48 protein-coding genes and 1 tRNA gene are annotated in these 57,671 nt (G+C 63.3%); 15 read left to right on the top strand and 34 right to left on the bottom strand.

The annotated features are described in order from the left end of the window. Positions 1 to 557: 557 nt before the first annotated feature. From HV796_RS22775 to HV796_RS22760, 4 genes are all read right to left on the bottom strand, one after another. On the bottom strand, positions 558 to 3,584 hold the full coding sequence (locus HV796_RS22775; protein ID WP_175228767.1) for a ribonucleoside-diphosphate reductase subunit alpha: 3,027 nt from the start codon (positions 3,582 to 3,584) through the stop codon (positions 558 to 560). 620 nt (positions 3,585 to 4,204) lie between these two features. Continuing rightward, complete coding sequence (gene ampD, locus HV796_RS22770) at positions 4,205 to 4,801, bottom strand: 1,6-anhydro-N-acetylmuramyl-L-alanine amidase AmpD (RefSeq protein WP_175228766.1); 597 nt, start codon at positions 4,799 to 4,801, stop codon at positions 4,205 to 4,207. Continuing rightward, entirely contained in the window at positions 4,798 to 5,202 is a 405-nt protein-coding gene (locus HV796_RS22765) for a PP0621 family protein (RefSeq protein WP_175228765.1), read from the bottom strand. The genes ampD and HV796_RS22765 overlap by 4 nt, the downstream gene beginning before the upstream one ends. Positions 5,203 to 5,210: 8 nt before the next feature. Beyond that, on the bottom strand, positions 5,211 to 6,197 hold the full coding sequence (locus HV796_RS22760; protein WP_175228764.1) for a cytochrome C assembly family protein: 987 nt from the start codon (positions 6,195 to 6,197) through the stop codon (positions 5,211 to 5,213). Positions 6,198 to 6,320: 123 nt separating this feature from the next. Between HV796_RS22760 and ffh the strand changes: the two genes are divergently transcribed. Together ffh and HV796_RS22750 are read left to right on the top strand one after the other, a co-directional pair. Next, entirely contained in the window at positions 6,321 to 7,688 is a 1,368-nt protein-coding gene (ffh, locus tag HV796_RS22755; RefSeq protein WP_175228822.1) for a signal recognition particle protein, read from the top strand. Positions 7,689 to 7,816: 128 nt separating this feature from the next. Continuing rightward, a complete protein-coding gene (locus HV796_RS22750) occupies positions 7,817 to 8,368 on the top strand; it encodes a hypoxanthine-guanine phosphoribosyltransferase (protein ID WP_175228763.1) in 552 nt (183 codons plus the stop codon). A gap of 70 nt (positions 8,369 to 8,438) precedes the next feature. On the opposite strand, the gene HV796_RS22745 is transcribed toward HV796_RS22750, so the two are convergent. Both HV796_RS22745 and HV796_RS22740 read right to left on the bottom strand, forming a co-directional pair. Further along, complete coding sequence (locus tag HV796_RS22745; protein ID WP_175228762.1) at positions 8,439 to 9,035, bottom strand: MarC family protein; 597 nt, start codon at positions 9,033 to 9,035, stop codon at positions 8,439 to 8,441. Positions 9,036 to 9,047: 12 nt separating this feature from the next. Next, positions 9,048 to 10,784 (bottom strand): proline--tRNA ligase, encoded by a 1,737-nt coding sequence (locus tag HV796_RS22740; RefSeq protein WP_175228761.1) that lies wholly within the window; start codon positions 10,782 to 10,784, stop codon positions 9,048 to 9,050. 349 nt (positions 10,785 to 11,133) lie between these two features. Between HV796_RS22740 and HV796_RS22735 the strand changes: the two genes are divergently transcribed. Continuing rightward, complete coding sequence (locus tag HV796_RS22735; protein WP_175228821.1) at positions 11,134 to 11,844, top strand: RNA pyrophosphohydrolase; 711 nt, start codon at positions 11,134 to 11,136, stop codon at positions 11,842 to 11,844. Between the two features lie 84 nt (positions 11,845 to 11,928). Further along, positions 11,929 to 12,486: a CNP1-like family protein gene (locus HV796_RS22730; RefSeq protein WP_175228760.1), complete on the top strand. Its 558-nt coding sequence runs from the start codon at positions 11,929 to 11,931 to the stop codon at positions 12,484 to 12,486. Between the two features lie 62 nt (positions 12,487 to 12,548). Here the strand turns inward: HV796_RS22730 and proB are convergent, their stop codons facing one another. The 4 genes from proB to rplU all read right to left on the bottom strand — a co-directional run bounded on the left by proB (position 12,549) and on the right by rplU (position 15,712). After that, on the bottom strand, positions 12,549 to 13,667 hold the full coding sequence (gene proB, locus HV796_RS22725; RefSeq protein WP_175228759.1) for a glutamate 5-kinase: 1,119 nt from the start codon (positions 13,665 to 13,667) through the stop codon (positions 12,549 to 12,551). 100 nt (positions 13,668 to 13,767) lie between these two features. Continuing rightward, positions 13,768 to 14,886: an Obg family GTPase CgtA gene (gene cgtA, locus HV796_RS22720; protein ID WP_175228758.1), complete on the bottom strand. Its 1,119-nt coding sequence runs from the start codon at positions 14,884 to 14,886 to the stop codon at positions 13,768 to 13,770. A gap of 226 nt (positions 14,887 to 15,112) precedes the next feature. Continuing rightward, positions 15,113 to 15,376 (bottom strand): 50S ribosomal protein L27, encoded by a 264-nt coding sequence (gene rpmA / locus HV796_RS22715; protein WP_175228757.1) that lies wholly within the window; start codon positions 15,374 to 15,376, stop codon positions 15,113 to 15,115. A 24-nt stretch (positions 15,377 to 15,400) separates the two neighbouring features. Beyond that, complete coding sequence (gene rplU, locus HV796_RS22710) at positions 15,401 to 15,712, bottom strand: 50S ribosomal protein L21 (protein WP_006025184.1); 312 nt, start codon at positions 15,710 to 15,712, stop codon at positions 15,401 to 15,403. Positions 15,713 to 15,982: 270 nt separating this feature from the next. On the opposite strand from rplU, the gene HV796_RS22705 reads away from it, so the two are divergent. The 9 genes from HV796_RS22705 to yacG all read left to right on the top strand — a co-directional run bounded on the left by HV796_RS22705 (position 15,983) and on the right by yacG (position 24,270). Next, positions 15,983 to 16,975 (top strand): polyprenyl synthetase family protein, encoded by a 993-nt coding sequence (locus HV796_RS22705; RefSeq protein ID WP_175228756.1) that lies wholly within the window; start codon positions 15,983 to 15,985, stop codon positions 16,973 to 16,975. Positions 16,976 to 17,033: 58 nt separating this feature from the next. Further along, positions 17,034 to 17,110: transfer RNA gene (locus HV796_RS22700), tRNA-Pro, on the top strand. Between the two features lie 174 nt (positions 17,111 to 17,284). Continuing rightward, the gene (locus HV796_RS22695) at positions 17,285 to 18,589 is read left to right on the top strand and encodes an HlyC/CorC family transporter (protein WP_175228755.1); all 1,305 of its coding nucleotides are present in this window, start codon (positions 17,285 to 17,287) and stop codon (positions 18,587 to 18,589) included. 186 nt (positions 18,590 to 18,775) lie between these two features. Next, positions 18,776 to 20,128, top strand: a complete 1,353-nt coding sequence (locus tag HV796_RS22690) for a GspE/PulE family protein (protein ID WP_175228754.1) — start codon at positions 18,776 to 18,778, stop codon at positions 20,126 to 20,128. Between the two features lie 11 nt (positions 20,129 to 20,139). Beyond that, a complete protein-coding gene (locus HV796_RS22685) occupies positions 20,140 to 21,357 on the top strand; it encodes a type II secretion system F family protein (protein ID WP_246355992.1) in 1,218 nt (405 codons plus the stop codon). Between the two features lie 87 nt (positions 21,358 to 21,444). Continuing rightward, positions 21,445 to 22,371, top strand: coding sequence for a prepilin peptidase (locus tag HV796_RS22680; protein ID WP_175228820.1), 927 nt, complete (start codon positions 21,445 to 21,447; stop codon positions 22,369 to 22,371). A 3-nt stretch (positions 22,372 to 22,374) separates the two neighbouring features. Continuing rightward, positions 22,375 to 22,977: a dephospho-CoA kinase gene (gene coaE, locus HV796_RS22675; protein WP_175228752.1), complete on the top strand. Its 603-nt coding sequence runs from the start codon at positions 22,375 to 22,377 to the stop codon at positions 22,975 to 22,977. Positions 22,978 to 23,206: 229 nt separating this feature from the next. After that, entirely contained in the window at positions 23,207 to 23,962 is a 756-nt protein-coding gene (gene zapD, locus HV796_RS22670) for a cell division protein ZapD (RefSeq protein WP_175228751.1), read from the top strand. A gap of 113 nt (positions 23,963 to 24,075) precedes the next feature. Next, complete coding sequence (gene yacG / locus HV796_RS22665; protein ID WP_175228750.1) at positions 24,076 to 24,270, top strand: DNA gyrase inhibitor YacG; 195 nt, start codon at positions 24,076 to 24,078, stop codon at positions 24,268 to 24,270. A gap of 128 nt (positions 24,271 to 24,398) precedes the next feature. Here yacG and HV796_RS22660 read toward each other — a convergent pair whose 3' ends face one another. The 4 genes from HV796_RS22660 to secA form a co-directional block, all read right to left on the bottom strand. Next, positions 24,399 to 24,824, bottom strand: coding sequence for an NUDIX domain-containing protein (locus tag HV796_RS22660; protein ID WP_175228749.1), 426 nt, complete (start codon positions 24,822 to 24,824; stop codon positions 24,399 to 24,401). Next, positions 24,821 to 25,690: an ATP-binding protein gene (locus HV796_RS22655; RefSeq protein WP_175228748.1), complete on the bottom strand. Its 870-nt coding sequence runs from the start codon at positions 25,688 to 25,690 to the stop codon at positions 24,821 to 24,823. Before HV796_RS22655 ends, HV796_RS22660 begins: the two co-directional genes overlap by 4 nt. A gap of 93 nt (positions 25,691 to 25,783) precedes the next feature. Next, positions 25,784 to 27,043 (bottom strand): bifunctional glutamate N-acetyltransferase/amino-acid acetyltransferase ArgJ, encoded by a 1,260-nt coding sequence (gene argJ, locus HV796_RS22650; protein WP_175228747.1) that lies wholly within the window; start codon positions 27,041 to 27,043, stop codon positions 25,784 to 25,786. 193 nt (positions 27,044 to 27,236) lie between these two features. Beyond that, positions 27,237 to 30,059 carry a preprotein translocase subunit SecA gene (gene secA / locus HV796_RS22645; protein ID WP_175228746.1) on the bottom strand — a complete coding sequence of 941 codons (2,823 nt, stop codon included), beginning with the start codon at positions 30,057 to 30,059 and terminating at the stop codon, positions 27,237 to 27,239. Positions 30,060 to 30,438: 379 nt separating this feature from the next. Here secA and HV796_RS22640 point away from each other — a divergent pair, with 379 nt between their 5' ends. Next, positions 30,439 to 30,945 carry a DciA family protein gene (locus tag HV796_RS22640; protein WP_175228745.1) on the top strand — a complete coding sequence of 169 codons (507 nt, stop codon included), beginning with the start codon at positions 30,439 to 30,441 and terminating at the stop codon, positions 30,943 to 30,945. Positions 30,946 to 31,045: 100 nt separating this feature from the next. Here the strand turns inward: HV796_RS22640 and lpxC are convergent, their stop codons facing one another. The 20 genes from lpxC to HV796_RS22540 all read right to left on the bottom strand — a co-directional run bounded on the left by lpxC (position 31,046) and on the right by HV796_RS22540 (position 56,052). Then, entirely contained in the window at positions 31,046 to 31,963 is a 918-nt protein-coding gene (gene lpxC / locus HV796_RS22635; protein WP_175228819.1) for a UDP-3-O-acyl-N-acetylglucosamine deacetylase, read from the bottom strand. Between the two features lie 365 nt (positions 31,964 to 32,328). Beyond that, positions 32,329 to 32,832: a peroxiredoxin gene (locus tag HV796_RS22630; protein ID WP_175228744.1), complete on the bottom strand. Its 504-nt coding sequence runs from the start codon at positions 32,830 to 32,832 to the stop codon at positions 32,329 to 32,331. Between the two features lie 229 nt (positions 32,833 to 33,061). Further along, positions 33,062 to 34,258, bottom strand: a complete 1,197-nt coding sequence (gene ftsZ, locus HV796_RS22625; RefSeq protein WP_175228743.1) for a cell division protein FtsZ — start codon at positions 34,256 to 34,258, stop codon at positions 33,062 to 33,064. 105 nt (positions 34,259 to 34,363) lie between these two features. Continuing rightward, entirely contained in the window at positions 34,364 to 35,596 is a 1,233-nt protein-coding gene (gene ftsA, locus HV796_RS22620) for a cell division protein FtsA (protein WP_075158229.1), read from the bottom strand. A 27-nt stretch (positions 35,597 to 35,623) separates the two neighbouring features. Further along, positions 35,624 to 36,376, bottom strand: a complete 753-nt coding sequence (locus HV796_RS22615; RefSeq protein WP_175228742.1) for a cell division protein FtsQ/DivIB — start codon at positions 36,374 to 36,376, stop codon at positions 35,624 to 35,626. A gap of 10 nt (positions 36,377 to 36,386) precedes the next feature. Beyond that, entirely contained in the window at positions 36,387 to 37,328 is a 942-nt protein-coding gene (locus HV796_RS22610; RefSeq protein ID WP_175228741.1) for a D-alanine--D-alanine ligase, read from the bottom strand. Then, positions 37,325 to 38,722, bottom strand: a complete 1,398-nt coding sequence (gene murC / locus HV796_RS22605) for a UDP-N-acetylmuramate--L-alanine ligase (protein ID WP_175228740.1) — start codon at positions 38,720 to 38,722, stop codon at positions 37,325 to 37,327. Before murC ends, HV796_RS22610 begins: the two co-directional genes overlap by 4 nt. Then, positions 38,719 to 39,846: an undecaprenyldiphospho-muramoylpentapeptide beta-N-acetylglucosaminyltransferase gene (murG, locus tag HV796_RS22600; RefSeq protein WP_175228739.1), complete on the bottom strand. Its 1,128-nt coding sequence runs from the start codon at positions 39,844 to 39,846 to the stop codon at positions 38,719 to 38,721. Before murG ends, murC begins: the two co-directional genes overlap by 4 nt. Next, positions 39,843 to 41,126, bottom strand: a complete 1,284-nt coding sequence (gene ftsW, locus HV796_RS22595) for a putative lipid II flippase FtsW (protein ID WP_175228738.1) — start codon at positions 41,124 to 41,126, stop codon at positions 39,843 to 39,845. The genes murG and ftsW overlap by 4 nt, the downstream gene beginning before the upstream one ends. Then, positions 41,123 to 42,637, bottom strand: a complete 1,515-nt coding sequence (murD, locus tag HV796_RS22590) for a UDP-N-acetylmuramoyl-L-alanine--D-glutamate ligase (protein WP_175228737.1) — start codon at positions 42,635 to 42,637, stop codon at positions 41,123 to 41,125. The genes ftsW and murD overlap by 4 nt, the downstream gene beginning before the upstream one ends. A 22-nt stretch (positions 42,638 to 42,659) precedes the next feature. After that, entirely contained in the window at positions 42,660 to 43,829 is a 1,170-nt protein-coding gene (gene mraY / locus HV796_RS22585) for a phospho-N-acetylmuramoyl-pentapeptide-transferase (protein WP_175228736.1), read from the bottom strand. Between the two features lie 19 nt (positions 43,830 to 43,848). Further along, complete coding sequence (locus HV796_RS22580; RefSeq protein ID WP_175228735.1) at positions 43,849 to 45,276, bottom strand: UDP-N-acetylmuramoyl-tripeptide--D-alanyl-D-alanine ligase; 1,428 nt, start codon at positions 45,274 to 45,276, stop codon at positions 43,849 to 43,851. Continuing rightward, a complete protein-coding gene (locus tag HV796_RS22575) occupies positions 45,273 to 46,829 on the bottom strand; it encodes a UDP-N-acetylmuramoyl-L-alanyl-D-glutamate--2,6-diaminopimelate ligase (RefSeq protein WP_175228734.1) in 1,557 nt (518 codons plus the stop codon). The genes HV796_RS22580 and HV796_RS22575 overlap by 4 nt, the downstream gene beginning before the upstream one ends. After that, the gene (locus tag HV796_RS22570) at positions 46,826 to 48,778 is read right to left on the bottom strand and encodes a peptidoglycan D,D-transpeptidase FtsI family protein (RefSeq protein WP_175228818.1); all 1,953 of its coding nucleotides are present in this window, start codon (positions 48,776 to 48,778) and stop codon (positions 46,826 to 46,828) included. Before HV796_RS22570 ends, HV796_RS22575 begins: the two co-directional genes overlap by 4 nt. Beyond that, positions 48,778 to 49,158 carry a cell division protein FtsL gene (ftsL, locus tag HV796_RS22565; protein WP_175228733.1) on the bottom strand — a complete coding sequence of 127 codons (381 nt, stop codon included), beginning with the start codon at positions 49,156 to 49,158 and terminating at the stop codon, positions 48,778 to 48,780. Before ftsL ends, HV796_RS22570 begins: the two co-directional genes overlap by 1 nt. Further along, a complete protein-coding gene (gene rsmH / locus HV796_RS22560; RefSeq protein ID WP_175228732.1) occupies positions 49,155 to 50,096 on the bottom strand; it encodes a 16S rRNA (cytosine(1402)-N(4))-methyltransferase RsmH in 942 nt (313 codons plus the stop codon). The genes ftsL and rsmH overlap by 4 nt, the downstream gene beginning before the upstream one ends. A 27-nt stretch (positions 50,097 to 50,123) precedes the next feature. Beyond that, on the bottom strand, positions 50,124 to 50,552 hold the full coding sequence (gene mraZ / locus HV796_RS22555) for a division/cell wall cluster transcriptional repressor MraZ (RefSeq protein WP_175228731.1): 429 nt from the start codon (positions 50,550 to 50,552) through the stop codon (positions 50,124 to 50,126). Positions 50,553 to 50,970: 418 nt separating this feature from the next. Then, positions 50,971 to 51,609, bottom strand: a complete 639-nt coding sequence (gene coq7, locus HV796_RS22550; RefSeq protein WP_175228730.1) for a 2-polyprenyl-3-methyl-6-methoxy-1,4-benzoquinone monooxygenase — start codon at positions 51,607 to 51,609, stop codon at positions 50,971 to 50,973. A 399-nt stretch (positions 51,610 to 52,008) separates the two neighbouring features. Further along, positions 52,009 to 53,682, bottom strand: coding sequence for a long-chain fatty acid--CoA ligase (locus HV796_RS22545; protein WP_175228729.1), 1,674 nt, complete (start codon positions 53,680 to 53,682; stop codon positions 52,009 to 52,011). 279 nt (positions 53,683 to 53,961) lie between these two features. Next, positions 53,962 to 56,052 (bottom strand): molybdopterin-containing oxidoreductase family protein, encoded by a 2,091-nt coding sequence (locus HV796_RS22540; protein ID WP_175228728.1) that lies wholly within the window; start codon positions 56,050 to 56,052, stop codon positions 53,962 to 53,964. A 224-nt stretch (positions 56,053 to 56,276) separates the two neighbouring features. On the opposite strand from HV796_RS22540, the gene HV796_RS22535 reads away from it, so the two are divergent. Next, a complete protein-coding gene (locus HV796_RS22535; protein ID WP_175228727.1) occupies positions 56,277 to 57,470 on the top strand; it encodes a M20 aminoacylase family protein in 1,194 nt (397 codons plus the stop codon). The last annotated feature ends 201 nt before the right edge of the window (positions 57,471 to 57,671 follow it).

Here is a 57,671-nt window from a genome sequence, read left to right as displayed (position 1 = left end):
GTTTTCGATTCACGTTGAGACCTCCATACAACACTTTGTTCAACAGACTGTGAAGGTCGATGCAGTGAACCCGATTGAAATGCGTGTCGTCGACGTGTTGCACTTCATCGTTGATCGTTGTTTCGAAGCGGTGTTGAAGGTGCTTTTGCAATCACTTCGAAGGTGATGCAAAGACGCCAGCAACGTGCTTTGCGACTCGTTCGGCTGGTCCTCGATCGGATCGCGATGCCGTCGCGTACCGCGTTATCTACTGCGTTGAACACCGCGTGTGCCGTGCTTGTGGCACGGTTCGAAGCCGCACGAAGCAGTTCAAGGCCGTTCAAAGCAGATCGGGCAGCGAGCGATGCAGCGACGTCGGGATAACAGGCATCGGTATCGCGGCGCGACGCGTTTGCTTGCGCGTTGCGTCTTGCGCCTCGCAACTCGACTACTGCATCACGCCCACTCACTGCGAACTCACTGCCATGTCGACTGACTCCATCGACCGCTTCGATCAACGGCTTTGCGATCGCGCCGGCGGCGTCGGGATTGCACCGCCGCCGGCACGTTACTCCGTGTTACTGACAGGCCTCGCATTCCTCGAAGCCAGGGTCACCCGGACGCATCATGCAGACGGGACCGTCGGCTTCCGGTGCGGCCTCGACAGCAGCAACGGGAGCGGACTTGGCCGCGAGGGTCGTGGCGACAGCCGACGCCTGCACACCGCCCGACGACACACCGCCACCCACGCCACCGTTCAAACCGAACCCGCCGGCGCCGCCGCCTGCGCCACCCGCGCCGCCATCATTGCTCGGCACCGCGTTCAGCGCGCCGTGCGCGACCGTCGACTTCTCGACGTGCGTCGCCGCCATCGTGCGCAGGTAGTAAGTGGTCTTCAGGCCGCGCAGCCATGCAAGCTTGTAGACCTCGTCGAGCTTCTTGCCCGACGCGCCGCCCATATAGATATTGAGCGACTGCGCCTGGTCGATCCACTTCTGCCGGCGCGAAGCCGCCTCGACGAGCCACGTCGGATCGACTTCGAACGCAGTCGCGTAGATCGCGCGCAGGTCGGCCGGGATCCGGTCGATACGCGACGGCGAGCCGTCGAAGTACTTCAGGTCGGCGACCATCACCTCGTCCCACAGGCCGCGTGCCTTCAGGTCGCGCACGAGGTAGTCGTTCACCACCGTGAATTCGCCCGACAGGTTCGACTTCACGTACAGGTTCTGGAAGGTCGGCTCGATACAGGCGGACACGCCGATGATGTTCGAGATCGTCGCGGTCGGCGCGATCGCGATGCAGTTCGAGTTGCGCATGCCGTGTGCCGCGATACGCGCACGCAGCGAAGTCCAGTCCATCGACTCGCTCGAGTCGACCTCGACGTAGCCGCCGCGCTGCTCCGCGAGCAGCTTCAGCGTGTCTTGCGGCAGGACGCCCCGATCCCACAGCGAGCCGCGGTAGCTCGAATAGCGGCCGCGTTCCTCGGCGAGCTCGGTCGACGCCCAGTAGGCGTAGTAGCAGACCGCTTCCATCGACTGGTCGGCGAACTCGACCGCTTCCTGCGACGCGTACGGCGTGCGCAGCAGGTGCAGGCAGTCCTGGAAGCCCATGATGCCCATGCCGACCGGGCGGTGCTTCAGGTTCGAGTTACGCGCCTTGGCGACCGCGTAGTAGTTGATGTCGATCACGTTGTCGAGCATCCGCATCGCGACGCTGACCGTGCGCTTGAGCTTTTCGTGGTCGAGCGCGAGCGCACCGTCGGCCAGCTGCTTCATGTGCGCGACCAGGTTCACCGAGCCGAGGTTGCAGACGGCAATTTCGGTGTCGCTGGTGTTCAGCGTGATTTCCGTGCACAGATTCGACGAATGGACGACGCCGACGTGCTGCTGCGGGCTGCGGATGTTGCACGGATCCTTGAAGGTGATCCACGGATGGCCGGTTTCGAACAGCATGCCGAGCATCTTGCGCCACAGTTGCGCCGCCGGAAGCTTCTTGAACAGCTTCAGCTCGCCGCGCGCGACCTTGTCTTCGTAAGCTGTGTAAGCGGCTTCGAACTCGGCGCCGAACTTGTCGTGCAGGTCCGGACAGCTGGACGGCGAGAACAGCGTCCAGTCGCCGCCTTCGACGACGCGCTTCATGAACAGGTCCGGAATCCAGTTCGCGGTGTTCATGTCGTGCGTGCGGCGGCGGTCGTCGCCGGTGTTCTTGCGCAGCTCGAGGAATTCCTCGATGTCGAGGTGCCACGATTCGAGGTACGCGCACACCGCGCCCTTGCGCTTGCCGCCCTGGTTCACCGCGACGGCCGTGTCGTTGACCACCTTCAGGAACGGAACGACGCCCTGCGACTTGCCATTGGTGCCCTTGATGTGCGAACCGAGCGCGCGCACGCGCGTCCAGTCGTTGCCGAGGCCGCCGGCGAACTTCGACAGCAACGCGTTTTCCTTCAGCGCTTCGTAGATACCGTCGAGGTCGTCGTCGACTGTGGTGAGGTAGCACGACGACAGCTGCGAGCGACGCGTGCCCGAGTTGAACAGCGTCGGCGTCGAGCTCATGAAGTCGAAGCTCGACAGCACGTTATAGAACTCGATCGCACGCGCTTCGCGGTCGATTTCGTTCAGCGACAGGCCCATCGCGACACGCATAAAGAATGCCTGGGGCATCTCGATGCGGGTGCCGTCGACGTGCAGGAAGTAGCGGTCATACAGCGTTTGCAGGCCGAGGTAGCCGAACTGCAGGTCGCGGTTCGCGTCGAGCGCCGCGCCGAGACGCTTCAGATCGAACTGCAGCAGTTTGTCGTCGAGCAGTTCCGCCTGCACGCCGCGCTTGATGAAGAGCGGGAAGTACTCGGCGTAGCGCTCGTCCATTTGCGCCTGCGTGACTTCCTCTTCGAGTATCTCGCGGCGAATGGTATGCAGCAGGATGCGCGCGGTGGCCTGGCTGTACGCCGGGTCTTTTTCGATCATCGTGCGCGCCGCCAGAATGGCGGAGTCGTACACCTGGCTCATCGGCACGCCGTCGTACAGGTTCTTCACCGTCTCGGCGACGATCGGCTCCGCGCTCACCGCGTCACCGAGGTTCGCGCACGCCGATTCGATCAGCCCGCGCAGCGCGTTCATATCGAGCGGGCGCGTGACGCCGTTGTCGGTCACGTTCAGGCCCGACTCGGCCGTTTGGTCTTCCTGCGTCTGGCCACGCTCCTGGCTGCGCTTCTCGCGATACAGCACGTATGCGCGCGCAACGTTGTGCTCGCCGCCGCGCATCAGCGCGAGTTCGACCTGATCCTGAATGTCTTCGATGTGGAACGTGCCGCCGTTCGGGCGGCTGCGCACCAATGCGCGCACGACGTTTTGCGTCAGCTGCTCCACCAGTTCGCGCACGCGCGCCGACGCTGCGCCTTGACCGCCATTGACGGCCAGAAAAGCCTTCGTCGCCGCGATCGCGATCTTCGAAGGCTCGAACGACACCACGCTGCCGTTGCGACGGATCACCTTATAGTCGGCGAAAGTCGTCGGCGCGAGCGCTTGCGCGCCCTGATCCTGTCCGGCGAGCGGAAGGCCAGTGGGTGCGCCCTCGTACCGGGTCGTCACGTTGTCGGTCGTTTGCATGTGCAAAAGCTCCTGGTCTGGGGATGGTGCGGCCGTAACCGCGGATTAAAACAATCGCTGCGCCGGCGCGGACGCGAGCGAGGTACGGGTTCGATAAAAACGACGATGGGGAGTGCCGATCAGGTCGCACTGGGAGCGCTCGACGGACACGCCGGGCCCGCCCTGTTGTCGGCGGCGGGAACAGCGCAACGCGATCGCCGGTTCGGACCCACAGCAAGGAAGACGCAAACCCGGAAACCAATCCGGCGCGTGGACGCGCGTCTTCATCATGCGTGTTGCGATCACTGGCTGGTCCCTTTTTTCGAAGTTGCTGAGCTTCAATCGAAGTTGAAGTGGATGACGCGCCGCCTCTCTGTAGCCACGTAGCCGCGGACGTCACTTCAGCGTTTTTTCAATGCCGGTAATGCTTTCGGCGCCCTGCTCGTGAAGCGGGTGCCTTGCCCCGATCAACACAACATCTTGTGGAAAACTGCTTTAACGGCACCAAGTATAGTGGACTTTAGCGTTCTATCAATCGAAAAATTTAGCCCGTGCGGGTTGACATTTCGCCTTGCCGCGCCTGCGCAAGGCTCACGCACGAGCAAGCCCAGACTCGCTTTGCGGGTTTTCGTCGCAGCCGCTTACCGTGCAGTCGGGCGATGCCGATAGGGGAAATACTGATCGGGAAATGAAGTTTCGCGTTGCAGCCGCGCCCAGTCGAAATGCGGGCCCGGGTCGGTCTTGCGGCCCGGCGCAATGTCCGAGTGACCCGCGAGCGCGTCGATCGGATAGTGCGCAGCCAATGCTTGCGAGAGTGCGGCCAAGGTGAGGTATTGCGCCGGTTCGAACGCGGTCGTGTCGCTGCCTTCCAGTTCGATGCCGATCGAGAAGTCATTGCAGCGCTCGCGGCCGAAGAAGCTCGATGCGCCCGCATGCCATGCGCGCTCGTTGCAAGACACGAACTGCTCGAGCGCGCCGTCGCGAAGAATGACGAAGTGCGCGGAAACGCGTACGCCGCGCAGATGCGACGCGTAATACGGATGCGCGTCGCAGTCGAGGCGATTCAGGAACAGATCGGCGATCGCGCCGCCGCCGAACTCCCCTGGCGGCAGACTGATGTTGTGCACGACGATAAGCGTCGGCACCGCGCCCGCGGGGCGCGCTTCGAAATTCGGCGACGGGAATTGACGCGCGGCAGCGACCCAGCCGTCGGCGGCGACGATGAAGCTCGGCTTCATCGTCCTTCGCGGCCCTTTGCCTGCTCGGCACGCGCCGCGTAACGCCGCGCGTGTTCACTGCTGCAGAACGGCTGGCCGCCGAGCATCACCGAATCGCTTTTCGGTGCGTGCACGCCGCACTCGACGCAGCGAATCATCGGCTCTGGAAGTTGCCGGTTCGCACCGGCGCGTGCGGCGCCGTTCGGTCTTTGCGCGCCACCTGCGGCGCGGTTGCCCGCGCGGTTACTTGATGACTGATCGGCGCCGTGCGCACTGTTTGCACTGTTTGCGCCGTTCGCGCCCGGCTGACTGCGCGCGCCGCCACCCGGACGTGACGACGAGCGCGCAGCGGGACGTCGCAGCGTCTTGACGAGCCATTGGCCGACAACGAACAGCAGGATCAGCAGAATGATTTGCCGCATGGGAACACTCAGACGACAGGACGGTGCAGCAGCACCTGGAAGACAAAACGGCTGCCAATATACGCGAGCAGTAACGCGACGAACGCCGCGAGCACCCAGCGCAACGCGGCACGGCCTCGCCAGCCGGACACTTTGCGCGCGGTCAGCAGCGCGCCGAACATCACCCACGACAGGATCGCGAAGACAGTCTTGTGATCGAACTTCAGTGGGCGGTCGACCAATTGCTCGTTGAACAGCATGCCGGACACGAGCGTCAGCGTGAGCAGCACGAAGCCCGCACTGATCAACCGGAACAGAAGCTTCTCGAGTGTAAGCAGGGGCGGCAGCGTGTCGAGCCAGCTCGACAACCAGCCGTTGCCGGCCGCGGCATTGTGCCGCTGCGCCACGCCGTGGCGGCCGCGCATCGCATGCAGGCGCCGCTCGGCGAGCAGCATCAGCACCGCATGCAACGCCGCGATCGCGAACAGCCCGTAGGCGACGTTTGCGATCAGGAAGTGCAACTTGAAAAGCGGCGCTGCCGCGTACGACAGCACGTGCACACCCCCGAACATGAGCGGCAGCAACGACGCGACACACGCAAGCGGCAGCACCAGCAGCCGCAGACCCTCGAGCGGAAAGAACAGGCTCTCCACCCAGTAGATGCCGGCGCCAAGCCAGAACATCGCGGACAGCGCGAACGCGAAGCCGAACACCATCGCGTTCTGCGGGAAGATGGTCGTATGCAGCAGCACACCGTGCAGCACCAGCGCGACGAAAAGCAGCATGCGCACCGGCAACGTCATGCCGACTGGCGCGCGCGACCGCGTGCGCGGCACCGCGCTTTCCATGGACGAAGGCGGCATGCCCATCGCGGAAGGATTCAGATTGCCGCCCGCAGCCAGCGAAGGCGCGCCCTCGAGCATCGGCTCGAGCGCCGCCTGCCGATGCGAACGCCAGCCTGCGACGGCAAGTCCGCCGTACAGGAGTGCGGTGAGGGCATACAGTACAATATCCATGTTCGAAGTTTACACTAGGGGCCCTTGGCCGCGACGCTCAGGCCACGCGCGCACGCGCAACGCGTGCAGGCGCGCACGCAGCATCCGTCGCGCGCGAAGAGGGCCGCACTACCCATCGCTCCCATGCTCGACAATCTCACACAACGGATGGCGCGCGTCGTCAAGACGCTGCGCGGCGAAGCCCGGCTCACCGAAGCCAATACGCAGGAGATGCTACGCGAAGTTCGGCTTGCGCTCCTCGAAGCAGACGTCGCGTTGCCGGTCGTGCGCGACTTCATCGCGAAAGTAAAGGAGAAGGCGCTCGGCGAAGACGTGATCGCCAGTCTGTCGCCGGGTCAGGCGCTGGTCGGCGTCGTGCAGCGCGAGCTGACCGCGGTGATCGGCGGCGACTACGAAGGCAAGGCCGTCGAGCTGAATCTCGCGGTCACGCCGCCGGCGATCATCCTGATGGCCGGTCTGCAAGGCGCCGGTAAAACCACCACGGTCGGCAAGCTCGCGAAACTGTTGCGCGAGAAGTACAAGAAGAAGGTGCTCACCGTCTCGTGCGACGTGTACCGCCCAGCGGCGATTACGCAGTTGAAGACGGTGACCGAGCAGGTCGACGCCGATTTCTTCCCGTCGCAGCCGGATCAGAAACCGGTCGACATCGCGCGCGCCGCGGTCGACTGGGCAAAACGCCATTATCACGACGTGCTGCTCGTCGACACGGCAGGCCGCCTCGGCATCGACGAAGCGATGATGCAGGAAATCTCCGCGCTGCATCGCGAGCTGAACCCGTCCGAAACGCTCTTCGTCGTCGACGCGATGCTCGGCCAGGACGCGGTCAACACTGCGAAGGCATTCAACGACGCGCTGCCGCTGACCGGTGTCGTGCTAACCAAGCTCGACGGCGACTCGCGCGGCGGCGCCGCGCTGTCGGTGCGTCACATCACCGGCAAGCCGATCAAGTTTGTCGGCGTCGCGGAGAAGCTCGACGGCCTCGAAATCTTCTACCCGGACCGGATGGCGAACCGGATCCTCGGGATGGGCGATATTCTCGCGCTCGTCGAAGAGGCGCAGCGCGGCGTCGATGTACAGGCCGCGCAGAAGCTCGCGGACAAGGTCAAGAAAGGCGGCGACTTCGACCTGAACGATTTCCGCGCGCAACTTTCGCAGATGAAGAACATGGGCGGCTTGTCGTCGCTGATGGACAAGCTGCCCGCGCAATTCCAGCAGGCCGCGGCGGGCGCCGATATGAGCCAGGCCGAAAAACAGATGCGCCGGATGGAGGGCATCATCAACTCGATGACGCCGCAGGAGCGCGCGAAGCCCGAGCTGATCAAGGCAACCCGCAAACGCCGCATCGCGGCGGGCGCCGGCGTGCAAGTGCAGGAAGTGAACCGGATGCTCAATCAATACGAGCAGATGCGCACCATGATGAAGAAGCTGAAGGGCGGCAACCTGCAGAAGATGATGCGCGGCATGAAAGGCATGCTGCCCGGGATGCGTTGAGTTCGCTGCGTAGAACGTTGCTGCATCGAACGTCCGATTGCTGCCGGTTTATGCCGGGTTTATTCTGTAGCGCGCGGCACCGTTGTCTCCCACACTAATATGTATACAGTTACCGCTCGCCGAACGTCATGAACCGCGAAGAAGCCCTCCAGATTTTCAGCCAGTCCGAAGAGATCGTCTCGGCCGCCGACGTGGACGCGTCAATCGCGCGGATGGCCGGCGCGATTCGCGCGGAGATGAGCGACGTGTTTCCGCTCGTGCTGTCGGTAATGGGCGGCGCCGCCGTGTTCACCGGCATGCTGCTGCCGCACCTCGACTTCCCGCTCGAGTTCGATTACATCCACCTCACCCGTTACCGCAACACGACCCAGGGCAGTCACGATATGCAGTGGCGCGTCGCGCCGGCTGAATCGGTGAAGGACCGCGTCGTACTCGTGCTCGACGACATTCTCGACGAAGGCGAGACGATGGCGGCCATCCGCGACCGCATTCTCGCGATGGGCGCGAAGCGCTTTATGAGCGCGGTGCTGTGCGAGAAGATCATCGCGAAGTCGAAGCCGCTGCGCCCTGACTTCTGCGGCTTCGAAGTGCCGGACCGCTATGTGTTCGGCTGTGGGATGGACGCAAAAGGCTATTGGCGCAACCTGCCGACGATCCGCGCGCTGACCGCGAACGCGTGAACGGTTTTGGCGCACTGGGGTAGATGACGTTATCGGCTGGCGTGCGGCGCTGCCGCACGCCAGCGCCGCATCAGAGCTGATGCACGAACGCGCGGATCCCACCGAGAATCATTTCGACCGAAATCGCGACCAGCACGAGACCCATCAGCCGCTCGAACGCGGTGACCGTGCGCTCGCCCAGCCACTGCTGAATCCGCTCCGATAGCACCAACACGATTGCACACACCACCATCGTCACGGTCAGCGCGCCGATCCATTCGAGCGTCTTGCCGGGCGCCTGCGACGTCAGCAGCATCACCGTGGCGAGCGCCGACGGACCGGCCAGCGCGGGAATCGCGAGCGGCACGATCAGCGGCTCACCGCCGCGCGTCACACCGGTCAAGCCGTCCGGATGCGGGAAGATCATCCGCAGCGCGATCAGAAACAGCACGATGCCGCCGCCGATGCGCAAGGACAGATCGGTAAGATGCATCATCCGCAGAAAACGGTCGCCGGCCATCATGAAGGCCAGCAGAATCACAAACGCGATCGCGACCTCACGCAGAATCACCCACGCCCGGCGATGCGGCGTCACCCCTCTCAGGCAACTGACGAAGAGGGGGATATTGCCGAGCGGATCGGTGATCAGGATCAGCAGCACCGTCGCGGACAGGAAGTTGTACTCCACCGTCCGCTCCGGTTAGTGCGCGAGCGCTGCCTTGATTTTGTCGATGACCGTCTGCGCAGCCGCTGCAACGGGCAGCAAAGTCGCCTCGGTGTCGCGCCGGCCCTGGTACTCGATCTTGCCGTCCTTCAGGCCGCGTTCGCCGATCACGAGCCGGTGCGGCACGCCGATCAGCTCCCAGTCGGCAAACATCACGCCGGGGCGCTCGCCGCGATCGTCGAGAATCACGTCGATGCCGGCCGCCATCAGTTCGTCGTGCAGCTTGTCGGCCCGTTCGCGCACCGCGTCGCTGCGGTCATAACCCATCGGGCAAAGCACCACCTCGAACGGCGCGATCGCTTCCGGCCAGATGATGCCCTTGTCGTCGAAGTTCTGTTCGATCGCCGCGCCGAGAATGCGTGTGACGCCGATACCGTAGCAGCCCATCACCATCGGCTGCGGCTTGCCGGTCTCATCCAGATACGTCGCGTTCATCGCCACCGAATAACGGGTGCCGAGCTGGAACACATGGCCGACCTCGATGCCGCGGCAGAGCTCGAGCACCCCTTTGCCGTCCGGCGACGGATCGCCCTTGACCACGTTGCGGATATCCGCGACCGCCGGTTCCGGCAAGTCGCGTCCCCAGTTCACACCGGTCGTGTGATAGTCGACCTCGTTCGAGCCGACCACGAAGTCGCTCATGTTCGCGACCGTGCTGTCGGCGATCACCTTTACCGGCTTCTTCGTGTTGAGCGGTCCGAGGTAGCCGGGCGGCGTGCCGAACCATGCAACGATTTCCGCTTCGGTGGCGAAGCGGAAATCGGCGAGGCCCGGCTGCTTGGCTGTCTTGATCTCGTTCAGTTCGTGGTCGCCGCGCAGCAGCAATAGCCAGAGGGTCGGCTCGGCACCTTCGTTGTCGGTGGCGAGGACAATCGACTTGATCGTGCGCTCGAGCGGAATGTTCAGATACTCGGCAACCTGTTCGCACTTCGCCTTGCCGGGCGTCGCAGTCTTCGTGAGCGGTTCGGTGGGCGCTGCGCGCTGTGAGACTAGCGGCAGCGCATCGGCGGCTTCGACGTTCGCCGCGTAGTCCGAGGTCGGGCAGTACGCGATCGCATCCTCACCGGTATCGGCGATCACGTGGAATTCGTGCGAGCCGCTGCCGCCGATCGAACCGTTATCGGCCGCCACCGCGCGGAACTCGAGACCGAGGCGCGTGAAAATCCGCACGTACGCGTCGTACATCTTGCGATACGTCTCCTTCAGACCTTCTGTGTCCTTGTCGAACGAGTACGCGTCTTTCATGATGAACTCGCGTCCACGCATCACGCCGAAGCGCGGACGGATCTCATCGCGAAACTTGGTCTGAACCTGGTAGAAGTTCACCGGCATCTGCCGGTAGCTTTTGATCTGGTTGCGCGCGATATCGGTGACCACTTCCTCATGCGTCGGTCCCAGCACGAAATCGCTCTGTTTACGATCCTTGAAGCGCAGCAGTTCCGGGCCGTACTTCACCCAGCGCCCCGACTCCTGCCAGAGTTCGGCCGGCTGCACCGAAGGCATCAGCAGCTCGATCGCACCCGCCCGATTCATCTCCTCGCGCACGATCGCTTCCACCTTGCGGATCGAACGCAGCCCGACCGGCAGATAGTTATAGATACCGCCGGCCACGCGCCGGATCATGCCGGCGCGCACCATAAGCTTGTGACTGACAATTTCGGCGTCGGCAGGCGCTTCCTTCAGCGTGCCGATAAAGAAACGTGAGGCTTTCATTCAGAGTTTTCCAAAAGCGGCGGAACCGGGCGGGCCCAACCAAAGAGATGAAACGGTAGCATTTGCGGACCCGTTCGCCAAATCCGCGTCAGATCCGTGCGAAAAGCACGTCAGACGAGCATGAAATGTGCGTGAACCCGCGATGACGGTGTTCGACGCCACCCCGGTCTTGACCGTTCCGGCACGGCGTGATCCAGCCATTGCCCGAGGTGCGATCGGTGCGCAATCCGGGTGTGATCCCGCTGCAATCAGGATGCAATCCAGGTATAAGCCAGATGCAGTCCGGGGTGCGTCTGGACCATTATCTGTTTATAATCAAAGCAATTTTAAAGGATTCGAAGGTGGTTGTATGCTGGATCGTGAAGGCTTTCGCCCGAACGTCGGCATCATCCTCTTGAACGCGCACAACGAGGTGTTTTGGGGTAAGCGGCTCCGTGAACATTCCTGGCAGTTTCCGCAAGGGGGCATCAAGTATGGTGAGACCCCTGTGCAAGCGATGTATCGGGAGTTACACGAAGAAACCGGGCTGCTTCCCGAGCACGTGAAGGTTGTCGGTCGCACACGCGACTGGTTGCGTTACGAGGTGCCGGACAAGTTCATCAAGCGTGAAGTACGCGGGCATTACCGTGGCCAGAAACAGATCTGGTTCCTGCTTCGTATGGTGGGGCGGGATTGCGACATCTGTTTGCGCGCCACCGATCACCCCGAGTTCGATGCGTGGCGCTGGAATGAGTATTGGGTGCCGCTCGACTGTGTGATCGAGTTCAAGCGGGATGTGTATCAGATGGCGTTGACGGAGCTCTCCCGCTTCCTGCGGCGGGCTGCGCCGCGACCGGAAAAACCGGGTGGGCATCACGGGCAGCGTTATCCGCGGATGGCGTCGTCGGTGAATGTGCCGCCGGGGGCGGGCGACATGGCGGCCGCTTCCGCGCCATCGCTCAGCCAGGTGTCGACCGCGGTGGTGGCAACATCCGTGGAAACATCGCTGCGAGCGTCGCTTGAGTCGGACTGCGCCGAAGCCGAAAGCGTCATCGTTCGCGCGCCGGGTTTGCACGACTAAGCGACGCAGGTCTGATATCGTACGGCGCATCGCGTCTGCCGGTGCGGCAACTCTGCCGCCGCGCCGGCGTTTCGGGGAAATCATTTGAAAGCGTTTGCAATCGCCGTGGCTTGCGTCGCCACGGGCGCCCTGCTGGCCGGCTGCTCCAGCACTAAACAACCGGCCTCGCAAAAGGACTCGGACTTCCATTACCTGCTCGACATGCCGTCCAACTGGACCGAGAACAAGGTCGACAAGCTACCGCCGCTGCCCAATCCGAGCGACCTGCTGAAGTTCGAAGTCTCGCAAAACACGCCACTGAGTTTCTTTGTGGATGCGAAGTCGATATCGGTAGGATCGGACGGCGTCGTGCGATATACGGTCGTGGTGACGAGCCCAAGCGGTGCGCGCAACGTCAATTACGAAGGTATTCGCTGCGACAATTACACGTGGCGCCTGTATGCAGGTCTCAATGACGATCACGACGGCTGGGACCGTACCGTCGAAAACGACTGGTCACGCATCGAGAACGGCGATCTGAACGCGTACCGCGCTTCGTTGTATCAGGACTTCTTTTGTACGAACCGACTGCCAATGGGCTCGGCACAGACGATCGTCAACAATATCCGCTACAACCGCGTGCAGGGCGAGCTGACCCGTTGATCATCCACTGATGCTATGCGCCGCCTCGGCAGGAAACGGGCGGCGCGTGCGCATGAGGCCGGCTAGACCAGCACGAGATTGTCGCGGTGAATCAGTTCAGGCTCGAGCATGTAGCCGAGCACCGATTCGATCTCTCCGCTCGGGCGGCGTTGAATCAGCCGGGCCTCGGAACTGCTGTAATTCGTCAGACCGCGCGCGACCTCACGCCCGGACGGGCTCACGCACGCAATCACCTCACCCCGCGCAAACGCGCCTTGCACATCGACGACCCCGATGGGCAGCAGGCTCTTGCCACCCTCGGTGAGCTTTTCCACCGCGCCGTCGTCGATCACGACGTGGCCTCGCACCTGCAGGTGGTCAGCCATCCATTGTTTGCGCGCGGCCATGCGCGCGGTGCGCGCAATCAGTTGAGTGCCGATCGCTTCGCCCGACGCGAGCCGCGCAAGCACGTCCGCCTCGCGACCGCTGGCGATGACCGTGTCGGCGCCGCTATGCGCGGCGCGCTTCGCGGCGAGAATTTTGGTCAGCATGCCGCCCCGGCCGATACTCGAGCCGGCGCCGCCCGCCATCGCCTCCAGTTCGGGGGCGCCGGCATCGGCCTGCTGCACGAGCGTGGCTGACGGATCCTTGCGCGGGTCCGCGGTGTAAAGCCCTTGCTGGTCGGTGAGAATGATCAACGCATCGCCTTCGATCAGATTCGCAACCAGCGCACCCAGCGTATCGTTATCGCCGAACTTGATTTCGTCGGTGACGACCGTGTCGTTCTCGTTGATGATCGGCACCACGCCAAGGCGCAACAGCGTCAACAGCGTCGAGCGTGCGTTGAGGTAACGCTCGCGGTCCGCGAGATCCGCGTGCGTGAGCAGAATCTGCGCAGTTCGAATCGAGTGCTCGGCGAACCGGCTTTCGTAGACCTGCGCAAGCCCCATTTGCCCGACCGCGGCCGCGGCCTGCAGCTCATCGATTTCACGCGGCCGTTTCGTCCAGCCTAAGCGCTGCATGCCCTCGGCGATCGCTCCGGAGCTCACCAGCACTACCTCCTTGCCTTGCTCGCGCAACGCGGCGATCTGCGCAGCCCAACGGCCGATTGCCGCATGATCGAGACCGCGTCCGTCGTTCGTGACGAGGCTCGATCCGACTTTCACGACCAGCCGGCGGGAATCTGCGATGACGGAACGCATTGTGCGCGATCTCCAACAAGGTTTGGGGGGGGGGTCGTCAGTCGGGCCGCGCGGCACCGGCGCTTACCTTGCGCCGGCAATCGCATTGCCTTATTGCCGGTCAGTCATTGGGCGGCGTAGACGAGGCGGCCGCAGTGCCGCCTTCGTCCTCCGGACGGAAACGCACATCGGCCGCCTGATCTTCCGCCTCGGCGGCGCGATGCGCATCCGAGTGCTCGGCGAGGTAGTCGTACACCGCGTAACAAAGGCTCTCGCACCCTTGGCCCGTCAACGCGGAAATCTGGAATACCGGGCCGTCCCATTCGAATCCCTTCTGGAACGCGGCGACGCGCACTTCACGCTCGTCTTCGGGGATCATGTCGAGCTTGTTCAACACGAGCCAGCGAGGCTTCGCGTGAAGCAACGCGTCGTACTTGCGCAGTTCGTTAACGATCGCTTTCGCTTCAGCGACCGGATCGACCGCTTCATCAAACGGTGCGAGATCGACGATATGCAACAGCAGGCCGGTGCGTTGCAAGTGCCGCAGGAATTGGTGGCCGAGGCCCGCGCCTTCCGCCGCGCCTTCGATCAACCCGGGAATGTCGGCAATCACGAAGCTGCGGCTGGGGCCGACGCGCACAACTCCAAGATTTGGCGCGAGCGTGGTGAACGGATAGTCGGCGATCTTCGGTCGTGCATTCGATACCGATGCAATGAAGGTCGACTTGCCCGCATTCGGCATACCGAGCAGCCCGACATCCGCGAGCACTTTCAATTCGAGACGCACCATCCGGCGCTCACCGGGTTTGCCGTCCGTCTTTTGCCGCGGCGCACGGTTCGTACTCGACTTGAAATGCAGGTTGCCGAGACCGCCCGCGCCGCCCTTCGCGACCTGCACGACCTGATTGTGCTCGGTCAGATCGGCGATCAGTTCGCCGGTGTCGAGATCGGTAATCACAGTGCCGACCGGCATGCGCAGCGTAATGTCGTCGCCGCCCTTGCCGTAGCAGTCCGAGCCGCGCCCGTTCTCGCCGTTGCGCGCCTGATGCTTTTTCGAATAGCGGTAGTCGATCAGCGTATTGATGTTACGGTCCGCGATTGCATACACGCTGCCGCCACGCCCGCCGTCGCCGCCGTCCGGGCCACCGAACGGGACGAACTTCTCGCGGCGCATCGACGCGCTGCCATCTCCTCCGTCGCCGGCGATGACTTCGATCCTCGCTTCGTCAATGAACTTCATGCGTTACTCCGTCCCGTTGATGCCACTCGATACTGACTGACTCAACCGCGCTGCCGCTATTTTGCCGCGCGCGGCGTGAATTCAACAATCGGCCGAATGGCCAGTCGCGGCCGCTCGACGCTGCGTGCGAGCCACATGAAAGAAAAACCAATAAAAAAGGCCCCGCTAACTTCGCGGGGCCTTTTCCGGTGCTGAAGCCCGAACCTGATTAGCTTGGTAAATAAGCTCAGGCTGCTGCCCGGACAACGTTGACCGTATGCTTCCTGTCGGCGCCTTTCGTCGTGAACTTGACGTGCCCGTCGACCAGCGCGAACAGCGTGTGATCCTTGCCGATGCCGACATTCTCGCCCGGGTGCAGCCGCGTGCCGCGCTGACGGACGATGATGCCGCCGGCGAGAATCGCCTGGCCGCCGTAAACCTTCACACCGAGGCGTTTCGACTCGGAGTCGCGGCCGTTCCGGGACGAGCCGCCTGCCTTTTTGTGTGCCATCTGATAGCTCCTTGCCTGATGCGCTTACGCGTTGATCGCGTCGATACGCAGTTCGGTGTAGTTCTGGCGGTGGCCGCCGTGCTTCTGGTAGTGCTTCCGGCGACGCATCTTGAAGATGGTCACTTTGGCGTGACGACCGTGCGACACAACGGTAGCCTTGACGGAAGCCCCACTGACCAGCGGCGTACCGAATTTAATCGATTCGCCTTCGCCCACTGCGAGAACCTGGTCGAGCGTGATTTCAGCGTCAATGTCTGCCGGTATCTGTTCTACTTTAAGTTTTTCGCCGACAGCAACCTTGTACTGCTTGCCGCCGGTTTTTATGACCGCGTACATTGAAAACCTCACTCTGAATTCGTGATTCGCTTTTCCCGACGCACCACGCGCGGAAACCCGTGATTATACATAGAGTTAGCTGTTCGGTCAAAGTCCATCTTCGTCCAGCCGCGCCGCGCCCGTAGGGATGCTCGCGAGATTCCCCGTGTGGCCCCGTTTCGACGCCCGCAGCCTAGGCCAAATGGCCAGAAAAGCCGCGCATGCCAACCCGGCGCCGCGGAAATTACGCGATTCGCCTTATAATCCGCGGCATTACCCGAAATCTCCACCATGCCGTCGACCGCCACTCCCGCCCCCAACGCCGCCAGCCTGCTCGCACCGATCGCCGAAGACATGCAGCTGGTCAATCGTGTCATCCGGCACCGTCTGGCGTCCGAGGTGATGCTGATCAACCAGATTTCCGAGTACATCATCAGTGCGGGCGGCAAGCGCCTGCGTCCCGCGCTGCTGCTGCTGGTGGCGGGCGCGCTGGGCGATACGACCGGTCAGCGTCACGAACTGGCCGCGGTGATCGAGTTCATCCATACGGCCACGCTGCTGCACGACGACGTCGTCGACGAATCCGACTTGCGACGCGGCCGGCAAACCGCGAATGCACTTTTTGGCAACGCGGCGAGCGTGCTGGTCGGCGACTTTCTCTACTCGCGCTCGTTCCAGATGATGGTCGGGGCCGGCAAGATGCGCGTGATGGAAATCCTGTCGGAAGCGACCAACATCATTTCCGAAGGCGAAGTGCTGCAGTTGCTGAACATGCACGACGCGGATGTCGACGAAGCGCGCTACATGCGGGTGATCCGCTACAAGACGGCGAAGCTGTTCGAGGCCGCCGCGCAGCTGGGCGCCGTGCTGTCCGATGCGGATGAAGCGACCGAGGAGGCGGCGGCCGAGTTCGGCCGGCGCATCGGCACGGCGTTCCAGATCATGGACGACTGGCTCGACTACACCGGTACCGCGGAATCGATGGGCAAAAACGCCGGCGATGATCTGCGCGAAGGCAAGCCGACGCTGCCACTGATTTACCTGATCGAACGCGGCACGCCGGAGCAGGCCGCGCTCGCGCGCGAGGCGATCGTGCAGGGTGGCACGGACCGTTTCGAAACGATTTTCGACGCGATTACGCGCTCGGGCGCACTCGATCACACACTGCATTGCGCAAGGCAGGAAGCGGAGGCCGCCGCAGCCGCGATTTCTTCGTTTCCCGATTCCCATTACAAGGAAAGCCTGCTAGAATTATGTTCTTACTCGACGACGAGGCAGTCTTAAACGAGACTCAGCCGACCGTTTAGTCCAGTTAGAGTCCAGCAGTACAATGAGGACAAATCGGGGTGTAGCTTAGCCTGGTAGAGCGCTACGTTCGGGACGTAGAGGCCGGAGGTTCGAATCCTCTCACCCCGACCAGACTTCTTAAAAAACCGCGCAACGTAGCGCGGTTTTTTTTCGTCTGTCCTTCTCGTTCGAGTTTGCGTCCCGCTTTCATTCGCCCCGCCGGCGGGCTCTGCCTTCCGGCCGATGGGGTGCGCATGACCCCTCTGCTATATTCTCGCCATCCCCTTTCCCTTTACTTCACGACGCGTGGAACAACTTCCCTTATGGGCGCAGATAGGCGCCATCCTGGTACTGCTGATCTGCTCGAGCTTCTTCTCCATTTCCGAAACGGCGATGATGGCCCTCAACCGCCATCGGCTAAAGCACCTGACCAACAAGGGCGTGCTCGGCGCAAAGACAACTCAGGGCCTGCTTGCGCGCACTGACCAGCTGCTGAGCGTGATCCTGATCGGCAACAACCTCTTCAATACGATCATCCCTGTACTCACGACGTCGATCGCGCTGCACACGTTCGGCAGCAATAGCGTGATCCTGTCGGTCGCAACCGGCATGGTGGCTTTCCTGATCATCGTGTTCGCGGAGATCGCGCCGAAAATCGTCGGGGCGACGTACCCGGAAAAGATCGCGTTGCCCGCCAGCCTGTTGATCGCGCCGCTGATGCGCGTCGCCAAGCCAATCATCTGGTTCGTGAATCTGATCGCGAACAGCTTCCTGCGTCTGTTGCACATCAACACCGGCGGCGCGCGCGATCAGCGCCTGTCGACCGAAGAACTGCGCACCATCGTGCTCGAGTCAGGCAGCTTCATGCCGACCAAGCACCGCAGCATCCTGCTCAATCTGTTCGACCTCGAGAACATCTCAGTCGACGATGTGATGATTCCACGCCGCCGGATCGAGGCGCTCGACTTCGACGCGCCGTTCGATCAGATCCTGCACCAGCTCGAAACCTGCTACCACAACAAACTGATCGTCTACCAGGGCGATATTGATCGCGTGCTCGGTGTGCTGCATGTGCGCAAGACGCTTGCGGCGCTCCACAATCAGGAGCTCGAACGCGAAACGCTGCGCGAGCTGCTGGCGGAGCCCTACTTCGTGCCGTCGGGAACACCCGTTTTCCAGCAGCTGCAGTACTTCCAGGAAAGCCGTCACCGTACCGCGCTCGTCGTCAACGAATACGGCGAACTGCAGGGGCTTGTCACACCGGAAGACATCATCGAAGAACTGATCGGCGAATTCACCACCTCGATACCGCGCAGCGCGAGCACGCGCGGCGGCTGGGACGACAACGGTGAATGCATCGTGGCGGGCAGCATGCCACTGCGCGAACTGAACCGCTGGCTGCAATTGCGTTTGCCGACTGACGGCCCGAAAACGCTGAACGGCCTGATCCTTGAAATCCTCGAAGAGATTCCTGAGGGCGATGTTTGCGTGCAGATCGGCGATGTGAAACTCGAAGTCATGCGCAGCGACGACCAGGCGATCCGCACCGTGAAGCTGTTTCGCCCGGGACAGAAATCCGGCACGAAGGCCTCGAGACTGCTGCGCCACTGACGCACGCCGCGCACGTGTCTCACACGCGCTTCACCTGCGCCGCTCCGGCACGCCTGGATCGGGCCACGGCATCGTACCGCAAATGAAAGTGGCGCACAGCTAGCCGAATGGCCGAATGGCGCCCTCGGGTGCCATACCGGATCATGACGCCGTCTTGTTGCAAAGGCGGCTCACAGCCGGTATTCGATGACCTCTCTTCCTACCGTTGCGCCACGTGCATCGCACGACAACCCCGGGCCAAACACCGCGTCTGGCGCGATCTTTCGGCCTCTCTCGCGTGAAGCCGAGCCGACGTCTCACTCCGCGCCACACGCAACGCTCGCCGGTTCCGCGCAACTGAACGCAACCAACGAAGCCGACGCCGCACCGGCGGTTCGGCTGCTCACAGAAACCCTGCAGGAAGCCGCGCGCCGCAACGCGTCGGACCTGCATATCGAACCGTTGGAACACGGTTGGCGGATCCGATTGCGCATCGACGGCGTGCTGCACGAAGCGGCTCAACCGCCCGCCCATTTGCGCGATGCGTTCGTCACGCGCGTCAAGGTGCTTGCGCGGATGGACATCGCCGAGCGTCGCGTGCCGCAAGATGGCCGGCTGCGGCTCGCGACGGGAGCCAGCCGCGTCGAAGACTATCGCGTGAACTCGCTGCCCACGATATTCGGCGAAAAGCTTGTGCTGCGACGGCTCGAGTCGCTGCCCGCCGACCTCTCGCTCGATTCGCTGGGCCTCAGCTGTGAACAGTGCGCGATCGTCGAACACGCGATCCGCGCGCCGCACGGGCTCGTGCTAGTGACTGGCCCAACCGGCAGCGGCAAGACATTGTCGCTGTATAGCTTCCTGCAGATGCTCAACGCCGTATCGCGCAACCTGTGCTCCGTCGAAGACCCTGCGGAAATCCAGCTCGCTGGCGTCAATCAGGTCAGCGTGCGCGAAAAGGCCGGCCTGACATTCGCAACCGCACTCCGCGCATTTCTGCGCCAGGACCCGGATGTCATCATGGTCGGCGAAATCCGTGACGAGGAAACCGCCGCGATCGCGGTCAAAGCCGCGCAAACGGGTCACCTCGTGCTCTCGACGCTGCATACCAACGACGCGCCTGCCGCGATCGCCCGGCTGGTCGATATCGGCGTCGAACCGTACAACCTCGCAGGAGCGCTGCGCATGGTGACCGCGCAGCGTCTCGTCCGCAAACTGTGCACGAGGTGCCGGATGCCGGAAATGCAATCCGCCGCCGCGCTGCACGCCGCGTTGCGCGCCGCGGGCGTACCTGAGAACCAGCTGGAAGGCTGGCACCCGTACGCGGCAGCGGGCTGCGACGCATGCCACGGCATCGGCTATCGCGGGCGTATCGGCGTCCATCAGGTCATGCCGATCTCCGATGCGATGCGTGAATTGATCGTCACGCGCGCCAGCACCCACAGGCTGGCTCAGCAAGCTCGCTCCGAGGCAGTCGGCACACTACGCGAAGCGGCACTCGCTCGCGTGCACGACGGCTCGACGAGTCTCGCCGAAGCGCTGTGCGCGACCGAGGTCGCATGAGGAGCAGCGTCATGGAATGGATATCGGAGGAACTGCGTTTCAAATGGCGCGGCATCGAGGCCGACGGCACACATAAAAGCGGCTCCGTCATCGCGACGGACCTCGCCGCCGCACGCGCGAAGCTCCGGCGTGACGGCCTCTTTATCGTCGAGCTCACCGCGCACGGTCCCGCGCCGCGCGCAGACGCAAGCCCCGCTGACATCACGCGCTTTACCCGCCAGCTCGCCAGTCTGCTGCGGGCGGGCTTGCCGCTTGCTCCGTCGCTTGAACTGCTGGCGAACGCGCCCGCTTCCGCAAAGAAGCGTGGCGGTATCTCGCGGATCGTCGGCGCACTTGCTCGCCATATCGTCACGGGCTCCAGTTTTTCGCAGGCGCTGCGCGCCCGCTCCGATCAGTTCGGTCCGTTGTATTGGCAACTGGTTGCAGTCGGCGAAGCGTCGGGTGCGCTTGCCGACGTGCTCGCACGCATCGCCGACGACCGTGAGCGCACCGCCGCGCAGCGCGCGAAGGTACGCGCGGCACTCACCTATCCAGCAGCGATCCTGGTGCTCGCGGTTTTCATCACCGCGGCGCTGCTGGTCTGGGTCGTGCCGACCTTCAAGCAGATCTTCGACGGCTTCGGCGCGGCGTTGCCCGCGCCGACACAGGCAGTACTCGCGCTGTCCGCCGCACTCACGAAATGGAGCTTGCCGATCGGCGTGTTCGGCATGGGCGCAGGCATGGGCGTGGCCAAGCTGCTGCGCGTGTCGGACACCGCCCGGCTAGGGTGTGCGCGCGTTGCGTTGCGCTCACCTGTCATCGGGCCGCTGCTGACCATGCTCTGCGCGGCACGCTGGAGCCGTGCACTCGGCACCTTGTTATCCGCGGGTACGCCGCTCGCTGACGCGTTCGTTTCGCTCGACCATGCAACCGGCAACGCCTACTTCGACCGCGCGACCTCCGGTATCGCCGCGCGGCTTAAGGACGGCGAGCGGCTTGCCGCTGCGATGCAGGCAACCCACTGCTTTCCCGTCGAAGTCGTACAGCCTGTCGCGGTCGCCGAAGAAGCAGGCACACTCGACAACATGTTGCTGGACGTGGCGTCGCTGTGCGATCGTCAGGTAGACGAAAAAACCGGCGCGCTCGCAAGTTTGTGTGAACCACTCGTGATCGCCGTGCTTGGACTGCTCGTCGGGGGCCTCGTGATTGCAATGTATCTTCCCATCATTCAACTCGGCAACGTGGTGTAGCATCGCAGCCGAATCCGGACATTCGCCATGCCGCCCGCGTCCATCACTGTGTCAGACCACCTCTACAACATGCCGCTTTCATCACCTATGGGCTTGTCTTCGACGTCGCCTTTCGCGTCGGGGTTTGCCTATCTGGGCGACCTCGCGTCAGGCATCGGCACCGCGTTCAGCACGCTGCCGCCCGCAGCGCAGATCGTCTTCGCGGTTGTGTTCGGCCTCGTGATCGGCAGTTTTCTGAATGTCGTCGTCCATCGGCTGCCGGTTATGCTCGAACGTGCGTGGCGTGCCGAAGTCGCCGACGCCACCGGCCAGCATTTCGAGGACGACGGACTGCCGCCCCGCTACAACCTGTGGCAGCCGCGCAGCGCATGCCCGCATTGCGGCCACGTGCTGCGCGCCTGGGAAAATCTGCCCGTGTTCAGCTATCTGCTGCTGCGCGGCCGCTGCTCGCAGTGCAAAACGCGTGTCAGCCTGCGCTACCCGCTGATCGAAATCGCGGGTGCCGGCTGCGCGGTCGCGTCACTCGTTCTGTTCGGCCCGAGCGGCGCCGCTCTCGCGGCATTCGGGCTGTGCGCGACACTACTCGCGATGAGCGCGATCGACATCGACACGCATCTGCTGCCCGATTCGCTAACGCTGCCTTTGCTGTGGGCCGGCCTGATCCTGAACTTCGGCGGCCTGTTTGCGAGCTTGCACGACGCGGTGCTCGGCGCGGTGGGCGGCTATCTCGCGCTATGGTGCGTACACTGGGTGTTCAAGCTGATCCGCGGCGTCGAAGGCATGGGCTATGGCGACTTCAAGCTGCTCGCCGCGCTTGGCGCCTGGCTCGGTTGGGCCGCGCTGCCGCAGATCATTCTGATCGCCGCGGTCGCGGGTGCGGTGGTCGGTCTCGTCGCAACGTGGCGTGGACGGATGCGCTTCGAAGAACCCCTGCCATTCGGCCCGTTTCTCGCGGCAGGCGGCGCGCTCACGCTGTTCGCCGGTACGCCGTTCTACGTGGCGCTGGGGGGCTGACGCATGTTTGCAGTCGGGTTGACGGGTGGCATCGGCAGCGGCAAGTCGTTCGTCGCGGAGCGCTTCGCCGCGCGCGGCGTGCCGATCGTCGACACCGATGCGATCGCGCATCGCATCACCGCGCCGCACGGCCTCGCGATGCCGGCCATCGCGAGCGAGTTCGGCGCATCGTTCGTCGCGCCGAATGGCTCGCTCGATCGCGCGCGCATGCGCGCGCTCGTCTTTAGCGACGACAATGCGCGGCGGCGCCTTGAAGCGATCACTCACCCGCTGATCCGCGCGGAGACTGAACGTGAGCGTCAGCAGGCGGTCGGCCCTTACGTCGTCGTGGTCGTACCGCTGCTGGTCGAGTCGGGAAGCTGGAAGACGCGCGTGGATCGCGTGCTGGTGATCGATTGCAGCATTGAGGCGCAGATCGCCCGTGTGATGAGCCGCAATGCTTTTACGCGCGAGCAGGTGCTCGCCATCATCGCCCGCCAGGCCACGCGCGATGCGCGTCTCGCGGCCGCCGACGACGTGATCGTCAACGACAAGCTGCCGCTCGCGGCGCTTGACGCGCGCGTCGACGAATTGCATCGCCTGTACGCGTCATGTGCCGGTCATTAGGCGTTGTCCGCAGGGCCGAATGCGGCTTCGTAGGTGGTCACCCGCGTCGCCCTGAAAGCCCGAACCCCAAGCCCGATTGCGCAAAAATCGGGCAGTGCGCAGCGATCATGCAGTAACGAAAGCGAAAAAATTGCGAACTGGACGGAACCAGTGTTTCATTGCTAGCGTAGAGTCACGGCATTAGAATGTCCTGCAATTCCGTCACCGACCACGCGCGAGGCGAGCCCGCTTGATTCTTTACGAGTATCCCTTCAACGAGCGAATCAGGACGCTTTTGCGCCTCGAAGACCTATTCGAGCGCTTTACGTTCTTTTTGACTCAGGAAGACCCGAGGGAACATCACGTCGCGCTCACCACGCTGTTCGAGATCGCCGAGGTCGCGGGCCGCGCGGATCTGAAGTCTGATCTGATGAAGGAGCTCGAGCGGCAGCGTCAAACGCTCGCTCCATTCCGCGGCAATCCGGGCATCGAACAGAATGCGCTCGAGGCCGTGCTCGGGGAAATCGAGCAAACGCTGGCCGGCCTCGCGCAAATGCAAGGCAAGACGGGCCAGCATCTGTCCGACAATGAATGGCTGTCCAGTATCCGCAGCCGCGCGATCATTCCAGGCGGCACCTGCAAGTTCGATCTTCCTTCGTACTACGCATGGCAGCAGATGCATCCGGATCAGCGCCGCCAGGATATCGCAAAGTGGGTGATGCCGTTGCTGCCGTTGCGCGACGCAGCCGCGATCGTGCTGCGTCTTGCGCGCGAGTCGGGTCAGGCATCGAAGGTGATGGCGATGCAGGGCAGCTACCAGCAGATGCTGTCGGGCCGCACCTATCAGCTGATGCAGGTGCGCGTGGCACCGGAATTGCGCGTGATCCCGGAAGCGAGCGCGAACAAATACATGTTGTGGGTCCGTTTTACGGTGCAGGATGGCGATCTGCGTCCGCGCGCAGTCGACGTCGACGTGCCGTTCCACCTTACGCTGTGTAGTCTTTGAGCGTTATCGTCTACGGGCAACGATGGCTGCGGGCTCGAGCCGAGCTTTAACCTGAAACGAACGCCCCCAGATTCGACGCTCGTTACGTTTCGATCGACACCGCCACAGACAGAATGACCACCGTCGTCAAATGCCCGACTTGCGGCAAGGATGTCCGTTGGACCCCCGAAAGCCGCTTTCGCCCGTTCTGCTCGGAACGATGCAAACAGTTCGATCTCGGCGCCTGGGCCGCCGAGAAGTACCGGATCGGCAGCAACGATGAAGAGCCGCCGACCGACGATACGTCCGGCGAAAACGCGCATCACTGATGTTTGCGTGCTCTGAAGTTCGCGTTCTGAAATTCGCCTTCTTCACATAGCGCGATCGCGCTTGCGGTGCGAATGGACCACGCCGCGCAGCGCCGGCACGCGCCGACCTCAACCGCCGGCGCCCGCGTTCACTCCGCCGCCAGCCACTCGAGCACGGGTATCGTCGCAGGAAGCAATGGCGTCACGTCGGCGGGCAGCGTCTGCCAGACGAATGCCTGGCCCTCACGCCCGTGGGGCTCGCCCGTCCACGCGGTCACCTTGCAAAAATAAAGCCGCACATACGCGTGCGGATAATCGTGTTCAAGCGTATGCCATCGATGGCTCGCCTTGACGTCGATACCCAGTTCCTCGTGCAGTTCGCGGGCAAGCGCCGCCTCGACGGTTTCGCCGGCTTCCAGCTTGCCGCCGGGAAATTCCCAGTAACCTTCGTACGGCTTGCCGGCCGGCCGCTGCGCGAGCAGATAGCGTCCGTCCGGCTGCACGAGCACGCCGACCGCGACCTCGGTCACCGGCCGCGCAGCAGGCGGCGTACGGTTGTCGGCGGCACCGTTCATGCCTGCGCCCGGCGGCCCGACCAGTCGCGCGCGAACTGCCACGCGACGCGTCCGGAACGTGAGCCGCGTTCGAGCGCCCACACGAGCGCATCGCCGCGCGCGGCTTCGACCCCCGCCTCGTCGCAACCGAAATGGCGCAGCCAATGCGCAACGATCGCAAGGTAGTCGTCCTGCTTGAACGGATAGAAGCTGACCCACAACCCGAACCGCTCGGACAGCGAGATCTTTTCCTCAACCACTTCGCCCGGGTGAATCTCACCGTCCGCCGTGTGCTTGTATGTCTCGTTGTCGCTCATGTACTCCGGCAGCAGATGGCGGCGGTTCGACGTCGCGTAGATCAGCACATTGTCGGACTGCGCGGCCACCGACCCGTCGAGCGCGACCTTCAGCGCCTTGTAACCGGATTCACCTTCTTCGAACGACAGATCGTCGCAGAACACGATAAACCGCTCGGGCCTCGCCGAGATCAGGTCGACGATATCGCCGAGATCGTGCAGATCGTCCTTATCGACTTCGATCAGCCGCAGGCCGTCCTTCGAATATGCGTTCAGGCACGCCTTGATCAGCGAAGACTTGCCAGTGCCGCGCGCGCCCGTCAGCAGTACGTTGTTCGCCGGCTGCTTCCGAACAAACTGGCGCGTGTTCTGCTCGATCAGTTCTTTTTGACGGTCGATGTTCTGCAAGTCGGTAAACGAGATTGCCGAGATCGACGGCACCGGCTGCAAAAAACCGCGCCCCTGGCGCTTGCGCCAGCGAAAGGCGACCGCGCCAGCCCAATCGACGTCAGGTGCGGCGGGCGGCAACATCGCTTCAAGACGGCCCAGCACGGATTCGGCGCGGGTCAACAGCTGTTCGAGTTTGTCCATGGCTAAAGTGAGAGGCGGATCGGGTTCAAGGCAAGAATAAAAGCCGGCGTCCGTAGCATGCCGAACGGGCCGCGGCGCCGGCGCGGCACCCGATCAGGAACGGTAATCGGCGTTGATGCTCACGTAATCGTGCGACAGGTCGCAGGTCCAGATCGTCGCTTGCGCGTTGCCGCGGCCCAGCAGCACGCGGATCGCGATCTCGCTCTTTTTCATCACGCGCTGGCCGTCTTCTTCACGATACGCCGGGTTGCGTCCGCCCGCCTTCGCGACGAGCACGTCATCCAGATACAGGTCGATCTTGCCGACGTCGAGGTCGTTCACGCCCGCATAGCCGACCGCCGCGAGAATGCGGCCAAGATTCGGATCGGACGCGTAGAAGGCCGTCTTCACGAGCGGTGAATGACCAATTGCGTATGCGATCTGCCGGCACTCGGCGACGTTGGTGCCGCCTTCGACCTGCACCGTCATGAACTTCGTCGCGCCCTCGCCATCGCGCACAATCAGTTGCGCGAGCGTCTGCGCGACTTCGGTGACCGCGTCGCGCAGCGCCGCGTAAGCCGCCGAGTCGGTCGACGTGATCGCCGGCAACGTCGACTTGCCCGAAGCGATCAGAATGAACGAATCGTTGGTCGAAGTATCGCCGTCGATCGTGATGCAGTTGAACGAGCGGTCGGCGACATGTTTGACGAGTGCGTCGAGCACCGGCTGCGCAACCGCGGCGTCGAACGCGAGAAAGCCCAACATGGTCGCCATGTTCGGCTTGATCATGCCGGCGCCCTTGCTGATGCCGGTCAGCGTGACCGTATGGCCATCGATGCTGACCTGGCGCGACGCGGCTTTCGGCAGCGTGTCGGTGGTCATGATCGCTTGCGCGGCATCGTACCAGTGCGCGGCCGCACGGTTCGCGAGCGCGGCAGGCAGGCCCGCCTTCAGGCGGTCGATCGGCAGCGGCTCGAGAATCACGCCGGTCGAAAAGGGTAACACCTGCTCCGGCGCAAGGCCTGTGAGCCGTGCAAGCTCGTCGCAAGTTTCACGCGCGTGCGCGAGGCCCGGCTCGCCGGTGCCCGCATTCGCATTGCCGGTGTTGACGACCAGCGCCCGGACGCCCTTGCCGGCCTTGCCGCCCACCCCGCCATGACGCACACGCTCCAGATGTTCCCGGCACACGGTCACCGGCGCCGCGCAAAAACGGTTCGACGTGAACACGCCCGCCACCGTCGCTCCTTCTTCAACGGAAATGACGAGCACGTCCTTGCGATTCGGCTTGCGGATATTCGCCTCGGCCCAGCCGAGCGTCACACCCGGTACCGGATGAAGTTGAGCGGGTTCAATCGAAGGGAAATTGACAGCCATGGTGGCGACCTGTCGAAGGTAAAAATGCCGGCGGGCGCCGGCATCGAATCATAACTGGCCGTCCGGCATCGCGCCGGGCGGCTCACGAAAGTAGTTGCAATGTATCGCACAAATTCAGGGTGCGCGTGTCAACGCAGCGATGCAAACGACGCGGCGCGCATCGAGCGCGCCGCTTTCAACCGTTTTTCAACCGTTACGCGATCTTGCCGTGACACTGTTTGTACTTCTTGCCACTGCCGCACGGGCACGGGTCGTTACGACCGACCTTCGGTATGCCGTCGCTCGCCAGCGGTGCGGCGGCGGCGCCTCTCGGCGCATGGCTCATCGCATCGCCGATCATCGTCGCAGCAGCGTCAGCCGCGACCGGCGCGGCGGCGACTGCCGTTGCCGTGTTCGAATCCGAATAATCCGCATGGCGAAACTCGACGTTCTCCAGATGGCCGCCCTGCTCTTCGTACTGCTCGGCCGCCTGCTCGAGCTGCTCCGGCGACTGGATCTGCACATTCATCACGATTCGCGTGACTTCGAGCTTCACCGCATCGAGCATCGCGGCGAACAACTCGAACGCCTCGCGCTTGTATTCCTGCTTCGGATTCTTCTGCGCATAGCCGCGCAGATGAATGCCCTGGCGCAGGTGGTCCAGCGCCGCAAGGTGTTCACGCCAGCTGCGATCGAGCGTCTGCAGCATGATCGAGCGCTCGAACGCGCTAAACGACTCGCGGCCAACCTGCGTGACCTTCCCTTCATACCCTTCATCAGCAGCCGCGGTCACCGCTTCAAGAATCTCGTCGGCATCGATCGATTGCGACTCGTTGATCATCTCCTGAATCGCCAGATCGAGCTGCCAGTCTTTGCGCAGCAATTCTTCGAGCTCAGGCACGTCCCACTGCTCTTCGATGCTGCCCGCCGGCACGAACTGGCGCACCACGTCGCTGACCACGCCATGGCGCATCGCGCCGATCGTTTCCGTGATGTCGTGCGCTTCGAGCAGCTCGTTGCGCTGCTGGTAGATCACTTTGCGCTGGTCGTTCGCGACGTCGTCGTATTCGAGCAGTTGCTTGCGGATATCGAAGTTGCGCGCCTCGACCTTGCGCTGCGCGGATTCAATCGAACGCGTGACGATGCCGGCCTCGATCGCCTCGCCCTCGGGCATCTTCAGCCGATCCATGATCGCGCGCACCCGGTCGCCGGCGAAAATGCGCAGCAGCGGGTCTTCGAGCGACAGATAGAAACGCGACGAGCCCGGGTCGCCCTGACGGCCCGCACGGCCGCGCAGCTGGTTGTCGATCCGGCGCGACTCGTGACGCTCGGTGCCGATAATGTGCAAGCCGCCGGCCGCCTTCACCTGATCGTGCAGCGCCTGCCATTCGTTATGCAACTGAGCGATGCGGCGCTGCTTTTCGTCCACGGGGATCGCGTCGTCCGCATCGATGAACGCGGCCTGCTTCTCGGCATTACCGCCGAGCACGATATCGGTCCCGCGGCCGGCCATGTTGGTCGCGATCGTAATGCGCTGCGGCCGTCCCGCTTCAGCGACGATGGCCGCCTCCCGCGCGTGCTGCTTCGCGTTCAGCACCTCGTGCGGCAAGCCGGCCTTCTTCAGCAGATGCGACAGCACTTCCGAGTTTTCGATCGACGTCGTGCCGACCAGCACCGGCTGGCCACGCTCGAAGCATTCGCGAATATCGCGGATCACCGCGTCGTAGCGTTCACGCGCCGTCTTGTAGATCTGATCCTGCCGGTCGATCCGTTTCGGCGGCCGGTTGGTCGGAATCACGACGGTTTCGAGACCGTAGATCTCGTTGAATTCGTAGGCTTCGGTATCGGCCGTACCGGTCATGCCGGACAGCTTGCCGTACATGCGGAAATAGTTCTGGAACGTGATCGACGCGAGCGTCTGGTTCTCGCTCTGAATCTTCACGTGCTCCTTCGCCTCGACCGCCTGGTGCAGGCCGTCGGACCAGCGGCGGCCGGCCATCAGACGGCCGGTGAATTCGTCGACGATGATCACTTCGCCGTTCTGCACGACATAGTGCTGGTCGCGGTGGAACAGCGTATGCGCGCGCAGTGACGCGTAGACGTGGTGCATCAGCGTGATGTTCTGCGGCGCATACAAGCTCTCGCCCTCACCGATCAGCCCCCACTCAGCGAGCAGGCGCTCGGCCTTCTCGTGGCCGGACTCGGTGAGGAACACCTGGCGCGCTTTCTCGTCGAGCGTATAGTCGCCCGGCTTCTCGACGCCGGTGCCATCGGCCTTTTCTTCGCCGATCTGCCGCTCGAGCAGCGGCGGCAGCGCGTTCATCCGCACGTAGAGTTCGGTGTGATCTTCCGCCTGGCCCGAAATAATGAGCGGCGTGCGCGCCTCGTCGATCAGGATCGAGTCCACTTCGTCGACGATCGCGAAGGCGAGCGCCCGCTGCACGCGCGCTTCGGTCTCGTAGACCATGTTGTCGCGCAGATAGTCGAAGCCGAACTCGTTGTTCGTGCCGTACGTGATGTCCGCTGCGTACGCCTCCTGCTTCAGGCCGTGATCCATCTGCGACAGGTTCACGCCCACCGACAGCCCGAGGAAGTTGTAGAGACGCCCCATCCATTCGGCATCGCGCTGCGCCAGATAGTCGTTCACGGTCACGACGTGCACGCCGCGTCCGGACAGTGCATTCAGATAGGCCGCGAGCGTCGCAACGAGCGTCTTGCCTTCGCCGGTGCGCATTTCGGCGATTTTGCCGTAGTGCAGCACCATCCCGCCGATCAGCTGCACGTCGAAGTGACGCATTTTCAGCACGCGCTTGCTCGCCTCGCGGCACACTGCGAACGCTTCCGGCAGCAGCTTGTCGAGCGACTCGCCGCCCGCGACCCGCTGACGGAATTCGTCGGTTTTCGCGCGCAATTGATCGTCCGTCAATTGCTCGATCTGCGTCTCGAGCGCATTGATCGACACGACGGTCTTTTGATATTGCTTGACGAGCCGCTGGTTGCGACTGCCAAAAATCTTTTGTAGAAAACCGGTGGTCATCGGATCGGTGTCTCTGCGTCGCGGCGTCGGCGGGGAAAACGGACAAGCGCGGCCGGGGTCGTGCCCTCGCTTGCCCGATGTCGGAAGTGCCTCGGCGGCCTGTCAAGGGAATGAATTCGAATCGGGGATTTTAGCACGCGCCCTAAGGCGCGCCTGTGTCGCACGCGAGAGGCCTGACCACAATCCCCGACACCCAGTCTGGCTCGGGTGGCGGTGCGCGTCGCCGTGCCTGCCTCATTTCGTCGGTTTCTCGGGGCTAGCCGGTTGCGCACCGCAACGAGCGTGCCCCGGCGATCGATCTGGCACGGTCACAGGGGACCGCGCGCGGTAAAATCGGGATCGTCTGTGAGCGCCGTTCGCAGCGCCATCACTTTCAAACATGAGCCGCTCTTCGTCGAATTCAAGGCCGCCGTTTTCAAGACCGACCGCGCGGACGTCCTCAGCGACGTTCGACCCGCGTCGCCCGCAGCGGCTCGCCGATGTACTCGCCCGCACCGATGCGTTTTCCGCATTGCGCGCGGGCGTCGAGCAGATAGCCGCACTAGAGCGCGATCTCAGCGAACTGCTACCCGATTATCTGGCGACGAGCGTCGAGCCCGGCTTCATCAAGGACGGCGTACTGGCGATTTTCGCCGCGCACAATGCGCTCGCGGCGCGCTTGCGACATCTGGAACCCCGGCTGCTGGCCGATTTGCAGCAACGCGGGTGGCTGGTCGATTCGCTGAAGATACGCGTACGGCCGAAGCCGCTTGAAGCGTCAACGCCGCTCAAACAGGCTCGTATGACGCGCGTCGGCGCCGACGCATTGCATCAGTTGAGCGAGTCGCTGGCGCCGTCGCCGCTGCAGGCGGCGCTGGCGCGCATGGCCGCACGGCATCGCAAGTAAGCGGCGCGCTGGACTCACCGGAAATTAAAAAGCGACCCGATTGGGTCGCTTTTGAGAAACCTGCGAAATACGCGAGGCGCACGCCCCCCGCGCATTCCGTTCAGGCAAACGCCGTCTGCGTATCGTATGCAAACCCGCGCGGCGCCTTCTGCGGGTCGTCGAAGGTGACGATTTCGTACGCATCTTCATGCGCGAGCAGTTCGCGCAGCAGCGCATTGTTCAGACCGTGGCCCGACTTGTACGCGTCATACGCTGCGAGCAGCGGATGGCCGACCACGTACAAGTCGCCGATCGCGTCGAGCATCTTGTGCTTGACGAACTCGTCATCGTAGCGCAGCCCGTCGTTATTCAGAATGCGGTATTCGTCGAGCACGATCGCGTTGTCCATGCTGCCGCCGCGCGCGAGGCCCAACTCACGCATCGTTTCGACTTCATGCGCGAAACCGAACGTGCGGGCACGCGCGATCTCGCGCACATACGACGTATTGGCGAAATCCACTTCCAGCGCCTGGCCGGTCTTGTCGACGGCCGGATGGCGGAAGTCGATCGTGAACTTCAGCTTGAAGCCGAAATACGGATCGAGACGCGCGAACTTGTCGCCATCGCGAACCTCGACCGCCTTCTTCACCTTGATAAACTTCTTAGCGGCGTTCTGTTCTTCGATACCGGCGGATTGAATCAGAAACACGAACGAAGCCGCGCTGCCGTCCATGATCGGAATCTCTTCAGCGGTGACGTCGACATACAGGTTGTCGATGCCGAGGCCCGCGCACGCGGACATCAGGTGCTCGACCGTCGACACGCGCGCGCCGTCTTTCTGCAACACCGACGCGAGCCGCGTGTCGCCGATCGCCATGGCCGACGCGGGAATGTCCACCGGCGTAGGGAGATCCACGCGCGAAAACACGATACCCGTGCCCGGAGCGGCAGGGCGAAGCGTCAGATCGACCTTGCGTCCAGAATGCAAGCCGATGCCGACCGTCTTCACGATCGATTTGATAGTGCGCTGCTTCAACATGATGGTCATCTATTCCATTCAGCATCCCAACCGGCATCGCGCTGGACGCTTGTCACCGACCCATTGCGATTGAAATTGCCAATCGAGACTTTTTAACCCATAGAGCGAAGTATACTCTATCCGCCCCTCAGGCGCCGCCGTCTGGTCGTATCAATCTGTTTCGCTGCATTACGCGAGCGGCGAAAGCAGCCATGCGCATGTCAACGAATGAGGGGCCGACGCCCGGGATGGAGGCGTTCCCGGTCATCGGCCCACGGATTGGCCACGTTACGGCCTGTCACAATAGCGTCACGGTCTACGTTGCCACGGCACAACAATTGTGCACCGCGCGCTTTATAACACAACCCGTTCCGCATGCGTTGCGACTATTTCAACGTTGCGAGAATGCTCTGTGCATCGCTTACCTCGAACTTGCCGGGCGCCTCGACGTTCAGCGTCTTGACCACGCCATCGTCGACCACCATCGCGTAGCGCTGCGAGCGAATGCCCATGCCACGCGCCGACAAATCCTGATCCAGACCGAGCGCCCGGGTGAAAACCGCACTACCGTCCGCCATCATGCGCACCTTGCCCGAGGTGTGCTGATCGCGTCCCCACGCGCCCATCACGAACGCGTCGTTGACGGACACGCACCAGATCTCGTCGATGCCCGCGGCTCGCAACCGCTCGGCCGCTTCGACGTAACCCGGCACGTGTTTGGCCGAACAGGTCGGCGTGAACGCGCCTGGCAATCCGAAGATCACCACGCGCTTGCCGGCCGTCTGCTGACTCACGCTAAAGCTGTTCGGTCCGATCGTGCAGCCCGCGCGCTCGTCGTCGATCATCTCAAAGACGGTCGCGTCGGGTAGTTTTTCACCAGTTTTGATCATGCTCGTTCCTTCACTCGATGATGCGGGAGCTTGCTCGCACGTTAACGTGTGGAAGCAGACATTTCATCCGGCAAAGGCGGCCCTTCCGCTTCGAAAATTCGAAGAGGGCGACCGTTCGTGCCGCGCGTCTTGCGAGACGCGGTGCGTCGACTGTTCCACCTGTCACGCTCGTGCATTCGAAGAGGCGCAACGCCAGATTGCGCCGCAACGAAAGCCCGCTCCACGCGTGTCAGTCAGCCTGCTTGCGCAGGAAAGCCGGGATATCGTACGTGTCGACACCCTTTTCCTGCAGCGCCTGCACGTGCGAAGCCGCGGTATCGCGCGACGTACGCCACACGGCCGGCGTATCCAGCGAACCGTAATCCGCCGAATGGGCCGGCTGCGTCGAGTAGCCGTGCTGCAGCGTGTGATTGACCGGCGCATTGTCGGTACCGGTGCGCAACAGCGTCATCGGTGCCGATTGCTGCTTCTTCGCGGTCCGGCCAAGGCCCGTCGCGACGACGGTCACGCGCAGCGCGTCGCCCATCGCGTCATCGTAGACGGCGCCGAAAATCACCGTCGCGTCCTCGGCGGCGTAGCTCTTGATCGTGTTCATCACCTCGCGCGTTTCCGACAGACGCAGCGAACGGCTCGACGTGATGTTGACCAGCACGCCGCGCGCGCCCGACAGATCGACGCCTTCGAGCAGCGGGCTCGCGACCGCCTGTTCGGCCGCCAGACGCGCGCGATCGACGCCGGCCACCGTCGCCGTGCCCATCATCGCCTTGCCCTGCTCGCCCATCACCGTCTTCACGTCTTCGAAGTCGACGTTCACCAGACCGTCGACGTTGATGATCTCCGCGATGCCGGCAACCGCGTTGTTCAGCACATCGTCAGCGCACTGGAAGCACTTGTCCATCTCGGCGTCATCGCCCATCACCTCGAACAGCTTGTCGTTCAGGACGACGATCAGCGAGTCGACGTGATCCTCCAGTTGCTGCGAACCTGCTTCGGCGACGCGCATTCGCTTGCCACCTTCGAATTCGAACGGCTTGCTAACCACGCCGACCGTCAGAATGCCCATCTCCTTCGCGATCTGCGCCACGACCGGCGCCGCACCCGTCCCAGTGCCGCCACCCATGCCCGCGGTGATGAACACCATGTGAGCGCCGCGCATGGCGTCGGCGATGCGCTCACGCGCTTCTTCAGCGGCCGCGCGGCCCATTTCCGGCTTGGCGCCCGCCCCCAGACCGGTCTTGCCGAGCTGCAGCACCGTGTTTGCGCGCGAACGCGACAGCACCTGCGCATCCGTGTTCATCACGATGAAGTCGACGCCCTGCACGCCACGGTTGATCATGTGCTGCACCGCATTGCCGCCCGCACCACCAACGCCTATCACCTTGATGATGGTGCCGTTGGTTTCCGTTTCCAGCATCTGGAATTCCATATTGCCTCCGTCAAGAAAAAAGTCTTAATCGGCCGTTATCCGGCAGGAGATCGGGCAACCTCCTGTCGCGCGCCGGCCGCCGGCACCAGCGCGAATTTCGATTCGTTAAAAGTTGCCGAGGAACCAGTCCTTCATCCGCGTGAACACCTGTCCCATCGAGCCGGACTGCACCGCCACCTTGCGGCCGCGCATCCGTTGCGAGCGCCCTTCGACGAGCAGCCCCATCGCGGTCGAATAGCGCGGGTTGCGCACCACGTCCGCGAGGCCGCCCGCGTATTCGGGCACCCCGATACGCACCGGCTTCAGAAAGATGTCTTCGCCGAGCTCGACCATGCCGGGCATCATCGATGCGCCGCCGGTCAGCACCACCCCGGAACTCAGCAATTCCTCATAACCCGACTCGCGCACCACCTGCTGCACGAGCGAAAACAGTTCTTCGACGCGCGGCTCGATCACCGCCGCGAGCGCCTGGCGCGACAGCGTGCGCGGACCGCGCTCGCCGAGCCCCGGCACTTCGATCATTTCGTCCGGATCGGCCAACGCCTGCTTGGCGATCCCGTAGCCGACCTTGATGTCTTCCGCATCCGGCGTCGGCGTGCGCAGCGCCATCGCGATATCGCTCGTCACCTGGTCGCCGGCGATCGGAATCACCGCGGTATGGCGGATCGCGCCTTCGCTGAAGATCGCGATATCGGTCGTGCCGCCGCCGATATCGACGAGCACCACGCCCAGTTCCTTTTCGTCGTCGGTCAGCACCGCGAGCGACGACGCGAGCGGTTGCAGGATCAGATCGTTCACTTCGAGTCCGCAGCGCCGCACGCACTTCACGATGTTCTGCGCCGCGCTTACCGCGCCGGTCACGATATGCACCTTCACTTCGAGGCGGATGCCGCTCATCCCGATCGGCTCGCGCACATCTTCCTGGCCGTCGATGATGAATTCCTGCGTGAGGATATGCAGCACCTGCTGGTCGGTCGGAATATTGATCGCCTTCGCGGTTTCGATCACGCGCGCGACGTCGGTCTGCGTGACTTCTTTCTCCTTGATCGCGACCATCCCGCTCGAGTTGAAGCTGCGGATGTGGCTGCCGGCGATCCCGGTGAACACATTGGTGATCTTGCAATCGGCCATCAGCTCCGCCTCCTCGAGCGCGCGCTGAATCGACTGCACGGTGGCTTCGATATTCACCACCACGCCTTTTTTGAGCCCCTTCGACTCGCTCTGGCCAAGGCCGATCACTTCGTAGTGACCTTCGCCTTTCAGCTCGGCGACGATTGCCACGACTTTCGCCGTCCCGATATCGAGGGCCACTAGCAGATCTTTATAGTCTTTACTCATAGCGTGCTCATTGCGAGTGATGTCCTGTTACTTCTTGCCCTTGTCGGGTTCCGTAATGAAGCGCATGCCAGCCGCACGAATCGCAAAACCATTCGGATAGCGCAAGTCCGCATACTCGATGTCCTTCCCCCAGCGTTGCGTGATCGCCGACCACGCCGCCGTCAGGCGCCGCGAGCGGTCGTACAGCGTGTCCTGATTGCGCTCGCGGCCCAGTTCGACCTGCATGCCGTTCGACAGCTTCACCGTCCACGCGTAGCGCGGCGACAGCGCCACTTCGTCCGGCGTCGCCCCGATCGGCGCAAACCACTTCTCGAAGTCGTGATAACGCGCGACGACCTCTTTCGCTGACCCATCCGGACCATCGAACGCGGGCAGCTCTTCTTCGAGCTCGCCCTGGTTCGCGGTGAAGAGCTCGCCATCGACGCTCACCAGCTGATCGCTGCCCCACGTGCCGAGCGGCTTGTACTCTTCGAGCGTCACCGCCAGCGCGTTCGGCCACACCCGCCGCACGCTCGCATGGCGCACCCACGGCATCTGCTCGAACGACTGTCGCGCGGCGTCCAGATCGACGGTGAAGAAGTTGCCCTTCAGCCGTCCGACAACCGTCGCGCGCACCGTCGGCGCATTGATGTGCTCGGTATCGCCGTCGATGCGAATCTCGTGCAGCGCGAAGTTCGGGCGCTGGATCAGCCAGTACGCGCCAGCCGCCAGCAGCACGAGCACCAGCAACGCGTTCAACGCGTTGGCGGCGAGGTTGAGCTGGCGAACGTTGTTCCACATGGCGGCCCGGTTAGTCCTTGAGCGTCAGCGACAGAATCTTCACGACCAGCTCCGAATAGCTGATGCCGACTGCGCGCGCCGCCTTCGGCGGCAGCGAGTGATCGGTCATGCCCGGCGCCGTGTTCACTTCGAGGAAATACGGGTTGCCGTCGGCGTCCATCATGAAATCCGCGCGACCCCAGTCGGTGCAGCCGAGCACTTCGAACGCGCGGCGCGACAGCGCCTTCAGGCGCGTCTCTTCGGCCGGCGTCAGGCCGCATGGAATCAGGTATTGCGTGTCATCGGCGACGTACTTCGCGTGGTAGTCATAGAACTCGCCGGCCGGCACGATGCGGATGATCGGCAGATCGAGATCGCCGCACACCGCCGACGTGTATTCGCCGCCACCTTCGATGCTCTTTTCGACGACGACGATCCGGTCGTACTTCGCCGCTTCTTCGAGCGCGGCAACCAGTGTGTCCGCGGTCTTCACCTTGATCACGGCGACGCTCGATCCTTCGCTCGCCGGCTTGACGAACAGCGGCAAGCCGAGCTTCGCGACGATCTCTTTCGCGCGCGCCGCATAGTCGTCACCGCGCAGCACCGCTTCGAACGGCGGTGTCGGCACACCGAGCTGCTGCCACACGAGCTTCGTACGGAACTTGTCGAGCCCGAGCGCCGAGCCCAGCACGCCGCTGCCCGTATAGCGAATGCCGTAGAAATCGAGCGCGCCCTGAATCTGGCCGTTCTCGCCGTAACCGCCATGCAGCGCATTGAACGCGCGCACGAAGCCCTCTTCCTTCAACGCCGCAAGCGGCCGCTCGGACGGATCGAACGGATGCGCGTCGATACCCGCCTCGCGCAGCCCTTGCAGCACGAGACGGCCGGAATTCAGCGACACTTCGCGCTCGGCGGATTCACCACCCAGCAGCACGGCCACCTTGCCGAAGTCCTTAGGATTCACCCTGCTCATTTGACACCTTCATTTGCTGCGGCCAGTCGACCCGGCACACCGCCGATCGACCCCGCGCCCATCGTGATCACTACGTCGCCCGCACGCACGACCGCGGCGAGCGCTTCCGGCACTTCATCGACCGTTTCGACGAACACCGGTTCGATCTTTCCTGCCACGCGGATCGCGCGCGTGAGCGAACGTCCATCCGCGGCGACGATCGGCGACTCACCGGCCGCATACACTTCAGTCAGCACCAGTGCATCGACCGTCGACAGCACTTTCACGAAGTCTTCGAAACAATCGCGCGTGCGGGTAAAGCGATGCGGCTGAAACGCCAGCACGAGCCGCTTGTCCGGGAACGCGCCGCGCGCCGCCGCGATCGTCGCAGCCATTTCGACCGGGTGATGGCCGTAGTCGTCGACGAGCGTGTACGTGCCGCCATCCGTGACCGGCACCTCGCCATACCGTTGAAAACGCCGGCCGACACCATTGAATTCCGCGAGTGCTCGCTGGATATCGGCATCTTTCACTTCGAGTTCAGTCGCAATCGCGATCGCCGCGAGCGCGTTCTGTACGTTGTGCGTGCCGGGCAGGTTCAGCACGATATCGAGCGGCGCCGCGTCTTCGCGCATCGCGGTGAAAAGCATCTGGCCTTCGTGCGCGACGACGTTCACCGCGCGCACCTGCGCGTCCGGTGCAAAGCCGTAGCGGATGATCGGCTTCGACACGAACGGCAAAATCTCCTTCACGTTCGGGTCGTCGACGCACAGCACCGCGATCCCGTAGAACGGCAGCCGGTGCGTGAACTCGATGAACGCCTGCTTGAGCCGCGCGAAGTCGTGGCCGTAGGTGTCCATGTGATCGGCGTCGATGTTCGTGATCACTTCGATCACCGGGAACAGGTTCAGGAACGACGCGTCCGATTCATCCGCTTCGGCGACGATAAAGTCGCCGGTGCCAAGCCGCGCGTTCGCGCCGGCGCTGATCAGCCGCCCGCCGATCACGAAGGTCGGATCGAGGCCGCCAGCGGCGAGCACGCTCGCGACGAGCGACGTGGTCGTGGTCTTGCCGTGCGTGCCGGCAATCGCAATCCCCTGCTTCAGACGCATCAGTTCCGCGAGCATCACCGCGCGCGGCACGATCGGAATGCGGCGGTGGCGCGCCGCAAGCACTTCCGGGTTGTCGCCGCGCACCGCCGTCGATACGACGACCGCATTCGCACCGGCGATATTTTCCGCGTCGTGCCCGATCGCGATACGCGCACCGAGCCCGGCGAGGCGATCGGTCACCGCATTGCGGGTGAGGTCCGAGCCGCTCACCTGATAGCCGAGATTGACGAGCACCTCCGCGATGCCGCTCATCCCGGCGCCGCCGATCCCGACGAAGTGAATATGTTTGACGATGTGTTTCATTGCTGACTTCCTTCCGGGATCGTGCTGCGCACGACACCCGCAACGGTCGCGCAGATGTGCGCAACCTGTTCGGTCGCATCGGGCTTCGCGAGCGAACGTGAACGCCCGGCCATTTCCACGAGCGTGGCGCGCGTCTGGCCGCGCAGCCAGTCGGCGAGTGTGTCCGCCGACAGATCGCGCTGCTGCACAACAAGCGCCGCGCCGTGTTCGGCGAGAAACGCTGCATTAGTGGTCTGGTGATCGTCGACCGCGAAAGGGAACGGCACGAAGAACGCCGCGACACCGACCGCCGCGATCTCGGCGACCGTCATCGCACCCGAGCGGCAAATGACCAGATCCGCGTTCGCGTAGGCACTCGTCATGTCGTCGATAAACGGCACAAGCTGCACGTCGTCTCCGGAGGCAATGCCGGCGGCTTCGTAGTTCGCGCGCAATGCTTCGATATGCTTCGCACCGGCCTGATGCACGATGCGCGGCCGCTCGTGGGCAGCGAGGCGCGCCAGCGCATTCGGCACCACTTCGTTCAGCGCGGCCGCGCCGAGACTGCCACCGACCACGAGCACATTGAGCGGACCGCTGCGCGATGCATACCGTCCTTCGGGTGCCGGCACGCGCGCAAGTTCCTCGCGAATCGGATTGCCGGTCCATTCGGCGTGCGGCAGCGCATTCGGAAACGCGACGAGCACGCGCTTGGCGAGCCTCGCGAGCACCTTGTTCGCCAGGCCGGCGATCGAGTTCTGTTCGTGCAGCACGAGCGAGCGGCCGGAGAGCCAGGTCATCACGCCCGCCGGGAACGTGATGTAACCGCCCATTCCGAGCACGACATCCGGCTTCACGCGCCGCAGCGCCGCGAGGCTCTGCGAGCACGCGCGCAGCAGGTTCACCGGCAGCATCAGCTTCGTGGCGAGTCCCTTGCCGCGCAAACCGCCGAAGCGCACATATTCCATCGGAATGCCGTGTTTCGGCACAAGCGTCGCTTCCATCCCCGTCGGGTTACCCAGCCATACGACACGCCATCCCCACGCCTGCATCAGGTGCGCGACCGCGAGCCCCGGGAACACGTGTCCCCCGGTGCCGCCGGCCATCACCATCAGCGTGCGCGAGTCGGTCGCGATGCGCGTCATACCTTCCCTCCGCGCATCAACACCCGGTTTTCATAGTCGACGCGCATCAGCACGGCAATCGCGATGCAGTTCAGCAGGATGCCTGAGCCGCCATAGCTGACGAGCGGCAGCGTGAGACCTTTGGTCGGCAGCAGGCCGAGGTTCACGCCCATATTGATGAACGTCTGCGCACCGAACCAGATGCCGATGCCTTTCGCGACGAGGCCCGCGAACGTGCGATCGAGCGCGAGCGCCTGGCGGCCGATCTCGAACGAGCGCCGCACGATCCAGTAGAACGCCAGGATCACGACGAGCACGCCGACAAAGCCGAGTTCCTCGCCGATCACCGCGAGAATGAAGTCGGTGTGCGCTTCCGGCAGGTAGTTGAGCTTCTCGACGCTGCCGCCGAGGCCCACGCCGAACCACTCGCCGCGGCCGAACGCGATCAGCGAGTGCGTCAACTGATAGGCCTTGCCTTGCGCGTAACGGTCATCCCACGGATCGAGGTACGCGAAAATCCGCTCGCGGCGCCATGGCGACGCCCACACGAGCAGCGTGAAGGTGCCCACCGCGGTCGCCACCAGCCCGCCGAAAATCTTGCCGTTCACGCCGCCGAGGAACAGCACGCCCATCGCGATCGCGGCGATCACCATGAACGCGCCCATATCGGGCTCGAGCAGCAGCAGCATCCCGACGACGCCGACCGCGAAGCCCATCGGCAAAAAGCCCTTCGCGAAACTGTGCATGTATTCCTGCTTGCGCACCGTGTAGTTCGCCGCGTAAATCGTCACCGCGAGCTTCATGATTTCCGACGGCTGCATATTCGTAATGCCGAGCGGAATCCAGCGGCGCGCGCCGTTGACACCTTTACCGACGTGTGGAATCAACACGATCACCAGCGCGACGAGTGCCAGCAGAAAGAGCTTCGGTGCGTATTTGTCCCACGTCGAGATCGGAATGCGGAACGTGACGATACCGATCACCCCGCCGAGCACGACGTACAGGATCTGCCGCACGAGAAACGCGTAGTCGCGGTACGACGCGTACTTCGGCGAGTCCGGCATCGCGATCGACGCCGAATACACCATCACGATGCCAAGCCCGAGCAGCGCGACGACGACCCATAGCAGCGAATGGTCGTAATCGAGCATCCGCGAGCGCAGCGGCCGCACGCCGTTGACGGCGCTCGCCAGACCGCCGGCGATGCCGCGGCCCGACGACGTCGCCGCAGTCGACCTGCCCGCCGACACCGAGCCGCGCTGCCCGGCCAGGCGTGATCCGAAGCGTTCCGACCAGCTCATATCATCGTCCCCCGTTCGGCGGCAAGCTCTTCGACCGTGCTGCGGAACACCGCCGCGCGGTGCGCATAACCCTTGAACATATCGAAGCTCGCACACGCCGGCGACAGCAGCACCGCATCGCCGGGCTGTGCGAGCGCGCTTGCCGCGCGCGTCGCAGCTTCGAGCGTCGCGTGATCGGCGAGCGCGATGCCGGTATCGGCAAGCGCTGCGCGGAGGTGCGGCGCGTCGCGGCCGATCAGCATCACCGCGCGGCACCAGCGCGTAACCGGCGCGGCGAGCGGCTCGAAGTCCTGCCCCTTGCCATCGCCACCGGCGATCAGCACGGCGCGCTGCGCGAGTCCGTCGAGCGCGGCGACGGTCGCGCCGACGTTCGTGCCCTTGCTGTCGTCGACGTAATCGACGCCGTCGAGCGATGCGATCAACTCGACGCGATGCGGCTCACCGCGGTATTCGCGCAAGCCGTGCAAGAGCGGCGCGCCCGGCAAGCCCACCGCACGCGCGAGCGCAAACGCGGCCAGCGCATTCGCCGCGTTGTGCAAGCCGCGGATGCGTAATGCGTCGGCGGGCATCAGGCGCTTCAATGCGATATTCGGCGACGTCGCACTTTCGCTCTTGCGGCGCCGCGTGCTGGTCGGTTCGTCGGATGCATCGACATCTTCGGCAACGACCAGCCACAGCATCCCGTTATCGCGCTGCAGGCCGTAGTCGCCGTTGCGCGTCGGCTCGTTCAGGCCGAATGTCGCGCTTTGCGCGGCGCTGTCCGCGGCTGGCGCGAGCGCCATCACGCGTGCGTCGTCGCGGTTGAGTACGCGCACCGTAGCCGCGCCGAAGATGCGGCCCTTCGCGGCCGCATAAGCGTCGAGCCCGCCGTGCCAGTCCAGATGATCCTGCGTGATGTTCAGCACGACCGCGGCGTCCGGCGCGAACGTATGCGCGGTTTCCAGCTGGAAGCTCGACAGCTCGAGCACCCAGATATCCGGTAGCGCGGTGTTGTCGATCGCTTCGCTCAGTTTGTCGAGCGCGGCCGGACTGATGTTGCCCGCGACCGCGACCTTCTTGCCCGCGCGTGCGCACAAGAGACCGGTGAGACTGGTCGTCGTGGTCTTGCCGTTGGTGCCCGTGATGGCGATCACCTTTGGCGTGTAGCCGCTTTCTCCGAGCGTTTTCAGCGCCTGCGCGAAGAACTCGAGCTCACCCCACACCGGAATCTCGCGCTCGCGCGCGGCGGTGATCAGCGGCAGCAGATCGGCGGCAAGCGGCGACAGCCCGGGGCTGATCGCGACCAGTTCGACGCCTTCGAGCAGCGCCGGCGAAAACGGTCCGCCGATAAAATCCGCAGCGACGCCATGCGCTTCGAGCGCGGACAGATTCGGCGGCACGTCGCGCGTGTCGGCAATGCGCAGGCGGCAACCGTGCCGCGCGCACCAGCGCGCCATCGCGAGGCCCGATTCACCGAGCCCCAGCACGAGCACCATCGGCTTTTGCCGATCCCGAAACTTCTCGCCGAACATCGCTTGCTTTCCTTTCTGCTGCTTAACGCAATTTGAGCGTGGACAAACCGAACAGGCACAACATCAACGTGATGATCCAGAAGCGCACGACCACCTGCGTTTCCTTCCACCCGGACAACTCGAAGTGGTGATGCAGCGGCGCCATCTTGAAGATGCGTCTGCCTTCGCCGTAACGGCGCTTCGTATACTTGAACCACGTGACTTGCAGCATCACGGAAAGCGTTTCGGCGACGAAGATGCCGCCCATGATGAAGAGCACAATTTCCTGGCGCACGATCACCGCGACCGTGCCGAGCGCGCCGCCGAGCGCGAGCGCGCCGACGTCGCCCATAAACACCTGCGCCGGGTGCGTGTTGAACCAGAGAAATGCAAGCCCGGCGCCACCGATCGCCGAACAGAAAATCAGCAACTCGCCCGCGCCGGGTATGTGCGGAAACAGCAGATACTTCGAATAGACCGAGCTGCCCATCACATACGCGAACACGCCAAGCGACGCGCCGACCAGCACGACCGGCATGATCACGAGGCCGTCGAGGCCGTCGGTCAGATTCACCGCATTACTCGCGCCGACAATCACAAAGTACGTGAGCGCGATAAAGCCCCAGACGCCGAGCGGATAGCTGATCGACTTGAGAAACGGCAGCATCAGGTCCGCGCGCGCGGGCAGGCCCATCGACAAGCCGCTACGCACCCACGCCATGAACAGGTCGAACACGCGCACGTTGCTGGCCTCGGACACGCTAAACGCGAGATACACCGCGGCAAAAATGCCGATGACCGATTGCCAGAAATACTTTTCACGCGACGACATCCCGCGCGGGTCCTTGTAGACCACCTTCCGGTAGTCATCGACCCAGCCGATGATCCCGAAGCCGAACGTGACCAGCATCACGATCCAGATAAAGCGGTTGGTCAGATCCGCCCATAGCAGCGTCGATACGGCAATGCCGATCAGGATCAGCACGCCGCCCATAGTAGGCGTGCCCGACTTCACGAGGTGCGTCTGCGGACCATCCTTGCGGACTGCCTGGCCGACCTTCATTGCGGTCAGCTTGCGAATCACCCACGGACCGCAAATCAGGCCGATCAGCAATGCGGTAATCGTCGCCGCCACTGCGCGAAACGTGAGGTAACTGACCACGCGCAAAAAGCTTGCGTCATTCTGCAGCCATTGCGCCAGCGCCACTAGCATGCGAGGTTCCCTTCTCTTTTCAATGTGCGGTGGGCTTGTCGCCCGCCGCATCGGTTTGTGGACTTGTCAAGGCGTCCACCACGCGCTCCATCTTCATGAAGCGCGAGCCTTTCACCAGAATCGTCGCGGTTGCCGTCAAACCCGTCTGCTGCAATTGCGCGATGAGCGCGGGCACATCGGCGGCGTGCCGCGCGGACGGACCGTACGCGGCGCACGCGTCTGGCGTCGCAGCGCCGATTGCGTAGAGCGCGTCGATCCCGCACTCCTTCGCGTATGCGCCGACCTCGCGATGAAACGCCGGGCCTTCGTCGCCGACTTCGGCCATATCGCCCATCACCAGCACGCGCGGTGACGGCCGCGTCGCCAGCACATCGATCGCGGCGCGCATCGAGTCGGGGTTCGCGTTGTACGTGTCGTCGATCACCGTGGCGCCCGCCAGCACGCCCAGGGTCGCGCGCCTCAAGTGCAGGCGGCCCTTCACCGCGCCGAACGCTTCGAGGCCGCGTTTGATCGCGTCGAGCGGCACACCGGCGGCGAGCGCCGCCGCTGTCGCGGCCAGCGCGTTGCGTGCGTTGTGCGCGCCGAGCACTTGCAGCGTCACGTCGAGATGGCCTTCTGACGTATCGATGCTGAGCCGGTTACCGTCGAAGCGGCCAGTGACCGCTGCTTCGGTGATGCATTCGTCCGAATTCAACGCGAAGTCGATCACCCGGTTGCCGGTCGCAGCGACACGCCAGATGCCGGCGTAGGCGTCGTCGGCCGGGAACACGGCGATGCCGTCGGGTGTCAGCGCGTGAATCACGCTCGCATGTTCGAGCGCGACGGCCTCGACCGTCGCCATGAATTCCTGATGCTCGCGCTGCGCGTTGTTCACCACCGCGACGGTCGGCTCCGCGATATTCGCGAGCAGCCGCGTTTCGCCAGGGTGATTCATGCCGAGCTCGACCACCGCGAGCCGATGCGTGTCATTCAGGCGGAACAGCGTGAGCGGCACGCCGATGTCGTTGTTGAAGTTGCCCGCGGTCGCGAGGCGCGATGTTTCGCCGACCGCCGCCGCGAAGATCGACGCGATCATTTCCTTGACCGTCGTCTTGCCGTTGCTGCCCGTGACCGCGACGAGCGGCATCGTGAAACGCCGGCGCCAGCCGCGCGCAAGCACGCCCAGTGCGACCCGCGTATCGGTCACGCGCAATGCGGGCACGCGCCAGTCGCCCGGACTGCGCGTGACAAGTGCTGCGCTCACGTGGCGACTGGCGACTTCCGGCAGGAAGTCGTGCGCATCGAAACGCTCACCTTTAAGCGCCACGAACAGGTCGCCGGGACCGGCCGTGCGGCTATCGGTCGAGACGCGTTCGAACGTCACCGAATCGTCGCCGAGCACGGTGGCGCCCGGAATGAGCGCTGCGGCTTCGCGCAACGAGAACATCGCGTCACCTTGCCGGGTCATTCGCCACCTCCGCGAGCTTGCGTTGCACGCGCGGCAAGCGCGAGCCGCGCATGGTCCTGATCCGAGAACGCGCGCTTTTTGCCCATGATTTCCTGTGTCGCTTCGTGGCCTTTGCCTGCGAGCACGATGACGTCTTCGCACGCCGCGCTGCGGATCGCTTGCAGGATCGCACTCGCGCGGTCTTCGATGCAGCGCGCGTTCGACGGCCGCGTCATGCCCGCGACGATCTGGTCGATGATGTTTTGCGGGTCTTCGCTGCGCGGGTTGTCGCTGGTCACGACGACGCTATCCGCGCAACGCTCGGCGATCGCGCCCATCAGCGGGCGCTTGGTCGCGTCGCGGTCGCCGCCGCAACCGAACATGCAGATCAACTCACCGCCACGCGTTTGCGCAATCGGGCGCAGCGCCTCAAGGGTCTTTTCCAGCGCGTCAGGCGTGTGCGCATAGTCGATCACGACAAGCGGCTCGTCATTTTGCGGGCGGCCACCCAGACGCTGCATACGCCCGTTCACCGGCTCGAGCTTCGCCAGTTCTGTGAGCGCGGCGTCGAACGGCACATCCGCGGCAAGCAGTGCACCCAGCACGCCGAGCAGATTGCTGACGTTGAACGCGCCGAGCGTGCCGACTTCGACGTCCGTGTTGCCCCAATCGGACACCAGGTGAAATGCGGTGCCGGTCGCGGTCGCACGCACGTCGCTCGCGATCAGCGCCTGATCGGCCAGCAATGCGCTGACGTCCGGTGCACTGGCGCCGCCTTCGATCGAATACGCGATCGTACGGGCGTGACCCTTCGCGCTCGCGAGCAGGCGGCGGCCCGCTTCGTCGTCGGCATTGATCACCGCGACGCGCAGCGCCGGCCATGCGAAGAGGCGCGCTTTCGCCGCTTCGTAGGCGACAAACGTGCGGTGATAGTCGAGGTGGTCTTGCGTCAGGTTCGTGAATACCGCGATGTCAAATGCGGTGCCATTCGCGCGCCCCTGATGCAGCGCATGCGACGACACTTCCATCGCGATCGCCAGGGCGCCCGCGCTACGCAATTGCGCAAGGCTGCGCTGCAGTTGCGGCGCATCCGGCGTCGTAAATCCGGTGTGGACAAGGTGTCCCGGCATGCCGCTGCCGAGCGTACCGATCACCGCGCACGGCGTGCCGAGCGCGGACAGCGCCGCCGCGATCCATTGCGTGCACGACGTCTTGCCGTTCGTGCCGGTCACGCCGACGACACGCATCGCGTCGCTCGGGTCGCCGTACCATGCACTGGCAATCGTACCGGCAAGCTCGTTGAGCGCCGGCACCGCGTGCGCGAGCGCCAAATCCGGTTGCGTCGCCAGTTGTTCCGGTTGATACAGCACCGCGGCGGCTCCGCGTTCGATCGCGTTGCCGATGAACGGGCGGTTGTCCGCGCCTTCGACCGCGTATGCGAGAAAAGCATCGCCCGCTGCCAGCGAACGGGTATCCGCATGCAGTTGCGTGCCCGGTTTCACGCGCGCGCGTAGCCACGCGAGCGCGTCGTCAATCTCCGCGCGCGCGGGATGGGACGTGCGTAGCGCGCTCATCGCACGACTCCCGGGTGATTCCGCGCGTCGCTCGAGATTGTCATCTTCTTCGCGGGGACGCGAGTCGCAATCTTTGCGGCAAACTTCTTCGCATTGCTTGCGTGGTCTGACGCGACGACGCTTTTCGCTGCGCTCTTCGCGCCGCCGTTCGTACCATTCGTCACGCCGGCGCCGCTCGCAGCCGACGCGACCGCAGTGCTCGCGTTCGTGTCGTCCGACACGACCATCTGCTTGATCGGCATATCGGGCGGCACGTTCAGCGAGCGCAGCGTGTCGCCGGCGATCGCCGAGAACACCGGCCCCGACACCTGGCCGCCGAAGTGGCTGCCCGCGGTCGGCTCGTCGACCGACACCGCGACGACGATCCGCGGATTCGGCATCGGCGCCATGCCGACGAACGACGCGCGGTATTTCGATTTGTCATATCCGCGGCCCGCGTGCTTGTACGCGGTGCCGCTCTTGCCGCCGACGCGATAGCCGGGCACCGCCGCGTCCGGCGACGTGCCGCCCGGCGAAACGACGGTTTCCAGCATCGCGCGCACTTCGCGCGCGGTAGTCGGCGCAAACACCTGCGTGCCGGTGACGGATGGATCGCCCGGCGTACGGAAAATCGAAATCGGCAGAATCTGACCGTCGTGCGCGATCGCGGTGTACGCGCGCGCGAGCTGGAACAGCGACGCCGACAGGCCGTAGCCGTATGACATCGTCGCCTGCTCGATGCGGCGCCAGCTCTTCCACGGCCGCAGGCGGCCCGCCGCCGCGCCCGGAAAACCGACCTTCGGCGCCTGGCCGAGACCGATGCTGGTATACATATTCCACATCTCTTCGGGCTTGAGCTGCATCGCGATCTTTGTCGCGCCGATGTTGCTCGACTTCTGGATCACGCCGCCGACCGTCAGCACACCGAACGCACTGTCGTCGGTAATCGTCGCGCCGTCGAGGACAAAGCGTCCCGGCCCCGTATCCACCAGTGTAGTCGGCGACACGCGGTGCAGATCGAGCGCGAGCGACACAGTGAATGGCTTCATGATCGAGCCCGGCTCGAACACGTCGGTCAGGATGCGGTTGCGCAGCTGCTCGCCGGTCAGGCGCGAGCGGTCGTTCGGGTTGTAAGTCGGATAGTTGACGAGCGCGAGCACTTCGCCGGTGCGCACGTCGACCACCATCGCGGCGCCCGCTTTCGCCTTGGACTTCTGCACGGCCGCCTTAAGGTTTGTGTAAGCGATGTACTGGATCTTGCTGTCGATCGACAGTTCGACATCCTTGCCGTTATGGGGCACGACCTGCTCGTCGACGTCTTCGACGATGTGCCCCAAGCGGTCCTTGATCACGCGGCGGCTACCCGACATGCCAGCCAGCAGCTTCTGGTCGCCGAGCTCGACGCCTTCCTGGCCTTCGTCCTCGACGTTCGTAAAGCCGATCAGGTGCGCGGTGATTTCGCCTTCCGGATAGAAACGCTTGTATTCGTTGCGCTGATAGATGCCCGGAATGTCGAGTGCCGCGACTTGCGCAGCGACGTCGACCGGCACCTGGCGCTTCACGTACACAAAGGTTTTATCTTCGGACAGCTTCGCGCGAAGCTCCTTGTCCGACATATCGAGCAGCGTGCCGAGTTGCTGCAACTTGTCCGCGCCGAGATCGTCCGGCACCGATTCCGGAATCGCCCAAATGGCGCGCACCGGCAGACTCGTCGCGAGCACGAGGCCATTGCGGTCGAGAATCTTGCCGCGCGTGGCCGGCAGCTCGATTGTGCGCTGATAGCGGCTTTCGCCCTGCTTCTGATAGAAGGCGTTGCCCGGCCCCTGAATCCAGAACGCGCGCCCCGCCAACGCGACGAACGCCATAAAGAGCAGGAATACGACGAGCTTCGAGCGCCACATCGGCAGGCGCACGGACAGAATCGGGTTCGCGGAGAACGCGACACTTTTGCGATTCGACGATTTCTTCATCATCGCGTGCCCCCGCGAGCGCTTGCCGCCTGGGATGACCTCGCCGGCTGCGCGTTCAAAGGCGCCGACGCCGGCGCGGAGGTGGGAATCGACGCGTCCTCGGCCGTCGCGGCGCCCGGATCGAGCACCACGTATTGCGTACGGCCCGTCGTGGCTTGCTGCATTTTCAGCGAGTCAGTCGCGATCTGCTCGATTCGCGAGGTTTTCGACAGTGCGCTCTGCTGATATTGAAGCTGCGAATAGTCCTGCTGCAGCTGACGCTCCTGCGATTGCGCGCGCTGCAACTGGATGAAAATCTGGCGCTGCTGGTTCGTCGCGTTCACGACCGAAAGGGCACAGCCCATCACGACGATCAGCAGGAAGATATTGAGGCGGTTCATGGTGCGATCCGCTCCGCTACGCGCATCACGGCGGAACGGGCACGCGGATTGGCGGCGACTTCGGCGTCGCTCGCGAATACACGGCCTAGCAGTTTGAATGGGGGGCTCGGCAGATCGACTGCGCGAATCGGCAGGCGGCGGTCCACCGCAGGCGCGGTCGAATGCGCCTGCATGAATCGCTTGACGATTCTATCTTCGAGCGAATGAAAGCTGATCACGACCAGCCGCCCCCCTTGCTCCAGCAACGACAACGCTGCTTCTAGTACGACTTGCAGCTCCGCAAGCTCTTGATTGACGTGAATCCGTATAGCCTGAAAGGTGCGGGTTGCCGGGTCCTTACCCTTCTCACGTGTTTTGACGGCGTTAGCCACGATTTGGGCAAGCTCGCCCGTGCTTGCGAGAGGCCCAAGACGGTCGGACTCTGCCCGGCGAGCAACAAGCGCCTTTGCAATCTGAACAGCAAACCGTTCTTCCCCATAATCTCTGATCACCTCCGTCAGTTCCTGCAACGTGGCCCGCGCGAGCCAATCTGCGGCAGATTCGCCGCGCGTCGGGTCCATTCGCATGTCGAGGGGGCCATCCGCACGGAAACTGAAACCGCGCTCCGGATCGTCGACTTGCGGCGACGACACGCCCAGGTCAAGCAATACGCCCGACACACGCCCTACCCCGCGGGACGCAAGCGCGTCACGCAGTGATGCAAAACTCTGATGCACGATTTCAAAACGCGGATCGGCAATCTGCTGGGCCGTTTCGATCGCAAGTGGATCTTTATCGAATGCGATCAGACGGCCTGCGTCACCGAGCTTGCTCAATACCGCCCGACTGTGGCCTCCGCGCCCGAACGTGCCGTCCACATAGACGCCGTCCGTGCGCGTCACCAGCGCGTCGACCGCTTCCTCCAGCAGCACCGTGCGATGCTGCAACTCCTTTCCCATCGCAGGCGCCATGTTGATCACCCGCGGTCAGAACGTGAAGTTTTTCAGCGCCTCGGGCATGCCCTGCGCCATCGCCTGCTGTTCCTTCGCGTTGTAGGTCTGCGCGTCCCACAACTCGAAGTGACTGCCCATCCCTAACAACATCACGTCTTTTTCGAGCGAGCCGGCAAGCCGCAACTCAGGCGACACCAGAACCCGCCCGGCCGTATCCAGTTCGACGTCGGCCGCATTGCCGAGAAAAATGCGCTGCCACCACTTCGCTTCCATCGGCAGCGCGGCGATTTTTTTGCGAAAGACCTCCCACTCGGGGCGCGGAAACAGCAACAGGCAGCCGTCCGGGTGCTTGGTGATCGTCACCCGGCCTTCTGCCTGTCCTTGCAGCGCTTCCCGATAGCGAGCCGGGATCGACATTCTCCCTTTCGCATCGAGTGTCAGCGCCGACGGCCCTTGGAACACTTCACTCCCCTTTTTGACGGCGCCGTAAGACGTCGCCCGATCTTGAAAACTTACCCGAAATTGGCAGGTGGATCACACAAAAATACACTTTCTCACACTGTCTCCCACTTTAGAGGAACCCCCCAAGCGGGTCAAGGGCGGCGGGCCGTTTTTTAACGAATTTTGTTTGATAGAACAAGGACTTAGCGACGGTCCTTCATATCAGACGTAAACGGGAAAACCGTTATAAATGAATCAGATAGTGAAACTTGTGAAGGTAGTACTTGAGAAGTCCGGGGAAAACCGCCTGAATTCTGGGTGTTCGGCGGGATGGAATCCGGCGTGCAAATCGATCAAAACGCGGAGATTCGTGGCAGAGGTCGAGCGAGGTAACGGGACGGCGCGCTGAACGCCGCCCAACGCAATGCGATTGCAAACTTCAGATACGGTACGCGGTGGTGGTCATGATTTTCGACGCCGCCCGCATCAGCGCACGAGCCGGGAAAGGCAGTTCGACACCGCCCGCGTCCATCGCGGCCTTGCCGTGCGCCGCTTCGTCGGCGCGCATCTGTTCGACGATCGCCCGCGATTCGTAATCGCCCGCAGGCATCGTTTCCATGTGGCCGTTCAGATGGTGTTCGACCTGGCGTTCAGTCTCGGCCATGAAGCCCAGGCTTACACGATCGCCGAACCGGCCCGCGGCAAAACCGATCGCCAGCGCGCCGGCGTACCACAGCGGGTTGAGCAGGCTCGGCCGTGAATCCAGTGCCTCGAGGCGCTTCGCGGTCCACGCGAGGTGATCTTCTTCTTCGCGCGCGGCATGTTCGAACGCCTGCTTTAGCGCGGGCGAACGGGTCGCAAGCTTTTGCGCCTGATACAGCGCCTGCGCGCAGACTTCGCCGACGTGATTCACCCGCATCAGCCCGGCCGCGTGCGCACGCTCCTGCGCAGTCATCTCGACGCGCTCGGCCAACTGCGCCGACTCGGCCGGCAGCGGCATCGGACGCGTCATTCGTGACACCCCCGTCATCGATCGTAAACCCCGATCGAACTCGGTAATCCAGTCGTCCAGCAGCATCCGGCTCCTCCAGTCAGGCGGTCACCCGAATGCGCCGGACGGTCCGCACGACAAGCGTCCGCATTTCAAAAGCCGATGCATTCGAGTCCCTGAAACAAGGGGTTTCAGGCGATTAAGCATCGATTTTAGACCATGTTGCGTAAACGAAACAACGCGAAACCACGCCGAAACAGCGCCCTATAGCCGACCCGTTTTGTTTTTTGGGGTGTTAAGCCTTTTGTTATATCACCGTCGACTTCCCGTATGAAGTCAAATATGAAGTCAAAAAGCAGGGGCTGCTGCAACACAAAGATACTTGTCCCGCTTATAAAAAGTTCGCATTCCCTGGGGATCTTTCAATATGAAAAAGTCGCCAGTCGCTCACCTTGAACGATGCACTGCCGACGATGGACCGCACTTTTACGCGCGACCGTCGCGCAGTTCCCGACGCAAGATCTTGCCGACGTTGCTCTTCGGCAATTCCTTGCGGAACTCGACGATGCGCGGCCGCTTGTACGGCGTCAGCTGGTCCTTGCAGAACGCGATGATGTCGGCATCCGTCAGAGTCTCGTCCTTCTTCACGACAAAAAGCTTCACCGCCTCGCCGGACTGCGGATCGGGCACGCCGACCGCCGCCACTTCGAACACGCCTGGATGTTTCGCGACCACATCCTCGACTTCGTTCGGATAGACGTTGAAACCGGACACCAGAATCATGTCCTTCTTGCGATCGACGATTTTCACGAAGCCGCGCTCGTCCATTTGACCGATATCGCCGGAGCGTAGAAAGCCGTCCGCGGTCATCACCTTCGCGGTTTCGTCGGGCCGGTTCCAGTAGCCTGCCATCACCTGCGGGCCGCGAATGCAGACCTCGCCGGGCTGGCCAAGCGGCACTTCGTTGCCATCGTCGTCACGAATCGATACTTCCGTCGACGACAACGGCAGGCCGATCGTGCCGTTGTATTCCGTGGCGGTGACCGGATTGCAGGTCGCCGACGGCGACGTCTCGGACAAGCCGTAGCCTTCGATAATCGGCGTACCCGTTCGCTCGAACCAGCGCTCCGCAACGGCCTTTTGCACGGCCATGCCGCCCGCGTTCGCCACCGTCAGATTCGACAGATCGAGCTTGTCGAAGTCCGGGTGATTCAGCATCGCGTTGAAAAGCGTATTGACCGCCGGCAGTGTCGTGATCTTGTAGCCTTGCAGCGCTTTGATCATGCCGCCGATGTCGCGTGGATTCGGGATCAGCACGCCGAGGCCGCCCTGGCGAATCGTCAACAGACCGCATACGGTCAGCGCGAACACGTGGTAAAGCGGCAGCGCGACCAGCGTGACGGACTGCTTGATGTCAGGCCGCGCCGCGCGGGCCGGCTCGTGCCACGCGGCGGACTGCAGCACGTTCGCGATCAGATTGCGATGCGTGAGCGTCGCGCCTTTTGACACGCCCGTCGTGCCACCGGTGTATTGCAGAAACGCGATATCGTCCGGCCCTTGCTGGACCGGCTTGAACGACTCGCGTGCGCCGGCCGCGAGTGCGGCGTTGAACGTCACGTGGCCGGGCAGGCTCCACGCCGGCACCATCTTCTTGACGCGCCGCACGACGTAATTGACGACGTGCCCCTTCAGGCCCAACAGGTCACCCATCGTCGCAACGATCACATGCTTCACCGATGTGTTGCGGATCACCGCCTGCACTGTCACCGCGAAATTCTCGAGCACGATTAACGCTTGCGCGCCGCTGTCCTTCATCTGGTATTCGAGCTCGCGCGGCGTGTACAGCGGGTTCACGTTCACGACCACGTAGCCCGCGCGCAGAACGGCTGCCAGCGCAATCGGGTACTGCAGCACGTTCGGCATCATGAGCGCGACGCGCGCGCCGCGCTCGATGCCTTTCGCCTGGAACCACGCCGCAAGACGGCGCGATAGTTCGTCGAGTTCGCCGTACGTGATCTGCTTGCCCATGCAGGCAAACGCCGGTTTGTCGCGATGCAGGCTGAAACTTTCCTCCAGAAGACCCGCCACCGACGCGTATTGCGCCGGATCGATCTCCGCCGGCACGCCGGGTGGATACGATTTAAGCCAGATCTTCTGCATACGGTGCTTCTCCTTGTGTCGACCGGTGTCGGCTCAGCGCTTGCGCGCTCACTCCGGCCTCGTGTGTTTTCGAATGATCGTGCTAAAAAGGCGCATGCATCGTAGCATGCGCCGGTTAGCCCGTTATTTCGGGTTACCACCCGATTAGACGGCGGCCTCGAAACGAAGGAACACGTTTCCCCGACGTTTCATTTCGCGCAGCGCAGTGTGGGCACATGGCTGCGTCTCGGGAGGAATAGGAATAGTGGTGCGTGTGCCCGTTTGCGTCCTCGTGATGCGTCAGGCGCGTTCGACTTCGACCAGACAGTCGTAGAAAGTCGCCGAACCTCCGAGATCGGTCAGCGCCTGACTTGTCACCTGATTAGCATTGCGGCCGTCCGGCGCGAGCTTCTTCCACCAGATCGACAAGCCGACGACGAGACCCTCGCGTGCCTTGTCAGTGATGCGGGCGCGCGCCTGCATCGATCCGCGATCGTTGAAGATGCGTACGCGGTCGCCTTCGGCAATGCCACGGTGCTGCGCATCGTCTGGATGGATGTCCAGATGCGGTTCGCCTTCCGTCGAGCGCAGGCTTTCGACATTGACGAACGTGCTGTTCAGGAAATTGCGCGCCGGCGGCGAAATCATCGCGAGGGGATAGCGGGCCGCAAGCTCGGGTGCGTTTTCGGCGGACTCGTGCGGCGGCAGGTAGTCGGGCAGCGGATCGAGGCCGAGTTGCGCGAGCCGTTCGCTATAAAACTCGCACTTGCCCGACGGCGTGCGAAAACCGCCGTGCGCAAACGGGGCGTCCGGCACGTGGAGCCGGGCCCAGCCAGAACGCTTGAGCGTCAGCCAGTCGACGCCCGCGAGCGCCGCATCGTCCCAGCGGAAGGCCGCCGCCGCGACCTCTTCGTCGCTCTCGAAGAGCGCCCGCTCGGTGAGGCCCATTGCGCGGGCGATGCCGCGGAAAATCTCAGTGTTCGGGCGCGCATCGCCGACCGGCGCTATCGCTGGCAGATTCGCCATCACATGCGTGTGGCCGTAGGACTTGTGGACGTCGAGATGTTCGAGCTGAGTCGTGGCGGGAAGCAGCAGGTCGGCGTAATCGGCGGTGTCGGTCTGGAAATGCTCAAGTACGATCGTGAACAGATCTTCGCGCGCAAACCCGGCGGCGACCCGCTCGGAATCGGGCGCGACCGCAACCGGATTCGAGTTGTAGACGACCATCGCCTCGATCTTCGGGCCAAATCCGGTTGCGCCCCCGGCGTCGCCGGGATTGAGCAACGCGTTGCCGATCTCGTTCATATTGATGACGCGCGACGGCGCCGACGGCCAGCCGGGCATCAGATCCGGGCGGGCTAACGCGAAGGAATCGACCGGGGCCCATCCCGACGACGACAGTAGCGCACCACCCGCGCGGTCACGCCACGCGCCGGTCAGCGACGGCAGGCACGCAATCGCGCGCACCGCGTTGCCGCCGCCGCGCACGCGCTGCATCCCGTAGTTCATCCGGATCGCCGATTTGCGAGTGTTGCCGTAGAGGCGTGCGAGGCCGACGATGACTTCTTCGTTGACGCCGCAAATCTGCGCGACCCGTGCGGGCGCATAGGTGAGCGCACGGGCTTTGAGCGACTCGAAGCCAAGCGTGTGATCGGCGATGTAGGCGTGATCGAGCAGATTTTCGGTGATCAGCACATGCATCATCCCCAATGCGAGCGCGCCGTCCGTGCCAGGCTTGAGTGCGATGTGCTGATGACATTTCTCCGCCGTGAGCGACCGGTACGGGTCGATCGCGATCAGTCGTGCACCATTGCGCTTCGCCTCCTGCGCGTGTGTCCAGAAATGCAGGTTCGACGCGATCGGATTGGCGCCCCAGATCAGGATAAGTTCGCTTTCGGAGAAAAACTCCGTGAGCATGCCGAGACCTGCGCCGTATGTGTATTTCAGGCCTGCGGCGCCCGCCGACGCGCAAATCGCCCGATCGAGTTGCGACGCGCCGAGCTTGTGGAAGAAGCGTTGCGCGATGCTGTCCCCTTGCACGAGGCCCATGGTGCCGGCGTAGCTATAAGGGACGATCGCCTCGGGCGCGCGCGCAGCAATCTCCGACAGCCGCCGCCCGGCAAGCGCGAATGCCTGATCCCACGTGATGGGCTCGAACCGCCCTTCGCCCTTTTTGCCGACGCGTTTCATCGGCGTAGTCAGACGACGCGCGTGATGAACCCGGTCCGCGTAGCGGCTGACTTTTGTGCACAGCACGCCGTGCGTCGGCGGGTGGTCCGGGTCACCGGTCACCTTGATCGCGCGGCCATTTTCGACGGTCACGCGCATTGCGCACGTATCCGGACAATCGTGTGGACAAACTGCGCGGGCGAATTCGGTCGGGGCGTTCATTAAAGTTGTGCGGTATGGCTGAGGGTCAACGCCGCGGTGGCCGCAGGCGTACGAAAGCTCGATTTTATTATGTTCGCGCGCGCGCAGCGGATGATGCAGCGCTGATTGCCCGTTACTGCGCTGTCGGATATATCGATCAGCGTAGAATCAAATCACTATTGGGTAGCGGAGCACGTGGTTTCCCCGCTTTAAATCACTTCCTGCAGCTAAGCGCACCTTTCATCATGAAACTTATCCCTGAAATCCAGTCCGCGTACGGCGAGATTCAATCGCTTCGACGAACGATTCATGCGAATCCCGAACTGCGCTATGAAGAGACACACACCTCCGATCTGGTCGCAAAGACGTTGTCCGGCTGGGGGATCGAAGTCCATCGGGGGCTGGGTAAAACAGGGGTCGTTGGCGTGTTGAAGCGCGGCAACGGCACGCGCTCGATTGGATTGCGCGCCGATATGGACGCGCTGCCGATTCGTGAACTGAATACGTTCGACCATCGTTCGCGCAATGAAGGAAAGATGCATGCTTGCGGCCACGACGGACACACGGCGATGCTGCTGGGTGCGGCGCGTTATCTCGCGGCACATGGCGACTTCGATGGCACGATCGTTTTCATCTTTCAGCCTGCCGAAGAGGGTGGCGCCGGTGCCAAAGCGATGATCGACGATGGGTTGTTCGCCCGGTTTCCTGTGGACGCGGTGTTCGGAGTTCACAACTGGCCAGGCCTCGGGACTGGCCATTTTGGCGTGACGGAAGGGCCGATCATGGCATCGAGCAACGAATTCCGGATCGACGTGACGGGGATCGGAGCGCACGCGGCCTTGCCACATAACGGCCGTGACCCGGTCTTTACCGCGGTGCAGATCGCAAATGGCCTACAGAGCATTATCACGCGCAATAAAAAGCCGATCGATACGGCGGTTCTGTCGATCACACAGATCCACGCAGGCGACGCCGTCAACGTGGTACCGAATGAAGCTTGGCTGGCAGGGACAGTGCGCACGTTCACGACGCAGACGCTGGACTTGATCGAATCGCGTATGCACAAGATCGTCGAAGGTATAGCCGAGGCTTATGAGTGCTCGGCTAAGGTGACGTTTCGGCGTAATTATCCGCCGACAGTAAATAGCGGGGACGAGACGAAGTTTGCCGTAATGGTCATGAAGGAAATCGTCGGAGATGAAAACGTCAACGATTCAATTGAGCCGACGATGACCGCCGAGGACTTTTCTTTTATGTTGGAAGCGAAACCGGGATGCTATGCGCTGCTCGGCAATGGGGATGGTGACCATCGAGACCTCGGTCACGGGGAAGGGCCTTGCATGCTACATAACGCGAGCTACGACTTCAACGATGAGTTGCTGCCGGTCGGATCAACCTATTGGGTAAGGTTGGCGCAGCGGTTTTTGGCTCGGGAGTGATGCGGGTTGGCGGCGGTGAGTTGATAGCAATCAGATCGTGTTTGTCGTGTTTGTGTTGATTGCTAGCCGTCAGTGCTGGCTGCTGCGGGAATTGTGTAGGCGTAAACGCACGAACCCCGCCTGGGAGGGCGGGGTTGGGGCGTCTGGAAAGGGGAGCCTGACGATTACCTACTTTCACACGGGGATCCGCACTATCATCGG

This window comes from Paraburkholderia humisilvae (assembly GCF_902859855.1).
GTDB lineage: Bacteria > Pseudomonadota > Gammaproteobacteria > Burkholderiales > Burkholderiaceae > Paraburkholderia > Paraburkholderia humisilvae.
The sequence above is the reverse complement of the archived record's forward strand: the minus strand, read 5'-3'. Positions and strand labels throughout refer to the sequence as shown.

Bases quoted from the DNA above. Each gene is read 5' to 3' on its own strand.
- HV796_RS22775 (WP_175228767.1), bottom strand. From the start codon at position 3,584: ATGCAAACGACCGACAACGTGACGACCCGGTACGAGGGCGCACCCACT.
- ampD (WP_175228766.1), bottom strand. From the start codon at position 4,801: ATGAAGCCGAGCTTCATCGTCGCCGCCGACGGCTGGGTCGCTGCCGCG.
- HV796_RS22765 (WP_175228765.1), bottom strand. From the start codon at position 5,202: ATGCGGCAAATCATTCTGCTGATCCTGCTGTTCGTTGTCGGCCAATGG.
- HV796_RS22760 (WP_175228764.1), bottom strand. From the start codon at position 6,197: ATGGATATTGTACTGTATGCCCTCACCGCACTCCTGTACGGCGGACTT.
- ffh (WP_175228822.1), top strand. From the start codon at position 6,321: ATGCTCGACAATCTCACACAACGGATGGCGCGCGTCGTCAAGACGCTG.
- HV796_RS22750 (WP_175228763.1), top strand. From the start codon at position 7,817: ATGAACCGCGAAGAAGCCCTCCAGATTTTCAGCCAGTCCGAAGAGATC.
- HV796_RS22740 (WP_175228761.1), bottom strand. From the start codon at position 10,784: ATGAAAGCCTCACGTTTCTTTATCGGCACGCTGAAGGAAGCGCCTGCC.
- HV796_RS22735 (WP_175228821.1), top strand. From the start codon at position 11,134: ATGCTGGATCGTGAAGGCTTTCGCCCGAACGTCGGCATCATCCTCTTG.
- proB (WP_175228759.1), bottom strand. From the start codon at position 13,667: ATGCGTTCCGTCATCGCAGATTCCCGCCGGCTGGTCGTGAAAGTCGGA.
- cgtA (WP_175228758.1), bottom strand. From the start codon at position 14,886: ATGAAGTTCATTGACGAAGCGAGGATCGAAGTCATCGCCGGCGACGGA.
- rpmA (WP_175228757.1), bottom strand. From the start codon at position 15,376: ATGGCACACAAAAAGGCAGGCGGCTCGTCCCGGAACGGCCGCGACTCC.
- rplU (WP_006025184.1), bottom strand. From the start codon at position 15,712: ATGTACGCGGTCATAAAAACCGGCGGCAAGCAGTACAAGGTTGCTGTC.
- HV796_RS22705 (WP_175228756.1), top strand. From the start codon at position 15,983: ATGCCGTCGACCGCCACTCCCGCCCCCAACGCCGCCAGCCTGCTCGCA.
- HV796_RS22690 (WP_175228754.1), top strand. From the start codon at position 18,776: ATGACCTCTCTTCCTACCGTTGCGCCACGTGCATCGCACGACAACCCC.
- HV796_RS22685 (WP_246355992.1), top strand. From the start codon at position 20,140: ATGGAATGGATATCGGAGGAACTGCGTTTCAAATGGCGCGGCATCGAG.
- HV796_RS22680 (WP_175228820.1), top strand. From the start codon at position 21,445: ATGGGCTTGTCTTCGACGTCGCCTTTCGCGTCGGGGTTTGCCTATCTG.
- coaE (WP_175228752.1), top strand. From the start codon at position 22,375: ATGTTTGCAGTCGGGTTGACGGGTGGCATCGGCAGCGGCAAGTCGTTC.
- yacG (WP_175228750.1), top strand. From the start codon at position 24,076: ATGACCACCGTCGTCAAATGCCCGACTTGCGGCAAGGATGTCCGTTGG.
- HV796_RS22660 (WP_175228749.1), bottom strand. From the start codon at position 24,824: ATGAACGGTGCCGCCGACAACCGTACGCCGCCTGCTGCGCGGCCGGTG.
- HV796_RS22655 (WP_175228748.1), bottom strand. From the start codon at position 25,690: ATGGACAAACTCGAACAGCTGTTGACCCGCGCCGAATCCGTGCTGGGC.
- argJ (WP_175228747.1), bottom strand. From the start codon at position 27,043: ATGGCTGTCAATTTCCCTTCGATTGAACCCGCTCAACTTCATCCGGTA.
- secA (WP_175228746.1), bottom strand. From the start codon at position 30,059: ATGACCACCGGTTTTCTACAAAAGATTTTTGGCAGTCGCAACCAGCGG.
- HV796_RS22640 (WP_175228745.1), top strand. From the start codon at position 30,439: ATGAGCCGCTCTTCGTCGAATTCAAGGCCGCCGTTTTCAAGACCGACC.
- lpxC (WP_175228819.1), bottom strand. From the start codon at position 31,963: ATGTTGAAGCAGCGCACTATCAAATCGATCGTGAAGACGGTCGGCATC.
- HV796_RS22630 (WP_175228744.1), bottom strand. From the start codon at position 32,832: ATGATCAAAACTGGTGAAAAACTACCCGACGCGACCGTCTTTGAGATG.
- ftsZ (WP_175228743.1), bottom strand. From the start codon at position 34,258: ATGGAATTCCAGATGCTGGAAACGGAAACCAACGGCACCATCATCAAG.
- ftsA (WP_075158229.1), bottom strand. From the start codon at position 35,596: ATGAGTAAAGACTATAAAGATCTGCTAGTGGCCCTCGATATCGGGACG.
- HV796_RS22615 (WP_175228742.1), bottom strand. From the start codon at position 36,376: ATGTGGAACAACGTTCGCCAGCTCAACCTCGCCGCCAACGCGTTGAAC.
- HV796_RS22610 (WP_175228741.1), bottom strand. From the start codon at position 37,328: ATGAGCAGGGTGAATCCTAAGGACTTCGGCAAGGTGGCCGTGCTGCTG.
- murC (WP_175228740.1), bottom strand. From the start codon at position 38,722: ATGAAACACATCGTCAAACATATTCACTTCGTCGGGATCGGCGGCGCC.
- murG (WP_175228739.1), bottom strand. From the start codon at position 39,846: ATGACGCGCATCGCGACCGACTCGCGCACGCTGATGGTGATGGCCGGC.
- ftsW (WP_175228738.1), bottom strand. From the start codon at position 41,126: ATGAGCTGGTCGGAACGCTTCGGATCACGCCTGGCCGGGCAGCGCGGC.
- murD (WP_175228737.1), bottom strand. From the start codon at position 42,637: ATGTTCGGCGAGAAGTTTCGGGATCGGCAAAAGCCGATGGTGCTCGTG.
- mraY (WP_175228736.1), bottom strand. From the start codon at position 43,829: ATGCTAGTGGCGCTGGCGCAATGGCTGCAGAATGACGCAAGCTTTTTG.
- HV796_RS22580 (WP_175228735.1), bottom strand. From the start codon at position 45,276: ATGACCCGGCAAGGTGACGCGATGTTCTCGTTGCGCGAAGCCGCAGCG.
- HV796_RS22575 (WP_175228734.1), bottom strand. From the start codon at position 46,829: ATGAGCGCGCTACGCACGTCCCATCCCGCGCGCGCGGAGATTGACGAC.
- HV796_RS22570 (WP_175228818.1), bottom strand. From the start codon at position 48,778: ATGAAGAAATCGTCGAATCGCAAAAGTGTCGCGTTCTCCGCGAACCCG.
- ftsL (WP_175228733.1), bottom strand. From the start codon at position 49,158: ATGAACCGCCTCAATATCTTCCTGCTGATCGTCGTGATGGGCTGTGCC.
- rsmH (WP_175228732.1), bottom strand. From the start codon at position 50,096: ATGGGAAAGGAGTTGCAGCATCGCACGGTGCTGCTGGAGGAAGCGGTC.
- coq7 (WP_175228730.1), bottom strand. From the start codon at position 51,609: ATGCTGCTGGACGACTGGATTACCGAGTTCGATCGGGGTTTACGATCG.
- HV796_RS22545 (WP_175228729.1), bottom strand. From the start codon at position 53,682: ATGCAGAAGATCTGGCTTAAATCGTATCCACCCGGCGTGCCGGCGGAG.
- HV796_RS22540 (WP_175228728.1), bottom strand. From the start codon at position 56,052: ATGAACGCCCCGACCGAATTCGCCCGCGCAGTTTGTCCACACGATTGT.
- HV796_RS22535 (WP_175228727.1), top strand. From the start codon at position 56,277: ATGAAACTTATCCCTGAAATCCAGTCCGCGTACGGCGAGATTCAATCG.